General features: G+C 47.3%; 26 protein-coding genes. 12 read left to right on the forward strand and 14 right to left on the reverse strand.

Features of this window, described 5'->3' with window-relative positions; genetic code table 11:
• Window positions 1–101 precede the first annotated feature (101 nt).
• From OCV81_RS11945 to OCV81_RS11985, 9 genes are all read right to left on the reverse strand, one after another.
• Window positions 102–1,643 carry a sulfatase family protein gene (locus OCV81_RS11945; RefSeq protein WP_239464673.1) on the reverse strand — a complete coding sequence of 514 codons (1,542 nt, stop codon included), beginning with the start codon at window positions 1,641–1,643 and terminating at the stop codon, window positions 102–104.
• A 51-nt stretch (window positions 1,644–1,694) separates the two neighbouring features.
• Entirely contained in the window at window positions 1,695–5,282 is a 3,588-nt protein-coding gene (locus OCV81_RS11950; protein ID WP_148330204.1) for a glycoside hydrolase family 2 TIM barrel-domain containing protein, read from the reverse strand.
• A 12-nt stretch (window positions 5,283–5,294) separates the two neighbouring features.
• Entirely contained in the window at window positions 5,295–7,292 is a 1,998-nt protein-coding gene (locus OCV81_RS11955; RefSeq protein ID WP_148330205.1) for a family 20 glycosylhydrolase, read from the reverse strand.
• Window positions 7,293–7,318: 26 nt separating this feature from the next.
• The gene (locus OCV81_RS11960) at window positions 7,319–9,631 is read right to left on the reverse strand and encodes a glycoside hydrolase family 20 protein (RefSeq protein WP_148330206.1); all 2,313 of its coding nucleotides are present in this window, start codon (window positions 9,629–9,631) and stop codon (window positions 7,319–7,321) included.
• Between the two features lie 327 nt (window positions 9,632–9,958).
• On the reverse strand, window positions 9,959–12,721 hold the full coding sequence (locus OCV81_RS11965) for a glycoside hydrolase domain-containing protein (RefSeq protein ID WP_394802540.1): 2,763 nt from the start codon (window positions 12,719–12,721) through the stop codon (window positions 9,959–9,961).
• Between the two features lie 51 nt (window positions 12,722–12,772).
• Window positions 12,773–13,999: a YdcF family protein gene (locus OCV81_RS11970; protein ID WP_204432701.1), complete on the reverse strand. Its 1,227-nt coding sequence runs from the start codon at window positions 13,997–13,999 to the stop codon at window positions 12,773–12,775.
• On the reverse strand, window positions 13,996–14,889 hold the full coding sequence (locus OCV81_RS11975; protein ID WP_148330209.1) for a glycerophosphodiester phosphodiesterase family protein: 894 nt from the start codon (window positions 14,887–14,889) through the stop codon (window positions 13,996–13,998). Before OCV81_RS11975 ends, OCV81_RS11970 begins: the two co-directional genes overlap by 4 nt.
• Before the next feature lie 21 nt (window positions 14,890–14,910).
• A complete protein-coding gene (locus OCV81_RS11980) occupies window positions 14,911–16,476 on the reverse strand; it encodes a RagB/SusD family nutrient uptake outer membrane protein (RefSeq protein WP_239464670.1) in 1,566 nt (521 codons plus the stop codon).
• Window positions 16,477–16,488: 12 nt separating this feature from the next.
• Window positions 16,489–19,749, reverse strand: coding sequence for a SusC/RagA family TonB-linked outer membrane protein (locus tag OCV81_RS11985; RefSeq protein WP_317259225.1), 3,261 nt, complete (start codon window positions 19,747–19,749; stop codon window positions 16,489–16,491).
• Window positions 19,750–20,224: 475 nt separating this feature from the next.
• Between OCV81_RS11985 and metG the strand changes: the two genes are divergently transcribed.
• The 9 genes from metG (at window position 20,225) to OCV81_RS12030 (ending at window position 31,192) form a co-directional block, all read left to right on the forward strand.
• On the forward strand, window positions 20,225–22,267 hold the full coding sequence (metG, locus tag OCV81_RS11990; protein WP_148330211.1) for a methionine--tRNA ligase: 2,043 nt from the start codon (window positions 20,225–20,227) through the stop codon (window positions 22,265–22,267).
• Window positions 22,268–22,374: 107 nt separating this feature from the next.
• Window positions 22,375–23,817, forward strand: coding sequence for a lipopolysaccharide biosynthesis protein (locus OCV81_RS11995; RefSeq protein WP_148330212.1), 1,443 nt, complete (start codon window positions 22,375–22,377; stop codon window positions 23,815–23,817).
• Window positions 23,818–24,777, forward strand: coding sequence for a glycosyltransferase (locus tag OCV81_RS12000; protein ID WP_148330213.1), 960 nt, complete (start codon window positions 23,818–23,820; stop codon window positions 24,775–24,777).
• A gap of 56 nt (window positions 24,778–24,833) precedes the next feature.
• Window positions 24,834–26,201, forward strand: a complete 1,368-nt coding sequence (locus OCV81_RS12005; protein WP_148330214.1) for a bifunctional cytidylyltransferase/SDR family oxidoreductase — start codon at window positions 24,834–24,836, stop codon at window positions 26,199–26,201.
• Window positions 26,198–27,022: a LicD family protein gene (locus OCV81_RS12010; protein ID WP_148330215.1), complete on the forward strand. Its 825-nt coding sequence runs from the start codon at window positions 26,198–26,200 to the stop codon at window positions 27,020–27,022. Before OCV81_RS12005 ends, OCV81_RS12010 begins: the two co-directional genes overlap by 4 nt.
• Window positions 27,006–28,049: a hemolysin activation protein gene (locus tag OCV81_RS12015; RefSeq protein ID WP_148330216.1), complete on the forward strand. Its 1,044-nt coding sequence runs from the start codon at window positions 27,006–27,008 to the stop codon at window positions 28,047–28,049. The genes OCV81_RS12010 and OCV81_RS12015 overlap by 17 nt, the downstream gene beginning before the upstream one ends.
• Window positions 28,050–28,059: 10 nt before the next feature.
• Window positions 28,060–29,136 (forward strand): glycosyltransferase, encoded by a 1,077-nt coding sequence (locus OCV81_RS12020; RefSeq protein WP_148330217.1) that lies wholly within the window; start codon window positions 28,060–28,062, stop codon window positions 29,134–29,136.
• A 27-nt stretch (window positions 29,137–29,163) separates the two neighbouring features.
• The gene (locus OCV81_RS12025) at window positions 29,164–30,426 is read left to right on the forward strand and encodes a glycosyltransferase family 4 protein (protein WP_148330218.1); all 1,263 of its coding nucleotides are present in this window, start codon (window positions 29,164–29,166) and stop codon (window positions 30,424–30,426) included.
• A complete protein-coding gene (locus tag OCV81_RS12030; protein ID WP_148330219.1) occupies window positions 30,419–31,192 on the forward strand; it encodes a glycosyltransferase family 2 protein in 774 nt (257 codons plus the stop codon). Before OCV81_RS12025 ends, OCV81_RS12030 begins: the two co-directional genes overlap by 8 nt.
• A gap of 43 nt (window positions 31,193–31,235) precedes the next feature.
• On the opposite strand, the gene OCV81_RS12035 is transcribed toward OCV81_RS12030, so the two are convergent.
• Window positions 31,236–33,728 (reverse strand): YfhO family protein, encoded by a 2,493-nt coding sequence (locus OCV81_RS12035; RefSeq protein WP_148330227.1) that lies wholly within the window; start codon window positions 33,726–33,728, stop codon window positions 31,236–31,238.
• A gap of 90 nt (window positions 33,729–33,818) precedes the next feature.
• On the opposite strand from OCV81_RS12035, the gene OCV81_RS12040 reads away from it, so the two are divergent.
• Window positions 33,819–34,514 carry a 5'-methylthioadenosine/adenosylhomocysteine nucleosidase gene (locus tag OCV81_RS12040; protein WP_022354135.1) on the forward strand — a complete coding sequence of 232 codons (696 nt, stop codon included), beginning with the start codon at window positions 33,819–33,821 and terminating at the stop codon, window positions 34,512–34,514.
• Between the two features lie 6 nt (window positions 34,515–34,520).
• On the forward strand, window positions 34,521–35,006 hold the full coding sequence (locus tag OCV81_RS12045) for an S-ribosylhomocysteine lyase (RefSeq protein ID WP_148330220.1): 486 nt from the start codon (window positions 34,521–34,523) through the stop codon (window positions 35,004–35,006).
• Between the two features lie 149 nt (window positions 35,007–35,155).
• On the opposite strand, the gene OCV81_RS12050 is transcribed toward OCV81_RS12045, so the two are convergent.
• The 4 genes from OCV81_RS12050 to OCV81_RS12065 form a co-directional block, all read right to left on the reverse strand.
• Window positions 35,156–37,570: a sugar-binding domain-containing protein gene (locus OCV81_RS12050; protein ID WP_148330221.1), complete on the reverse strand. Its 2,415-nt coding sequence runs from the start codon at window positions 37,568–37,570 to the stop codon at window positions 35,156–35,158.
• A gap of 94 nt (window positions 37,571–37,664) precedes the next feature.
• Window positions 37,665–38,333: a DUF3823 domain-containing protein gene (locus tag OCV81_RS12055; RefSeq protein ID WP_148330222.1), complete on the reverse strand. Its 669-nt coding sequence runs from the start codon at window positions 38,331–38,333 to the stop codon at window positions 37,665–37,667.
• A gap of 8 nt (window positions 38,334–38,341) precedes the next feature.
• Window positions 38,342–40,204 carry a RagB/SusD family nutrient uptake outer membrane protein gene (locus OCV81_RS12060; RefSeq protein ID WP_148330223.1) on the reverse strand — a complete coding sequence of 621 codons (1,863 nt, stop codon included), beginning with the start codon at window positions 40,202–40,204 and terminating at the stop codon, window positions 38,342–38,344.
• 15 nt (window positions 40,205–40,219) lie between these two features.
• Window positions 40,220–43,354, reverse strand: coding sequence for a SusC/RagA family TonB-linked outer membrane protein (locus OCV81_RS12065; RefSeq protein ID WP_148330224.1), 3,135 nt, complete (start codon window positions 43,352–43,354; stop codon window positions 40,220–40,222).
• A 431-nt stretch (window positions 43,355–43,785) separates the two neighbouring features.
• On the opposite strand from OCV81_RS12065, the gene OCV81_RS12070 reads away from it, so the two are divergent.
• On the forward strand, window positions 43,786–47,889 hold the full coding sequence (locus tag OCV81_RS12070; RefSeq protein ID WP_148330225.1) for a hybrid sensor histidine kinase/response regulator transcription factor: 4,104 nt from the start codon (window positions 43,786–43,788) through the stop codon (window positions 47,887–47,889).
• Window positions 47,890–48,298 lie beyond the last annotated feature (409 nt).

Consider the following 48,298-nt stretch of genomic DNA (forward strand, 5'->3'; position numbering starts at 1 on the left):
AAAATGACAATAAAAATGGCATATGAAAATGATAGACCATAATCACTTCATATGCCATTTTATTTTTGGGGGACATTTACTGAATATCCCAACTTTAAAGATTATTCTTTGTCACGATCCGGAGAAAAACGTACCGGGTCATTGTACTGCTCTTGCAGTTTAGCCATTTCCGCCTTCAGTTCCGTCACGATTCCCTCATATTCTTTCTGACCATACAAATTGTGCATTTCGTGCGGGTCTTCCTGCAAGTCATACAGCTCCCATGTATCAATGTCATTATAGAAATGAATCAGTTTGTAACGGTCTGTACGTACTCCGTAATGGCGTTTCACCATGTGTTCGGCCGGATACTCGTAGAAATGGTAATACAAAGCCTTGCGCCAGTCTTTCGGGTGCTCTCCTTTTAACAAAGGCAGCAGAGAAACTCCGTGCATGTCCGACGGAACTTCCACTCCCGCCAATTCCAGGAAAGTAGGCGCATAGTCGATATTCTGCACCATTTCCGTAATGTCTCCCTTGCGGGTAAAACCTTCCGGCAGACGCATAATCAGCGGGGTATGCATGGATTCTTCATACATGAAACGCTTGTCGAACCAACCATGCTCTCCCATATAGAATCCTTGGTCGGAAGTATAGACAATCAATGTATTTTCCAGCAAACCTTTTTCTTTCAGGTAATCCAACACACGCCCCACATTGTCATCCAACGATTTGACCGTCTTCATATAATCACGCATATAACGCTGGAACTTCCAGTTGGCCAGTTCCTTTCCTTGCGGATTCTTTTTATAGAAGTCATCAATAATCGGGCCGTAGAATTTGTCCCAGGCCGCACGCTGTGCACTGTCCAAACGTCCCAGGAAACTTTCATACACGCTCTTTAAGCGGGAATCCTTGTCCGGACGGAGCATCTTCAGGTCATAAATCATGTCCATGTCCTTTACGATGCTCATTTCCTGTGCCGCAGCTGCTTCACGTCCTTCATAATCGTCAAAGAAATTATCCGGCAACGGGAAAGTCTTGTCTTCATACAAAGCCAGGTTGCAGGTATCTGCCATCCAGTTACGGTGAATCGCCTTATGGTGAATCATCAGGCAGAAAGGTTTCTTCTCATCCCGCTTGTGCTCCAGCCAGTCGATGGCATCGTCCGTAATGATATTGGTAATATATCCGTGCTTCTGGATGGTATCGTTATCCTGTGTAATAAAATTCGGATTATAATAATCACCCTGCCCCGGCACAATTTCCCAATAATCGAAACCAGAGGGCAGACTTTCCAAATGCCATTTTCCAATAATGGCCGTCTGATAGCCAGCCTTGCGCAGCAGTTTCGGGAACGTCTGCTGCGCGCTGTCGAACACACAAGTGGTATTATCATAGAATTTGTTGCCGCAAGAATGTTTTCCAGTCAGCATACAGGCACGGCTGGGACCACTCAACGAGTTGGCCACAAAACTATTGGTGAAACGTACACCTTCATTGGCAATCCGGTCCAGATTGGGCGTTTCCATGTAGCGTGTGTCATAACAGCTCATCATCTGCGCCGTATGGTCATCGGTCATGATATACACAATGTTGTATTGCTTCTTTTCCTGCTTGTCAGCTTGCTGACAGGCAGTGGTCACAGCCGATAGGGTAACCATACCGGCAAGGGGGTAAAGTTTGTTCATAATTTGGTTTTAGGTTATTAAAGTTTATAAAGCGGAAATACGGAGTTTGTAACTCATCGGCTTTTGTGGTATCTGGTATTTCAGCATGGTTTCCGGACCACAGCTTGCGTTACCCAATCCCCGAAGTGCGGCATCCAGATGCAACACTACGTAAGGACGTTTCTCCAGTTCCCAGGTATGCTTGGCATTCATCAAGTCTGCATCGGTGTAACGCAACGCGGAGAACGACACATTACCCTGCGTCTGGATACGGATACCCTTGCCGGATGCATCGGTCAGTTCCAAACTGCGCAAGCCTTCCCGGTTGCCCATGGACTGCGGTTTGACATACTTACCGCCCATTTCATCTACCGTAGTAGTATAACGTCCTACCGGGCAAGCGTCTTTCCGGTCTACGTAGTTTTCCCACGGCCCATATGCATAATAATTTACCTGTGTCAACGTAGAATCCAACAGGCATACCAGCCCACAACGGCGCAAATTGGCAGTCTGCGGAGAGAAGCGTACATCCATATCCAACACACCGTCTGGAGTGAAAGTATACACAATGTTGGTGGCACACAAAGAGCCTCCGCGGGAAGTACGTACCAGTACCTTTCCTTTTTCCACAGTTACTTCGCATGTACCGGCTGCATCCAGCCCGTTGGCCACTTCCTTGAACAAATCATTTTCAATCCAGCGATGGTTATCGTACAAGAAACCGCCCTTATGACTGATAATTTCCTTACCGCCCATGTTCAACTGAATCAGCTGCCCTGTGCTCCTGTCGAATACGGCACGTACCTTTTCATTCGCTACTGAAACCTGTTTCTCATCTTCCCGAACATCCCAGTTGTTTTTCTTTTTCTTCGCAGCCAGTTCCGGCAATGCCGCCCGTTCGGTCAGTTCAAACTGACGGAAGGCCACCTCATGTCCTGCTTCTGCCCATACGGTAGACGACAGCATCCGCACATGCAGATTGACCATCACCTCGTCACCGTTTTTCTGTGCCCCCGACAGATTCACACCCGTCAGTTTCAGACTGAGAGCCACGGAATCGCCCGGAAGCACCGCCTCCAGTTTCAAGCTGTCGGCCCCCACAATCTCTCCATTCTTTACCGTCTCCCATTTCAAGTCGAAGCCGTTCAACGGCAGGAACGCATATTTATTGGTCACCTGGATATTGGCTACATCGTGTGCCGCATCCATACCCAGACACTTGAAGCCTACATATTGATAAATGGCTTTCACCTCCTTCAGCTTCGGTGATTCTTCCCGTGTGGCCGGGACGATACCGTTTGAACAGAAGTTACCCTGATGCGGACCCGGGAAGTCATATCCCGTATGCAAGCGATAAATCCCTTTCTTCATTTCATGAGGTTCGTAAATCGCCTGGTCTATCCAATCCCAGATAGCTCCTCCAATCGTAGCCTTACTGCCTTCTATGCTTTCCCAGTATTCTTTCAAATTACCGATGGCATTTCCCATGGCATGCGCATATTCACAGACAAAGAGAGGCTTTTCGAACGCGCTCACATGTTCCTCCATCCAGTCCATGCTCGGATACATCTTGGAATAGAAATCGCTGAAACGGTTACCTCCGTATGATTTCCCGTCGCGTGTACCTTCATAATGCACCGGACGGCTGTCCAGTTTCTTGGCGGCTGCATAACAGTCACGGAAATTCTCTCCGCCTCCAGCCTCATTACCCAGACTCCAGAAAATGACGCTCGGATGATTGCGGTCGCGCAACACCATCCGGTCGATACGGTCTACAAACGCCGGTATCCACGAAGGCATGTCACTGATAGACTGGTTGGCATGGTCTTCCAAGTCAGCCTCATCCATGGTGTACAAGCCATAATAGTCGAACATAGCATACATCTTGGCCGCATTCGGATAATGCGACGTACGGATGGTATTGATATTGTTCCGCTTCATGGTCAGCACATCCCACAGCATCGATTCGGTAGTCACCGCCCGTCCGTACACCGGATGCGTGTCATGACGGTTCGTTCCCTTGAAGAACACTCGTTTCCCGTTCAGGTAGAGCAAAGAACCTTTTACCTGGATATCCCGGAAACCATATTTCGTAGAAAACGCCATTTCGTCCTTGTCGCCCTGACGCTGTATCACCTGAACCGTGTACAACGAAGGAGTCTCTGCCGTCCATAATGACAGACCCGACAAATCGAACGACACATTGGCCACGCTCACCGGAGAAGAAGGGGCATATTTCACAGCCACCTCCGATTCGGCCACTTTGCGGCCTTCCGGATCCAGCAGACGAACCAGCAGGTTCTTGGTACCCTTCAGCTTGTCACGGTTGTCCAACGACAGCTTCACGTTCATGGTACCACTTTCGTAGTTCTTCTCTTTATCCAGCAAACAAGTGATGTAGTGGTCGCGTACGCTTACCTTCGGTACATTATATAAATACACATCCCGGAAAATACCACTCATACGGAACATATCCTGACATTCCAGATACGAACCGTCACACCAGCGGAACACCTGTACCGCCAACCGGTTCTCTCCTGTTTTCAGATACTTGGTCACATCAAACTCTGCCACATTGTTGGAACCCTGTGAATAACCCACATACTTTCCGTTCAGATACACGAAAGCAGCACTGTAAATACCTCCAAAATGGATGAACGTACGTTTTCCATTCCATCCCTCCGGAAGATTGAAAGTACGCACATACGAACCTACCGGATTGATACCATAGTTCTTTCCACCGTCGTTGAAACCTTTGCGGGCCTGGATATAAGGCGGTGTATTGGCATGCGGATATTCCACATTCGCATAAATCGGACGGTCGTATCCTTGCATTTCCCAGTTAGACGGCACCGGAATGCTGTCCCAACCGGAGAAATCGAAATCCTCTTTGTAGAAATCCAACGGTCGCTGGGAAGGCTCCGACACCCAGTGAAAAGCCCACTTCCCGTTCAGCAGCATATAGGCAGGATTATGCACCTCTTCCCAAGGACGGTCATAAAATGCCTTGTCACTCAACATTGCCTTTTCAGAAGGATAAGGCATATACGTGGCATGACCCACTTCCTTATTTTCTTCGAAACGGGTTTCATCTTCCCAATATACCTTTTCACGCACGGTCACACCAACTCCTTCCGGCATGGGCATATTGCTTAACTGAATCTGGAATAAAGAAAAATCTTTCTTCTCCACAGTCTTCCGGTCGGCCAGTTCCAGTTTACCATTCTTCTGACATACCAGCATCAGCGCAGGAGTATTTGCAGGAATAAGCTGTACAAACTTTCCGTTTTTCTGTATAGTCCAAAGCTGTGCCTCATCACTTCCATTCACTTCTGCTATGGCCGGCAATCTATGGTCTACATCTGCCCTCAGTGCTTTATTATCAAACACGTTTACCAGACGGAAACTTCCAGAAAGGTCATTGACACTCCATTGCTGCCCCTTATCGGTTGCATCTAAAGATTTCAAAACGACCGATACACCTTCCGCATCATAGCCCAGCGCCTTATTTAATGTATAAAACGGGCATAAATTATAAAACCGGTTTTGATCATACCGTTCCTGTGCACTTACATTCAATGTGGTCCATATCAATAACCCCACAATGAAAAAAAAATGATTCAATCTCACCATAAATTCTTAATATTAAAGTGGAATACATACTAAATTCTTCACCTTACCCTTAAATCCCATTTTGGTATCGCCCAACTGCTTCAAAGGAAAAATCAGTGTTTCCTGATACCAGAAACGGTCTTTCCGGTTCCTCTTTTCATTATATATCTCACCGACACGGCCTTCCAGTCTTTCCTGCAACTGACCGTTTACAAACAAAGATGTACCTTTCACATCACCTTCTATCCTCACTTTTGTCCATGTTCCTACAGGCAAACGATACGCATGGAACACAAACTCATAACCGTCACGGCGGAAAGCAAATTTTCCTGTATTCTGCCAGTTGGAAACAAATTCTGAATGCGGGCCTTTAAACAGTATTGCATCAATATTCGGAACGGAATCCGGACACAATTCAAATTCTACCGCATACGGATATCCGATTTCATCCACCTCCGTAGTCACCACTTCCATTCCAGACAAAACAACTTCTTTTTCTGCTCCAACCAGTGCAGTCTGCTTGTCCACCTTAGCCAGCAAATTTACCCCCGGGGCCTCAGGAGTAGCCGCACAAAGCGCCATGAATTGTTCAAAAGGCACTTGACCTGCATTATCTCCTTTCCACATCTTTTCACACACCACCTGCAAACCTGGGAAGGTACGGTAATGCACATCCTGTTCACTAATGCCATTACCCACCCGGTCATTCCAAACTGCCAGCATAGCACCTAAGAAATTGGGATGACGTACAGTCATCTTCGGGTCATCCGCACGCATCATTTCTGGCATCCAGTTTTCATATAGCCATTGATAGTTCAGAAAATCATAATAATAATGTGCTGCAGGAACCAAATACAACAATCCATCACACAAATTCACCACCTTGGCTCCTGCATCCAGGCAGGTCTGTACATCCATCCAATCGTAATTCCAGGCACTTACCACTTTCCCTTTCAAATCGACGGGCGTTTCTCCCTTCATGACGTTCAGACTTCCCCACAAACGCGGCGTCTTCCCATATTTCGACACAAAGTCCAGGTAATGATTCGTGAAATGACGGAACTGTTCCGATTCTTTCTGATTATATTCATCCGTTCCGATATGTACCTCCGGTCCCACAAATACCGGGTCTTCTCCCGACAAATACTCATCGAAAAGAGAATCCACAAAATCATACACTTCCTGTTTGTATAAATCCAGATGGTCCATTCCGTATGCTTTATTATCTGCCGCCAACCGGGGATTGTAATGCGTAAAAGCCAAGGAATGAGCCGGCACATCAATTTCCGGAATCACATTGACCCCGTACGAGGCCGCCATCTTCTGGAAATCCCGGAATTCCGCCTTCGTATAAGAGCCATCCTTTGCTGTCAGTCCCGGATAACGTTCACTTTCCAGACGGAAAGCCGCATACGTCTTGTTCCAGTCATTCCCAAAGAACTCCACAAACCCATTGTCATTCAAATGCACCTGAAGTTCATTCAATTTATAAAACGAAAGAATCTTCACATAATCACGCAAATAATCCATCGTAAAGAACTTGCGGGCCACGTCAATCATGAATCCTCGGTTCGGATACAAGGGAAAATCCGTGGCCTGCCCTTTCATCAGTCCTTCCGGCTGATTGTGAATCATCTGCAACAAGGTGCGTGTTCCCCAGAAAACCCCTTTCGGAGTAGGCGCTTCAATCGTCACTTCGCTTCGGATTCCCATCCGGTAACCTTCGTCACCCAGGGCCTCGTCCGATTTGCCCAGGGTCAGAAATACCGCTCCTTTTTCTTTCTTTCCGGCAACCACACGATAATCCCATCCAAACATCGTTTTCAGGTCCTGCACCAATATTTCGGCACTCTGCTTTAACGCTTCTTCCTCGTCCGAAGAAACGATTACCTTGCCCGATTCCGGCAATACCAGTCTACCCTTGGCCGACTTCCACTGCTGCAAGGCAGGAATTACCTGCGGAACACTTTGAGCCACGGCCAGGCCCAATCCACACAGCCACATCACACCACATAAAATCAGATGCTTCATTCTATCAGATTTAAAATTTATAATTATCATTCCACTTGTATCTCGTCAAAGTAATAACGTGCCGGCTGCCCGGGCCGCATATAATGATAGGCCGGACAAGCTCCAAATCCCTTTGCGGTAACCCGCACGTAGCGGGCTTTCCGCTTATCGAATGTGAAGGTCACGTCCTCCACATAATTCCCGTTTCTGAAAATGGCCTCTTCCGAAAATTCTCGTTGCCCTACCTGAGTAAAGCGGCGATTATCTTCCGATATTTCCACCGTCAGATTCTTAGGCTTGTGCACTGCCATTCCATAATTGGTCAGGCAACCTAATACCACTTTATGTATAGATTCCACTCGCTGCAAGTCTACCGTAAAAGTGGCCGATGAAAGGTTATCCCAGGTACACCATTCAAAATCAGACTGACGCAGACTTCCCCGCACCCCATTCGTCAGCAAAGTAGTCCTTGGATTCGCACCCAGCACCGGCTTTCCCGTCGCCTTATTATCCGAAAGCGACAATGTCAGGATTTCTCCTTTTCTCATATCCCCGACGAACGAGGCACATCGTAAAGTGATCCCTTTCTCCAGACTTAACGGCTCCGTATATACAAGAGAACACATATCAGGTTCTCTTCCATCGAGCGTATAGTGTATTTTCACATCCGTACGCTCACATTCCAGTTTTACCCGCAACTTCCCATTCTCAGGCATCACCGTATGCTGAATATTATACATCGACTTGGCATAAACCATTCCTTTTTTCTCCAAATGTGCCAGGTAATTATCCAGTCCCAGCTGGAAGTGCTCCCAGTTTTTGGCTCCCTTTGGCGACCATGCCACCTCGGCCAATGCGGCCAGACGAGGGAATACCATATAGGTCACATCGGCTGCTGTAGAACAAAATTCCGTCCACATGGAAGCCTGTACCCCCAGCAAATGTTTTTCATATTCCGGTTTCCAGTCTGCCTGTACAGGTTCATAATCATATACCCCCCGCATCGTATTATTTCCGAAATAAGTCAGCGGTTCAAACCACTGAGGCCCCTGATAGCGAATCAGATAAAGTATGCGAGCCGGCGTCATCACGAAGTCCAGTCCCTTATCCGCTGCCTTCAATGCGGCATTGCCGAGCCCCTGCCAGCCTAAAATGACAGCCCCTTCCGGCAGCTGGCTGTTAATCAGCTCGTCCCAACCCATTAGAATACGTCCTTTACTCTGGATGTAGTCGTTCAACCGTCCCATAAAATATCCCTGCAAGTCCTCCACCTCTTCCAGGTGTTCTTCCTGCATCCTCTTCTGGCACAGCGGGCACACCTTCCAATAAGTCTTGGTTGCCTCATCGCCTCCCATATTAATATAAGGAGAAGGAAACAGCTGCAACAACTCATCAATCACATCCTGCAAGAAAGCAAATACTTTTTCATTCCCGGCACAATAAATCATCTCCGGATTACGCCCTCCTAATCCGGGCAGAACCGAAATTTTATCTTTCACTACCGGACACGCCAGCTCTGGATAAGCAGCCAGTGCCGCACACGAGTGGGCCGGCACATCAATTTCTGGAATTACCGTAATCCGACGGTCCATGGCATATGCCACAATTTCCGCCATATCGTCCTGAGTATAAAATCCTCCCCATGTGGCCTTTTCTCCCTCTTGCTGATTCCGACGGTCGTAGAAAGGCTGGTTTCCTCTGTCCACTCTCCATGCACCCACCTGCGTCAGCCGGGGATATTTCTTGATTTCCAATCTCCATCCCGTATCGTCCGACAGGTGCAAGTGTAACGTATTCAGCTTCAACATTGCCATACAGTCCACAATACGCAAGATCTCCTCTTTCGGAATAAAGCATCGTGCCACATCCAGCATCATGCTCCGATAGCCAAAACGCGGTTCATCTTTTATCTCAACAACTGGAACCTTCCATTCTTGATTCGCTAAAGTAGAACTCTCGATATCAGCAGGTAACAATAATCTCAACGTCTGAAAAGCATAAAAGAAACCACTCGGTTCAGATGCGTACACCCGTATGCCTTTCTCTGTCACCTCCAGTCGATAGGCCTCCTTCTTCAAAGTCCGGTCGGTAACCAACGATACCGCCGCATTCGCTGCACCCCTCTCTACGTGAGGAGTAAATCCGGCTGGCACCGTAAACAAATCAGCAAAATCAGCAGCAAGACTTTCCTGTTCCTCATTTTCTACAGAAATAACCGTCTCTTCCGTGAATTGGAAAAAACCAATTCCTTTTTCCATTTGTACGGGAGCCGGAACAAGATTCACTTGATGTTGTGCACGTACATTATCTGCAACGAAAATAAAAGCACTCAAGAGACACCATAAAAACAATCTATTCATAATTCAATTTAAGGCCATTAAAATATAAAATCGAGGTACTTCAAACTAAGAGCAAATAAAATGAAGAGATTCTCTCATACTATTTCTTTAAGGATTTTAAATTCAAACACAAAAATATGTATTTTTCTTCTGATTCAAGCCCTTTACTCCTGATTTTTAAGTCTTAAAAATATCTATTAACCCGTAAAAGTTTTCTATATATCCCATAGAAAGCAAAAAAAATAATTCCTAGCCCATCTTCTTTTTTAAAGCAAGGAATTATTTCCCATAAAAATATCATTTACGGCAAAAGCCGTAAACTATCTTCCACATCAAAACATGTTCACATCACAACCCAGACCTACCCCACTCTTTATTCGGCTTATTTCCCATCCACAGCTCCAGCACACCTCCCCGGGCAAAATCCCGGTGCAGCAACTGATACGCCCCGTACTCCCGTCCATTCAAGACAGCCCGCTGGATGTAGCAGTTTTCTGCCGAGTTGTGGTGTACCACAATCTTGAACGTCTTACCTGAATAATAAGCTGAATCCAACTTTATCGTAATCTCATCAAACACCGGACTGGTAATATCGTAACAAGGAACGGACGATGAACCTCCGTCCAGACTGAACAGCCCCATCATCATCAAGGCACTGACACCGGCCATCTGCCCTTGGTCCTCATCATTTCCAGTGTACCCTTTTTCCGGGGTAATGGCCCCGTAAGTCTGCCGAGCGACACGACGTACCCAATATTGCGTCAGCCAAGGTTTCCCTACGTGGGAAAACACATGGGCACTCGAACATCCCGGCTGGTTGGCGTAACTCACATAACTGAACAAGAAATCAGCCGCAGCCGATTTCCGGAAAGCCTCATCCAGCCGGACAGCCAGACTATCCTCTCCTCCCATCTTGCGGGCCAGCCCTGGAATGTCGTGCGACAATCCGAAAGTAGCCTGCCAGGCATTGGCCTGTACAAATCCTTTTTCTGAAAGCGGGTCGGTATGCAACCATTTCCCGTCCTTCATCCTGGGCATCATCAGTTTCAGGCCCGGATGAAAAGAAGCTCCCCATCCCATAGACCGTTTCAAAAAATAGCGGGCCTCCCGCGGTTTCTTCATTTTTTGTGCCATTTGTCCCAATGCCCAATCTTCAAAAGCCCATTGAATGGTCAAGCCGGCATCGCCCGGACAATATCCGTGACGCACATAAAACGCCAGTTCATCGTCCATGTCAAAAGCCAGCATACCACCCTTCTCATGGTTTCTTTTCATGATGGCAAATGCCTTTTCCGGGTCCCATTTATGACAAATTCCCCGCTGGTAAGCACTTGTAATCAGTGAAGTAGCCGGACAACCCGTCATGATATATGTATAAGCTCCTACCGAGGGGCCACGAGGCAGCAGTCCTCCGTTTTCCCCATACTGAAGGAAGGAAGCCGAGAACTCATCAAGCACAGAAGGATACGCCAGTCCCCACAACGTGTTCAGGTTCCACTGGGTCAGCCAAAGCGCGTCCGAGTTGTACATGTGATGAATCACCTTCCCGTCCTTTCCCTTCGGCAGCATCCTTGCCTTGTATTCTGGAGAGAGGGTATGGATACGAGTCGCCTTCCCTATCCGTGTCCCCCCTTTCAGATAATCCGGATAAGCTCCGTTGATGTCATCTATCTTGTGTCTTCCCAGCAGGACATGCCACAAATCCGTGTAGAACTTTACCTTCTGCGCATCTGTTCCGCCTTTTACCTCTATTCTGCTGAGCCATTCGTTCCATACAGACAATGCACGGTTTCTCACTTGCCCGAAGTCCCAGTGGCTGCATTCCTTGTCCATGTTCTCCCTTGCATTTGCAATGCTCACATACGACACGGCCGTTTTCAGCAGAATCTGTTCCCCAGGTTGCACTTCCTCAAAGTCGGCTTCCACTCCAGCGGTCGGCGATTGTTTGAAAGAAGAACCCGGCACCTCAAAGGCTTCCGTCGAGCCCTCCATCTGCATAATGTGATGTTTCCGCTCTGTCCCGGTCCAACTGTTCAACGTCCGGAACGGACGGTCAAAGCGTACCACAAAGTACACACGGGCCTTATCTACTCCTCCCCATACGCGACCTGTGGTATCAAAATAACCGGCAATCTCCGTATCGCTCACGCGCGAAGCATGTGCATTCACCATCGTGGAGGTAGAAATATGGCCTCCCAAGTCCAGCAAGACTTTTGCTTGAGCAGGTTGGGTATAAGTCAGCCGGTAAAAGCCGACCCGCTCGGTCACCGTTTGCTCTACCCATAGTTTGTATCTGTCCAGAAACAGGCGATGATACCCCGGCTGAACCACTTCCCCGTCATGCGAGAAAGAAGAACTCCATCCGTCTTTGCCTTTTCCTGTATCTACCGTTCCACATACCGGCATCACGTTCAGCCCGGAAATCATCCAGTCGTGCAGCTGGGGAAATCCCAATACCCGCGTCGAGTTATAACTGTATCCTCCCCCTCCCTGGTTGATGTTGCGGGTCAAAGGAGCCGCACTCATCATGCCGAAAGGCAGACTTCCGGTCACAAAAAAGAAATAACGCCCCTTTGCGGTTTCTACGTAGGGATTGACCCAGGACACCTCGTCCGCATACGATTCCGGCGAAGGGTACACTTCTATCTCTGACAACCCCAGATTCTCTCCTTCTCCGTCGGTCACCTGAAACCGCATCCAGCGAATCTTCTTCGCCGCAAAATCAATCACTTTGGGTGCCCCGTCATCAGCAATCAGGTTTACCGTCAGGGATGTACCGTCACTAAAAGACAAGGTTCCCGCTGCCGTATGACTTTTCTCATCCGGACAATCGTACAAGATAACCCGGTTCACACTGACAGGGCGGTCCCAGTCCAACTGAATCCATGGGAAAGGATACACCCGTCCTCTCATATCCAGCCGGCTGCCCGACCGCCATTCTCCGGCATTCAAAATACGGACTTTCCCGTCGGCCACACACTGCGCTCCACATTCCTTGCTTGCCACAGAAGAGCAGGAAACTTTTGCCTGTGGGGCAAGGTTATGCGGAGTAGCACACAATAATAGGGGAAAAACAACCCATAAAGTAAACAAAACTAGTTTCATGTGCATAGACTTTTATCTCTTTTCAATCATCCGATTCGAATTTGTATAAATGCAGGTTCAAGGGTCGAGAGGTTCGGTCGACTGAATCCGGAAGGATTCCTGTAACGGGAAAAACTCCAACGTACGTTCCGTCCGTCTTTTTCCCAAACGATAAGGCACATACCCCAACTCATGGAGACAGCGTGCGTCCATCTGTTCCACACTGTTCAAATGGGAGGCAGAAGAAGTGACCACCGCCGCCTTCTCCACAGGGAAACCATAACGGAACATCAGTCGTGCTGCATTCCGGAAGTTGGTGGTGGTATGCCGTGCATGAGGTTCTATGAGGATGTGGCTTTCCGGCACCTGCCAGACGTCCATCAAGTATTTCTTCATTTCAAAGGCCTCATTATACGGAGTGTGATAAGGATGTACCCGCCCTCCGGATACAATGATAAAAGGGGCCTGATGACGGCGATACAGCAGGGCTGCATAAGAGGCGCGGAGTTTTCCTTCCGGACTGATGGATACATTGGGTTCTTCCGGTCCCGCGCCCAGTACCAGAATGGCCGTATAAGGATAATGCTCCCAGTCTGTCAGGCGTACCTGCGCACGAGCCGCCTTGTTCTCGGTCTCGGAAAGCGGTTCGTAATCCACCGACTGGCAACGGTCGTTCACATCCAGCAACGTACGGACTGCCAGCAGGGGTATCGCATAAAAAGAAGGATGTTTTTCTGCCTGAAAGGCAATATTCTGCTGACAGGCGGGAAGAATTTCTTCTACAAATCGCTGGCTGTGTATATCAAAACCGATTGAATCAATCTGAGGATAATGAGGCTTACGGGCTGCAGCATACACTTCCACTGCATAATTCATGCCCTCCGCATCCTGCCGCCAGATCTTCTCCAACAACGCCGCGCCGCAGTCGTTGTACTGCTGATAACAACCTGAAGGGAGAAGGTGTTCGGTCAACAGTCTATCCAGAGGATTCCCCGTCCGATAAAGGCGGGCCAATGCCTTTCCAGCCTCTTCCACTTCTTCCGCCGAGAATTTCATCGCCTCCACCCGCTCCTGCAATGTCGTTGCTTCTTTCAAGCGCTGCAATTTGGCGGCTCCCAGCTGCTTCAATGCCGAATCATTGCATACCAGGGAATCCACATCTCTCAACTCTTGCAACAACGCCGTAAAGTAATAGGCCTTATTCTCTACTCTTTCGGTAGATACCATGCGGTAATCACGTTGGATTTGTGCATACGCCCACAAAGGAAACAACAACCCCAGGCACCACATCCCGATTCTGTTCATCGCCGGCCCTCCTCTTTCAGATACTGCAGCAAACAAGCCGGACGGTCTGTCTGAATCAGGGAAGCCCCTCTTTCCAACAGCCATCCCCAACTTTCGTCTGCCTGGTGCAATTCTACGGCACGGTCATCGTCGTGTCCTCCATTCAAGGAAGGCCACAGGGCATTCAGCCAGATTTTGGAACCATTGTCCTGCACCTTCTGAAGCAGGCGCAGCACTTCCGGAGTCACTTCTGAAAAACAACATTCCACGGCGACCGGACGCATGGGTTTGTATTCTTCGATGAACTGTTCGGCATCTGGAGCATTCAAATCGACCACCGGCATGTAGGTCACCTTATCCAGCACTTCTCCGTTTTCCGCCTTCACCTTTGCATACGGATAGCTTGACTTGACGACCACCTGGTCTACCGTCTGTGTCTTGACCAGCAGCGAATAGGCATCCTTGAAATAATCATATCCCTTGTCTATGTTAATCAGAATCTTCCCTTTCGCCAGGTTCAGCACTTCCTCTAAGGTCGGAATCGGATGGAAAGTTACTCTTCCCAATCCATTCTTCAAATGAAACTTCTTCAGTTCTACCAACGTATAATCCGACACTTTCCCTTTCCCGTCTGTCGTGCGGTCCAGCGTACGGTCGTGCATAATCACCAACTGATTGTCCTTGGTCTTTTGCAAGTCAATCTCAATCATGTCCACTCCCATGTCAATGCAGTTCTGATAAGCCTGCAGTGAATTCTCCGGTGCATTTCTCCAGTCACCCCGATGGGCCACCACCAGCACCTTCTTCGTTTCATGGCTCTTCATATCTGCCACAAGAGTCTTTGTACGCTCCTGGGCGGAGAGTACAAAGACTGTGCAGAGAAGAAAAAGCAAAACAGTTATTTTCTTCATCTTATTTTTATATGTAAATGATTAATATCCTTCGTTCTGATACATGCCTTCCGGGTTCAACAGCCATTCGTCATAAGGTATCGGATAATAAATATCTGTTTCCGAGAAGTTCTGCAAGTTCGATTCGTTGTAATCGGCCTGATTCTTAGCATGCATGTAATCGACCAGTTCCGACGGAGTGAAGAACCGCAACAGGTCATACCAGCGCTGGTTCTCAAAAGCCAGTTCCACCCGGCGTTCGTGCAGAATGGCCAGTTTCAAAGTAGGGAATTTGCTACTGTAAACAGGATTGTTTTTTGCCGTTTCATAATCAGGCACCCCTGCCCGAGCACGTACTTCATCCAAATACCGAATCGCAGCGTCCGCATTGTCCAAAGCTTCATTCACTTCGGCCAGCATCAATTCCACGTCAGCATAACGCAGGATAATCCAGTCGTTGCCACCATAACCCAATGTACCTGCCGCCTCACTCTTATCGCGGAATTTGGTCACATAATAACAGTTTTGACTGGTGGAATGTCCCACAGAATAACCGTATCGTGCATCGTTCCATCCGTATCCGTTTTCACTTGTTTCAAACTCCTTCACTAAATCGGGAGTGACTTTCAGCATCGGCACACCCTGAGTCGCATAGAGCGAGTTGGTGGTTTCACCTCCCGGCTGTGTATCTTTGGCGATGCTGGAATGATAATCCTTGTCACCTTGTCTGTACACAATCTGGAACAAGATTTCCGGACAGGTCGATTTGTTATCCACATTGAACACCCCGTTGGCAGCTTCCGGATCAAAAGAAATGTCGCTCAACGAGCCAAACTCTTTGGCGGCGTCACAGTGTTCCAGGTAAGTCTTGGCATTGTTCAAGTATTCCGTACGCTTACCGTCGTCCAGAACATGCGCCATGGTCAGATAGACCTTTCCCAGCAAGCCTTCGGCAGCCTCTTTATTGGCCCGTCCCCTTTCGGCTTCCATGTATCCAGGCAGTGCGTTCTTATCCACACCAAACTTCAAGTCTTCTACAATCAAGGCATAAATCTCCGACTTGTCCACACGGTGCGCAGCGGCATTGATTTCATCCGGAGTTGACAAATATTGAGTGACCAAAGGCGCATCTCCCCATTTGCGCACGACATCGAAGTAGGCCAATGCTCGTACGAATTTCGCTTCTGCCAGGTATTCGTTTCGCTGGGCCTCATCTTCAAAAGTGACCTCTTCGGCTCCTTTTATCGCAAAATTGGCGTTGTTGATGGTAGAGAACATGGCGTTCCAATGTGATTTCAGGTACGTATTGCTCGGCAGCAAGGAAAAATCCGTAAACTGGAAAGGTTCACCGGCAGCTGATTGGTTATCCCATCGTCCGGCATTGTCCGAACGTTCCTCGGTATAGGCAGTGCTGCCCTCTCCCATACAATACCCAGACCGCAAAGCCATATAGGCTCCGTTCACCGCACGTTCCACATCGTTCTCAGTAGAAAAATAATTTTCAGCCACAATATGGTTCGGGTCATTTTCCGTCAGGAAATCGGTGCAAGAAGGGAATGTCAATATTCCCATTGCAAAAAGTGATGTCAGAAATATCGTTTTTTTCATTTTTTCCAATCTTTAGAATGTTAACTGAAGTCCCATGTTATACGCTCTCATCAAAGGATATTTACCATAATCCACACCCGGTGTCAAGTTGGAACCATCGTTATAATCCACTTCCGGATTGTATCCTTTGTATTTGGTGATGGTAAACGGATTATCCGTAGCTACGTAAAGACGCAGATTGCTGATGACACCATTCGACCATTGCTTGATCTTCGGGAAAGAGTATCCCACGGTAATGTTGGTACAGCGGAAGAAAGATCCGTCCTGCAGGTAGAAGGTAGACAGACGGGTACTGTTGCTCTGCGTACCTCCACGTGAGGCTTTGTACACCCATCCGTTGCCCGGGTTCTCCGGACTGCGATAACGGTCGTCTACGACGGAATACTGGTTACCGGAACCTTCCATATTGAACAGGTAGTAATCCTGTCCATCCAGCACCTGGTTTCCATAAGAACCGTTGAAAGAAGCACTCACATCCAAATCACGGTAGTTTCCGTTGATATTGAATCCGTAAGTGAACTTCGGATGCGGATTGCCAATCACCCGCTTGTCGTCATCGTTGACTACTCCGTCGCCGTTCACATCCTCAAAATACAGATCACCTGGCTGAAGGGCTACCGACTGTGACAAAGAACGGGGAGGGCCTTGCAACTTGTATCCTTCGGGGAAGGAGTTTCCGTTAGCCTTGTACACGGCATCGTCTGCGGCTATTCCAGCCATATCAGCCTCTGTCACCATACCGGCCACCTTAAAGCCATAAAACATACCGATAGGCTGTCCTTCTTCAGTGATATGGGTCATATAAGAACGTTCGGCTCCGTTGGTGATGATGGTGTTTCCACCCAAAGCAAGCACCTTGTTGCGGTTCAATGAAATGTTTCCACTGACATTCAATCCGTAATCCTTGCCAGTCAGCACACGGGCATCTACCTGAAGGTCAAATCCCGTATTGCGTATCTTCGAGTCGGGCAAGTTGGTCAAGATAGAAGTCGCCCCCGAAATGGCAGAGATAGGCTGTTCAAACAGCAAGTCTTCCGTATAGCTCAGGTAATAGTTTCCTGATACAGAGAGGCGGTTATTGAACAAGCTTAAATCAAATCCCACATTATATTGTGAAGTAGATTCCCATCCGATGGCATTGTCTTTCACACCGCCCGGATACATGGCCGAAACAATACTTCCGTTGCCAAACACCACACCGGCTGGAGAATTCATGATAGTGGCATACTCATAGTTACCGATGTTGTTGTTACCACTCATACCCCAGCTTGCACGCAGCTTGAAGGAAGAAGAGTCGCCCAGGTGGTCTTTCCAGAAATCTTCATTGGAGAGTGTCCATGCGGCAGAAACTGAAGGGAAATATCCCCAACGGTTTTCAGGGCCAAACAAAGAAGACGCATCTCCACGGAAAGAAGCAGTCAAGTAATACTTGTTCTTGAAGTTATAGTTCAAACGGGTAAAATAAGAAAGCATTGTCCAGTTCGACTTGTAAGTATTGTTCAGTTGTATGTCGCTGGGGTCTGCTCCATGTCCGGTCACTTCCGTAATGTGGTCATCTTCATATCCCGTAGCCTTTACGCCCAACACATCAATCATGTCTTTCTGCACGGAATATCCGACCACTCCACTAAAGTTGTGCGCGTCGTTCCAAGTCTTGTTGTAGTTGGCCGTAAACTCTGCCAGGTAGTCCGACTGCAAGGTGGTATTCGCAATGGCGTTTGCGGCGGCCTTGGCCTGGTCGGAATAAGGCGGATTGGCCCCGTCGGAAAGACTCGTCGGACGGTAGAACTCGTATTTCTCAGAATAAGTGTACATACCCAGGTTGACTTTCAAGAACAGGTTCTTGACCGGTTCGTAGGTAGCCGTCATGTTATAAGTATTTCTCACGCCGTTACGACGGATTTTTGTTTCCGTAGCCAATGCCACCGGATTCTCTATCTGCTGAAAGCCATAGTCGCTGGCATACGAGGTCATTTCCCCTTTAATCAGTTGCCCGTTGTCATCGTAACAACGGAAAACAGGGGCATAAATCAAGGCTCCCAGAATCGGTCCCTGATTGAAACGTCCTTCCTGCACTTCCCGGTTCCAGTTACTTGTATTCGAGATAGTTGCTCCTATCCGGAACTTTGAACTGATTTCCGCATCCAGGTTGGCCCGCAGGTTCAAGCGTTTCTGTCCGGTAGAAAGGATGATACCTTCCTGATTCTGATAACCCATGCTCACCTCATAACGTATCTTGTCGGTACCTCCGTTGACTGATACATGGTGACGCTGTGAGAGGGCATTCTGATACAATTCATCCTGCCAGTCTGTATCATACTGCGGCGTGATGACTTCTCCTTTGTCAAAATCATACAGAAACTCCGGAATCATGGCCGCACTATTGGCCGAACCAATCATCTGCGCACGTTCCGCATTGGTATGATGGATATAAGAATCATCCCATGTCTTCCCGGAATTGACCAGGATATTCTTATATGCGTTGTTACGTCCTTCCACCACCAGGTCGGCAAACTGGGCGGAGTTCAGCAAATCAATCTTCTTGGCCAGCTGGTTGACGCTCAACTGGAAATTGTAGTTCACTTTCACCTTTCCTTCCTTACCGCGTTTGGTCGTAATCAATACGACACCGCCGGCTGCACGCGAACCGTAGATGGCTGCCGAAGCGGCATCCTTCAATACCTCGATGGATTCGATGTCTTCCGGATTCAGCATCAGGTCATCGTTGGAAGGATAACCGTCAATTACATAAAGCGGGTCGGAACTGGCATTGATGGAAGCCACACCACGCACACGAATCTTCGTATTTCCGTAGGGAGCTCCACTCACCTGTGAAATCTGTACACCGGACACCTTACCGACCAAACTCTGACCGACTGTCGGAGTGGTCACGTTCAGTTCCTTTGATTTCACACTGGAAACAGCTCCTACTACATCCGTCTTCCGCATGGTCTGATAACCAACCACCACCACCTCATCAATGGTTTTGGTATCTTCTGTCAATACAATGCGCAGGTTGTCTCCTTTTTTCGGCTTGATGCGCTGGGTGGTGTACCCTATATAGGAAATTTCCAGCGTATTTTCATAATTCTGTACATTCAATTTGAATTTACCATCCACATCAGTCACGGTTCCATTTTGAGTACCTTTCTCAAAAATGCTGGCTCCGATGATGGCTTCACCATTCTGGTCTACTACAAGACCCTGTATCCAATCATCCGCTAAAGAACGTGCCTGTCCAGGATCTACAGCCAGTACCATCAGACAGCACATAAAACAAAACAATCTAAAAACTTTTCCCATAATGTTATTAAAGAATTGAAATCTGGCGCAAAAGTATCCCTCGTACATTGCATGCCAATTTCAGGTCAGTTAAATCTGCGACACAATCGGGTTACAAAAAGATTTCAACGCAGGAAAATCTTTGGCAAACCGTCCTTCCATTTTTTATGTTTCCTTGCCGAGAAACATATGTTTCCCGTGGCGGAAACATACGTTTTCCAATAGGGAAACGTACATTTCGCTTATGGGAAACGTAAAAATCGCAACGACAAACAGCAATATTCTTCAGGTCATTTTCAAATTACACACGCTTTATGCTTGTCCATCGGACTTCAATGGAAATAAGATAAGAGGCAGCCAGACAGGACCAAATCGAAAAACTTTGTGTTTCGTTTGTCTCTGCCCTCGCCTTTCGCTATCTTTGTACCCTGTAAGGTTGCAACTTAAAAATAAACTATATACGTATATGGAAAAGAAATTCAAACGGACGACCGTGACATCGGCACTGCCCTATGCCAACGGCCCGGTCCATATCGGCCATCTGGCAGGTGTTTACGTACCGGCCGATATTTATGTGCGCTACCTGCGCCTGAAAAAAGAGGATGTGCTCTTCATTGGTGGTTCTGACGAACACGGGGTGCCCATCACCATCCGCGCCAAGAAGGAAGGCGTCAGCCCACAGGACATTGTGGACCGCTACCACACCCTCATCAAGAATTCTTTCAAGGAATTTGGTATCTCATTCGATGTGTACGGACGTACTTCTTCCCCGACGCATCACCAAATGGCTTCTGATTTCTTCCGCAAACTGTACGACAAGCATGAGTTCATCGAAAAGACTTCCATGCAGTATTACGACGAGGAAGCACATACCTTCCTGGCCGACCGTTACATCACGGGAGAATGTCCGCGCTGCCATGCACAGGGCGCCTACGGTGACCAGTGCGAGAAATGCGGCAGCACCCTGTCACCTACCGAACTGATCAACCCGAAGAGTGCCATCAGCGGAAGCCAGCCAGTCATGAAGGAAACCAAACACTGGTACTTGCCGCTGGACAAACACGAAGGATGGCTGCGCAAATGGATTCTGGAAGACCACAAGGAATGGCGTCCGAACGTGTACGGACAGTGCAAGAGCTGGCTGGACATGGGGCTTCAGCCGCGCGCCGTGAGCCGTGACCTCGACTGGGGTATTCCGGTACCGGTAGAAGGTGCAGAAGGCAAAGTGCTCTACGTTTGGTTCGATGCGCCTATCGGTTATATCTCCAATACCAAGGAACTGCTGCCCGATTCATGGGAAAAATGGTGGAAAGACCCTGAAACCCGCCTGATTCATTTCATTGGAAAAGACAACATCGTGTTCCACTGCATCGTGTTCCCAGCCATGCTGAAAGCTGAAGGAAGCTACATTCTTCCGGACAACGTACCGGCTAACGAGTTCCTGAACCTGGAAGGCGACAAGATTTCTACTTCCCGCAACTGGGCCGTATGGTTGCACGAATACCTGCAGGACTTCCCGGGCAAACAGGATGTGCTGCGTTACGTGCTGACAGCCAACGCCCCGGAAACCAAAGACAACGACTTCACTTGGAAAGATTTCCAGGCCCGCAACAACAACGAACTGGTAGCAGTATACGGAAACTTCGTGAACCGCGCTCTGGTACTGACACACAAATACTTTGACGGCAAGGTACCGGCCTGCGGTGAACTGAACGACTACGACCGTGACACCTTGAAAGAATTTGCCGACGTAAAAGCAGAAGTGGAAAAACTGCTGGATGTATTCAAGTTCCGCGATGCACAGAAGGAAGCCATGAACCTGGCCCGCATCGGAAACAAATACCTGGCCGATACTGAACCTTGGAAACTGGCCAAGACCGACATGGGACGGGTAGCTACCATCCTGAACATTGCCCTGCAACTGGTTGCCAACTTGTCTATCGCTTTCGAACCGTTCCTGCCGTTCAGTTCTGAGAAACTGCGCAAGATGCTGAACATGGAAAGCTTCGATTGGGAACAGCTGGGACGTACCGACTTGCTGGCGGAAGGTCATCAGCTGAACAAAGCGGAACTGCTGTTCGAAAAGATTGAAGATGATGTGATTCAGGCACAGGTGGACAAACTGCTGGCTACCAAGAAAGCCAACGAGGCTGCCAACTATAAGGCCAACCCCATCAAACCGACCATCGCATTCGAGGAATTTGAAAAGCTGGACATCCGTGTAGGTACGGTGCTGGAATGTGAAAACGTACCCAAGATGAAGAAGCTGCTGAAATTCAAGATTGCCGACGGACTGGAAAACCGTACCATCGTCAGCGGAATTGCCCAGCACTACAAACCGGAAGAACTGGTAGGCAAACAGGTGCTGTTCATTGCCAACCTGGCTCCGCGTCAGTTCAAGAATGGACTGGTAAGCGAAGGTATGATTCTCAGCGCAGAAAACTTCGACGGTTCCTTGTCCGTGACAACCACTTTGAACGAAGTAAAACCGGGAAGCGAGGTGAAATAATCCCGCCTCTCCCACTCCATTTTTATATACAAACAGACTCACGCAGATTTCTTTGGCCCGTCCATGGAGGTCTGCGTGGTTTGTTCCATTACATCCAAGAAACGCGCATGCCCGAACACTCTTTAAAAGAAAAAACCGCCAAAGGACTACTTTGGGGAGGTATCAACAACGGAGCCATGCAGGTACTGAACCTGGCCTTCGGCATCGTGACAGCCCGCATTCTGAACGACAGCGACTACGGAATGGTGGGCATGCTGAGCATTTTCTCCCTGATTGCCGGCTCTTTGCAGGAAAGCGGATTCACCGCGGCCTTGGTCAACAAGAAAGAAATTACCCACCAAGATTACAATGCGGTTTTCTGGTTCTGCAGCGGACTGAGTCTGACCCTCTACCTGATTCTGGCCGGATGTGCCCCGCTCATCGCCGATTTCTACCACAATGACGCACTGGTTCCCTTGGCGCGTTACTCGTTCCTGGGCTTCTTCATTGCCAGTCTGGGGATTCCCCACAGCGCTTATCTCTTCCGCAACCTGATGGTCAAGCAGAAAGCCTTGTCGAGCATCATTGCCCTGCTGGTATCCGGTACCACCGGTGTCACCATGGCCCTGCTGGGCTATTCTTACTGGGGAATTGCCACGCAAAGCATTGTCTACGTAGCGGTCATCAACCTATGCTACCTCTATTTCTCTCCCTGGCGACCGACGTTCCATTTTGATTTCAGTCCCCTGAGAAGCATGGTCGGCTTCAGCAGCAAACTCCTGCTGACCAATATTTTCAACCACATCAACAACAACCTGTTCTCCATCATCTTAGGGCGTTATTATTCCGAACGGGAGGTAGGACAATTCAATCAGGCCAACAAATGGAACCTGATGGGGCACTCCTTGATTACGGGTATGGTGAGCAGTGTGGCTCTTCCCGTACTGCGCCAGGTGGCCGACGACCCTGAACGCCAGTGCCGTGTGTTCCGCAAGATGCTCCGTTTTACGGCCTTCATCTCTTTCCCGGTGATGCTGGGCCTGTCCCTCATCGCCCCGGAGATGATCACCCTGACCATCGGCAGCAAATGGTTGCCCAGTGCCCACATCCTGCAACTGTTGGCCATAGGGGGTGCCTTCCTGCCAGTAACCAACCTCTACACCAACCTACTCATCAGCAAAGGAAAATCCAACCTCTTCATGTGGAACACCATCGCGCAGGGCACCAGCCAGCTCATGGTGATGTACCTGCTCTATCCATACGGCATCCACCGCATGATTCTGGTATATATCGCCATCAATGTGGGGTGGCTGCTGGTATGGCACTATTTCGTGTGGCGGGAAATCAAACTCAGCCTCTTTCATGCCGTGAAAGACGTCTGTTCGTTCGGCCTCATCGCTGCCCTGATTATGGGAGGTGTCTATTTCCTGACCCGTTCCATCGAGAACATTTACTGGCTGGTGATCCTGAAAATCCTCTCTGCCGGAATACTGTATCCGCTCATTATCTGGCTCAGCGGTTCCGTCACCTTCAAAGAAAGCCTGAACTACTTGCTCAAAAAGAAAAGCTAAATGAAAACTGTATCCATCGTACTCTGCTCCTACAACGGCGAACGCTTCCTGAAAACACAACTGGACAGCATCGTCTGCCAGACTTATCCCATCCACGAACTGATTATTCAGGACGACGGGTCTACCGACCATACGTTGGACATCGCCCGGGAATATGCCGCGCAATATCCTTTTATCCGAATTGAACAGCATGCACAAAACCTCGGCTTCAACCGCAATTTTGAGAATGCACTGAAAAAGGCCACCGGAGATTTCATCGCCATTGCCGACCAGGACGATATCTGGTATCCGGAAAAAATCGCCAAACAGGTACAAGCCATCGGTACGCACGACCTCTGCATTTCCGGCTATCACACCGACCCCACTTATCAGGAAGGTCAAATGAAAAAAACAGTCATTCCCCGACACAACCTGGAATACCTGCTGTTTTACGACAGTACCCCCGGACACAGTATGCTGCTGACCCGTGACTTCATCCGGCAGGTATTTACGGAATGGGACGGGCACATCCTCTACGACTGGTGGCTGAGCGTCAATGCCCAACTGGGAAAAGGCATCGCCTGCGTAAACGAGCCCCTCAACTGGCACCGCCCGCACCAAGGCTCCGCCATCAACCGGCTTAACGCGCAATATGCAGCTTATCTGGTGAAGAAACCGACCTGGCAACCCTATGTCTATGGTTTCCGCAAGTTCCGTGAGCAACAGCGACTGACCACCTGGCAGTTTTTCTACGGCTACATCCACCGGCATACCAGTAAGGACAAGCACACCCTGGCCTATCAACTCAGTGGCCTCTTGCTGAAAAAAGATCCAATCAGCCTGTGCCGTCTGTGTCTGCTTTGCATGCGGTTCAAACACCTGATTTACTTCTATCCACAGCAGAAAGGAGTACTCAGTTACGTAAGGAGTTTCTGCTATCCGATGATACGGGCCTACGGGAATACTTATTTTTACCTTTAAATTGGAGAGGTGAGCAAGATTTCGTATTTTTGTCACAATTTATCGTCCATACACGCATGAAAAAGAACATTGCAGTCATATTAGCCGGAGGGGTAGGAAGCCGACTGGGACTTTCCACTCCCAAACAATTCTTCAAGGTGGCCGGAAAGATGGTCGTGGAACACACGGTAGACGCCTTCGAACGCAATCCCCACATCGACGAGATTGCCATCGTCTCCAACCCGTTCTATATTTCTGAATTTGAGAACATCGTCATCAAAAACGGATGGAAGAAAATCAAGAAAATCCTCAAAGGAGGAAAAGAACGGTACGATTCCAGCCTTTCTGCCATTGAAGCCTACGCCGGCAGTGATGTCAACCTGATTTTTCATGACGCCGTACGCCCGCTCATCAGCCAGCGTATCCTCAACGACGTGATTGAAGCGCTCGACAAATATGAGGCGATTGACGTGGCCCTGCCTTCTGCCGATACCATCATCGAGGTGGAAGACGATTTCATCTGCCAGATTCCGGACCGTTCCCGACTGAGACGCGGACAGACTCCGCAGGCTTTTGCCATCGACACCATCCGGAAGGCCTACCAGATTGCATTGAAAGACCCGAACTTCAAAGTGACGGACGACTGTGGCGTGGTGAAGAAATATCTGCCGGAAGTACCCATCTACGTGGTACAAGGGGAAGAAAGCAACATGAAGCTGACCTACAAGGAGGATACGTATCTGCTCGACAAGTTCTTCCAGCTCCGGAAAAGTGAGCTAAACCACGAACCGATTCAAGAAGAGACCTTCCGCGACAAAGTGGCTGTCATCTTCGGAGGAAGCTACGGCATCGGGGCTGAAACCGCCCGCATGCTGCAAGAAAAAGGCGGAAAGGTGTACTGTTTCTCCCGTAGCCTCAACCATACGGATGTAGGTAACCGACAGGCAGTGAAGGAAGCCTTGGAATCGGTCTACCAGAAAGAGAAACGCATCGACTTCGTAGTCAATACGGCGGGGGTACTCAACAAAGAACCGTTGATTTCCACCTCTTACGAGACCATCCAGTCGGCAGTACAGACCAATTACATGGGTACAGTCAACGTGGCCCTGGAAGCCTTCCCCTACCTGAAAGAGACCAAGGGACAGTTGATTTTCTTTACCTCCAGCTCTTACACCCGTGGGCGCGCTTTCTACAGCATCTACTCGTCGACGAAAGCGGCTATCGTGAACTTTGTACAGGCCATTGCCCAAGAATGGGAAAGTTTCGGTATCCATATCAACTGTATCAACCCGGAACGGACCAAGACCCCGATGCGGGTACACAACTTCGGCATCGAGCCGGAAGACACTCTGCTATCGGCAGAGAAAGTGGCCGAAGCCACCCTGAGAACCTTAGCCTCCGACTATACCGGACAAGTGATTGACGTAAAACGGGAAACATTATGAACAATCCGTTCCTGACTGAATATGTAAAGCAAAACCTGAGAGTTTGCCAATTAAAGCAGCTCTCCATCCTGGAAGAAGTAGACCGCATCTGCCGGAAGCACCGGATTGACTACTGGCTGGATGGCGGAAGCCTGCTGGGAGCCATCCGTCACGGAGGATTCATCCCCTGGGACGACGACATCGACATTGCCATGACCTTGGAAGGGCTGAAACAGTTTATCCGCGTAGCCCCTCAGGAACTGCGCGAAGGACTCTTCCTGCAGACTTCGGAAAGCGACCCTACCCACAAGGAACCAATTGTCAAGGTGCGCGACCTGAACTCGCTGTACATCGAAAGCGGAGATAACATGCAGGCCCCCTACCAGAAGGGACTTTACATCGACATTTTCCCCTTTATTGATTATCCCAGCGTACCGAAATCGTGGGTAAAGAAACTGACCAAAGGCATTTCTACCAGCTACTCCATCCTGCACAAGGCGCACTACTATTCCTTGCGTGCTTTTGCCGAATATTTCTGGTTTCATGCCAAATACGGTCTCTACCGGACTCTTTGGGGACTGCTCAATCTCCTTTATCCGAAAGGTACCTACATGTCCAATATCCTTATTAATAACGGATACGGCATCATGCACCGCAAAGACTCCATCTTCCCGCTGGGCCGCATGACCTTTGAAGGAAAAGAATTTCCGGCTCCGCACAACCCGGACGCCTATCTGAAGGACCTTTACAAGAATTATATGGAAATCCCGCCAGAGGATAAACGCAAGATACATGCCATTTATGTACACCCGGAATTGATTACTCATGGAAACGACCGTTAAACATACGCACAGTCACCCGGCCCTCGTGGAGGTAGCCGTATTAATTCTGTTCTTCAACCGCCCTGAACCGCTCAAGGCCGTTTTTGAACAGGTAAGAAAGGCACGTCCCTCCAAGCTGTTCCTCTATCAGGACGGTCCCAGAGGAGAGAAAGACTTGCCCGGTATACAGGCCTGCCGGAAGGTGGTGGACGAGATTGACTGGGAATGTGAGGTACACCAATGGTACCAGGAACAGAACTTCGGTTGTGACCCTTCCGAATATCTGTCACAGAAATGGGCATTTTCCCATGTAGACAAATGCATCGTATTGGAAGACGACGATATCCCTTCCGTCAGTTTCTTCCGCTTCTGCAAGGAACTGCTCGACAAATACGAGAACGATACCCGTATCTGCATGATTTCCGGCATCAACTACGATGAAGTGACGAAAGATGTACCCTACGACTATTTTTTCAGTACGGCCTTCTCCATCTGGGGATGGGCCAGTTGGCGTCGCGTCATCGACCAATGGGACGAGCACTACAGTTTTCTGGACGATGCATTCAACCTGCAGCAATTGAAAGAGTACATCAAGGAACGGAAATACCAAAAAGAATTCATTGAATTCTGCCAACATCACCGGGAAAGCGGAAAGGCCTATTACGAGAGTATCTTTCATGCGGCCATGTTCTTCAACTCCGGCTTGAGTATCGTACCGACTAAGAACATGATTCACAACCTGGGTGCCACCGCCGGGTCTACGCACTTCGGCAGCGGCAACAACCTGCTCCCGAGAGGTTATCGACGTATCTTTACCATGGCATGCCATGAGCTGGACTTCCCGTTAAAGCACCCGCGTTATGTCATTGAAAATGTAGGCTACAAAGACCGAATGTTCCGCATCATGGCCTGGGGACATCCCTGGATTAAAATCGGCCGTTCGTTCGAGGAACTTTACCTCAACCTGCGCTACGGGAATTTTAAGAATATCAGTAAAGCCTTGCGCAACCGCCTCAACAAGTGGCTGGGCAGAAACAAATGGCGTTAATCTCTGAGACATGAATCCAAAACTCAATATTTATTTCTATCACACTCGCCTCACACGGGAAAGTTACGAAGAGTGGAAAAACTTCCGGTTTCCCGGACATATTCTCTATGGTCTTCCCTTGCTGGAAAGCCATGGCATCCACTCGGTGATGCACCGTTACAAAGCCTTTTCCAGCCGATGGAAACTGATGCTTTATGCCACCAAAGAAATTCTTTTCTGCAAAGAAAAATACGAGGTGCTTTACGGCACTTCTTTCCGGGGCTTGGAACTGATTATCTTCCTGCGGGCCCTCGGACTGTACCGGAAGCCCATCGTGATATGGCATCACACCGCCCTCCGCAAATCGTCCAACCGACTGAAAGAAGCCATCTCCCGTTTCTTCTACCGAGGCATCGACCACATGTTCCTCTTCAGCCGGAAACTGATTCAAGATTCCATCGCCACCCACAAAGTACCGGAACACAAACTGGAACTGATTCATTGGGGACCCGATCTGGCTTTCTACGACCACCTGCTCAAAGAACTGCCCCCACAACCACGGGAAGGCTACATCTCGACAGGAAAAGAAAACCGCGACCTGAAAACCATGCTGGAAGCTTTCTCACAGACGGAGGAAGACCTAGAAGTATTCATTGCCGAAACATGTGGAAACCTCAACTATAAACAAATAGCCGACAGCCTGACACTGACCGACAACATCCATATTCATTATACCGAAGGAGTCATCCCTTACGAGCTGGCAAAGAAAGTAGCCCAGAAAAAAGCCATTGTCATCTGCTGTCTGGACTTTCCTTATACCGTAGGGCTCACCACCCTGGTGGAAGCCTACGCACTGGGCATCCCCGTTATCTGTTCCAAGAATCCGAACTTCGAAATTGACATTGAAAAAGAAGGAATCGGTATTGCCGTGGAATATGGCGATGTGGAAGGCTGGGTAAAAGCCATCCGTTACTTACATACGCACCCGGAAGAAGCGGAACGGATGGGACGGAATGCCCGCAAATTAGGAGAAGAACGTTTCAATTTGGCCCTATTCAGTAAGGAAATTGCCGAAAGACTGTTGCACATAAGCACAAAAAACTCCTAACTTTGCAGAAAACTTGAACGACACGCCATGAGAGTACTTATCATCAACACTGCAGAACGTATAGGAGGTGCTGCCATCGCCGCCAACCGGCTAATGGAAGCTTTGAAAAACAACGGAATAAAGGCTAAGATGCTGGTTCGTGACAAACAAACCGATCAAGTCACCGTTGTCGCACTCAAGAAATCATGGCGCAAGATTTGGCAATTTACCTGGGAACGCGTTGTTATCTGGGCCGCCAACGGCTTCAAACGTCACAACTTGTTTGCCGTCGACATTGCCAATACGGGTACTGACATCACTTCTCTACCAGAATTTCGCCAAGCCGATGTCATCCACCTGCACTGGATTAACCAAGGGATGCTTTCTTTGAAAGACATACAACGCATCCTTTCCTCTGGAAAGCCTGTGGTATGGACACTGCACGACATGTGGCCTTTTACCGGCATTTGCCACTATTCAGGAGAATGTGAGAAATACACCACGGAATGTCATGACTGCCCGCTCCTGTTGAAGCCTCATCGGCATGATTTGTCGGAAAAGATTTTCCGTAAAAAGCAAAAACTGTATGCTACGGCACCTATCACGTTCATCGCCTGCAGCCGATGGCTGGAAGCCATGGCCCGGAAAAGTGCCCTGCTTCAGGGGCATACCATCACAAATATCCCCAATGCCATCAACACCAATCTGTTCAAGCCACGGGCCAAAAAGTTTGCCCGCGAGAAGTTACATCTTCCCACCGACAAAAAACTGCTGCTGTTCGGTTCGATGAAAATCACCGACAAGCGGAAAGGTATCGACTACCTGATAGAAGCCTGCAAACTGCTGGCCCAACAGGAGCCGGAACTCAGCCGGCAATTAGGCGTAGTGGTGCTGGGAAGCCAAGCCGAACAGTGCAAGTCACTCTTCCCCTTCCCCATCTACCCGATGAACTACGTCAGCAACGAAAAGGAGCTGGTGGATATCTATAATGCCGTCGACCTCTACGTGACCCCTTCACTGCAAGACAACCTGCCCAACACCATTGTGGAAGCAATGGCCTGCGGTATTCCTTGTGTAGGCTTTAATGTGGGAGGTATCCCTCAAATGATTGACCACCTTCACAATGGGTATGTAGCCCAATACAAATCGGCAGAAGATTTGGCCAATGGCATCTGCTGGACCCTCACCGAAGGTGACTACGATACGCTGAGTTCTGAAGCCTACCGTAAAGCAGTAACCACGTATTCTGAAATGACGGTGGCCAACCAATACATTCAAATATACAACCACATTACCGGAAAAAATGCATAATTTTCACCACTTACATCCCAAGTTCTCTATTATTACCGTCACCTACAACGCCGGGGCCGTATTGGAGGATACCATTCAAAGTGTCATCACGCAAACGTACAAGAATGTGGAATACATCATCGTGGACGGAGGGTCGAAAGACCGCACGCTACAGATTGTCGACCAGTACAAGGAGCACATACACACGGTGGTAAGTGAACCAGACAAAGGACTGTATGACGCCATGAACAAAGGTATCAGGCTGGCTACCGGCGATTACCTCTGTTTCCTGAATGCCGGCGATGAGCTGCACGAAGACGATACCCTCCAGCTCATGGTCCATTCTCTTACGGAATCAACCCTGCCGGATGTGCTATATGGCGACACGGCCATCGTGGACGAAGAAGGACATTTTCTGCATATGCGCCGTCTCAGTCCCCCCGAAAACCTGAATTGGAAGAGCTTCAAGGAAGGTATGCTGGTCTGCCATCAGGCTTTCTTTGCCCGCCGTGACCTGATAGAGCCCTACAACCTGCACTACCGTTTCTCAGCCGACTTTGACTGGTGCATCCGAATCATGAAAAAAAGCAAGGTGCTCCATCACACCCACCTCATACTCATTGATTACCTGAATGAAGGAATGACCACCCGTAACCATAAGGCATCCCTGAAAGAACGCTTCCACATCATGTGCAAGCATTATGGCGTAATATCTACCGTCATGCACCATGCCTGGTTCGTCGTCCGGGCCCTAAAAAACAAGAAACGTCCTGTTTCCAATGCGTAAGCATCTTCCACAGGACGATTTATCTTCTCAAAGTAATTCTCCTTTATTCTTTTTTCTGCTTTCTCCAAGCCAGTACCACAGCTACGATGATTGCCAACAACAGGATTCCCAGTGCCACGAAAGCAATGGTTTCCGTTACATGCAATGATTTCGGGTCGAACGTAAATTCTACCACATGCTTTCCTGCCGGTACGTTCATCGCACGCAGAATGTAATCTGCACGACCGTGAGGCACTTCTTTTCCATCAATGAACGAACGCCAGCCCGGATAATAGATTTCGGCAAAGACCACGGTTCCTCCTTTCGGTGAATTGACTTCATATTTCAGGGCGTTCGGCTCATAATTCTTCAACACAATCGAATTCAAACTATCGGCTCCCGCAGACGCCTTCACCTCATTCTGGAACTTCTTGTCGACCACGGCCACCGTTGCCGGATTGACGTGATGCAAGGCCTCTATTTCCTCATTGGCATTGTTCACGTACTGCACCTTCTCCACAAACCAGGCATTGCCCAAAGCATGCGGATTGAATACCGGAATGGTCTTGCCCTGCTGCAGCGGGATGATGAAATAACGCGTGTTCAGCATGTTCAGCACCGGTGTCAGCGTATCGCCCACCTGACTCAAATCGGCATTTACTGCCGGCAACATCTTAAACAAAGAAGTAATCTCACCTTGGATATGTTCGTCAATCATCTCCTGATAACGACGGAGCTTGGCGGCATGATATCCACCGATACTCTTGTGCCAGTAGGCCGTATTGTTTTCATTGAACGTATTGACGGACAAATTCAACACACGGTAGTCCAGTGATTTGTCTTGCAAAATCTCCCGGTCAGTTTCCGACGGTTCCAGGAATGGCTGCATCTCCGTGCCTTTTGCCACGAACTGTTCATCATACAGATAGCGTTTGTTGACGCTCCACATATCCACTAGACACAGCAAAGCCAGCAGGCCAACCAGCAGTTTGGCTTTCAACTTCCCGGCACAATAAGCCCACAGCAACACCGCTCCTATCAATATCACGAAGAAGCTGCGCCATGCGTCGGAGGTGAAGATAGATTTACGTATTTCTTCCAGATTGACCAGGATAGGCGCCAGCTGGTCGGCTGGAATGGCATTCTGCAACGCGTTCATCTCGGCAGAAGAAACATACGACGGGAAGAAGAAACTCGGTGCCAAGGCAAACAAAAGCGACAAGCCACCGGTCAATACAAACGAGATGTAAAAGGCTTTGCGCGATTCATTCCACAATTGCGGACGCTCTACCACTTCTTTCAATGCCATAATGGCCAGCAAAGGAATGGTAAACTCTGCAATGACCAGAATGGAAGATACCGCACGGAACTTGCTGTACATCGGGACATAGTCGATAAAGAAATCTGTCAGCCCCATAAAGTTATGTCCCCAGGAGAGCAAGATGGAGAACGCGGTACCGACAAGCAATGCCCATTTCATCGGACCCTTCACAATGAACAGTCCCAGAATGAAAAGGAACATCACGAAGGCACCCACATACACCGGTCCGGAAGTACCGGGCTGTTCACCCCAATATTGTCCCAGCTGGCTATACAACCCCATATAATTCGGGTCGGCCTTCTCCATGGCCTTTTCATTGTTTGCCAACGGTACGGAAGCACCTCCTTTCACATTGGGTACCAGCAAGGAAAAAGTTTCCCCAATTCCATAACTCCATTGAGTGATATAGCTTCTTTCCAATCCGCTGCTGGTTTGGTCCGAAGTATTCTCTTTCACCAGTTCGCTTTTTCCACGCATGGTCTCCTTGCTGTACTCATACGTGTGATACAGGTTCGACAGGTTCACGCAGACACCCACCAGACCGGCCACAATCAGGACTACAGTGGCTTTGATAAACTGAGGCATCTTCTTTTCCCGCCATGCCATCACCCCGTAGGCAATCGCCATAAACAGCATGACAAACAAGAAGTAATAACTCATCTGCGGATGGTTGGCCATAATCTGGAGCGCGACAAACAAAGCGGTCACGATACCTCCCGCCAGCAGTTTCCCCCGATAAGCCAGTACCATACCGGCAATCGTGGGCGGGATATAAGCCAAAGCCACAAACTTCCAGATATGTCCGGCGGCAATGATGATGAAGAAATAAGACGAGAAGGCCCAGAGAATGGCCCCCAGTGCCGACATCCACACCTTGAAATCAAAAGCCCGCAACAGGATATAAAAGCCCAGCAGCATTACAAACACATACCACACGTAGGTCGGCAAAAACAGGTGATATACCTTCTGCAACCAGCTCAACGTATCGGTTGAATCGTAACTCGGCGACATCTGATAGGTAGGCATACCGCCAAAGATAGAATTGGTCCACCGGGTCCGCTCACCTGTCTTCTCCAAGTATTCACTCATCTCACGTCCCGAACCGATACCGGCCACGGCATCGTGCTGTGCCAGAATGCGTCCTTCGGTCACTGCCGGAAAGAAATAAGCAAACGAAATGATAGCAAAAAGAACGATGACTACCACGTCGGGCAGTAGTTTCTTGAACAAGTTCATATTATTCATAATTAATGTTTTCGGCAGGCAAAGATAACATAATACTGCCTGAAAAGTCGTAAATTTGCCCCTGAAAATCTTTTTTAACGCATGAAAATAGGAATCATTACCGCCATGGCTTCCGAACAGAAGCAACTGGCCAACCAACTCGAGAACAAGACTGAACGTAAAGAGGGCCCCTTCACCTACATCGAAGGCTCCATCAAGCACAATACCATCATTCTGATGCAATGCGGCATCGGGAAAGTCAATGCTGCCGCAGGTACCGTGGAACTCATCCGCACCTTCCAGCCCGACTGCATCATCAGCACCGGAGTGGCAGGAGGAATCGACAGCTGCCTGAAAATAATGGATGTGGTAGTCAGCCAGCAAATCGTGTACCACGACGTATGGTGCGGCGAAGGCAATGCCTACGGACAGATACAAGGTCTCCCGACGTTCTTCCAAGGCAACGAAACGCTCTATCAGTGTGCGCTCTCACTGGATACGGAAACAGCCATTCACGGAGGCCTCATCTGCACGGGCGACAAGTTCATCACCGACCGCAGCGAACTGGACGAAATCAAGCGTAACTTCCCCGAAGGGCTGGCTGTCGATATGGAATCAGCTTCCATCGCCCAAGTATGCTACCTCTATCAGGTGCCTTTCATCAGCTTCCGCATCATCAGTGACACTCCGGGAGCCGACAAGCATTTTGAACAGTACCTGAACTTCTGGGGAGAAATGGCCGACCGCTCCTTCCATGTGACCGAGACTTTCTTGAAAGCATTACCCAACAAACTATAACGAATCATGAAAAAGATACCAAGCTTTACCGTAGACCATATTCATCTGAAACGTGGCATTTTCGTATCCCGTAAAGATGAAGTCGGAAATGAAATGGTCACCACTTTCGACATCCGCATGAAAGAGCCGAACCGCGAACCGGCGTTAGACCCTGCTGCCATCCATACCATCGAACACCTGGCTGCCACTTTCCTGCGCAACCATCCGGTATGGGCCGATAAAATCATCTATTGGGGTCCGATGGGCTGCCTCACCGGAAACTACCTGGTAGTGAAAGGTGACTTGCAATCCAAAGACATTGCGCCGCTGATGACCGAAACCTTCCGCTTCATTGCCGACTATGAAGGCGAAGTGCCGGGCGCCACTCCCAAAGATTGCGGCAACTATCTTATGATGAACTTGCCCATGGCGAAATGGGAAGCTGCCAAGTTCCTGCACGAAGTGCTGGAACAACTGACCGAAGAGAATCTAGAATATCCGGCTTCCCTGTAAAATCATATTCCCTGCCCCAAAAGCCACGCACAGAGCATCTCCTGAGGGCAGGTCCAGAAAACAAAAAGCCCGGCCAGGCGCCTTTCAGACAGCCTGCCGGTGCTCTGCCAGTACTTCCTAAGCAGTACCGTAGTACTGCCTAAGGAGGATTATTCAGCCTCCAATACCACTTCCGTTCCTTTCAAAAGCGGAGAAGTCAGTTTGACCCGAATCTCTCCTTTCTGTCCTGTAGTTTGGATATAAGCCAGCAAACGGCCGTGATAAGCCCGATGACGGTTATCCGTATAATCACTCATATCACTGTTATCTGAGCCTTCCAATCCTAAAAGACGGGCGGGACCCTCAATTTCACAAGTCACTTCGTTGTCTCCCAATTTCACCACAGTGCCCTGCTCATCGACCACTTCAATCGTAACATGAGCCGTAGCTTTCTCCGGTGACAACACGTCCTTATCTACCGTAGCCCGCAGCGCGTATGGACGTCCCGAAGTCTTTATGGTATAGGTAGAAAGCACCTTTCCGCTTTCATCACAACCTTCGGCACGAAGTTCTCCATCCTGATAAGGAATGTCCCAGTAGATGATTCCGCTCTTGTCATCGTAAGGCTTCATCGGTCCGACTTCCTTTCCGTCGAGCAACAGACGTGCCTGTGGTGCGTTGGTATAACATACCACCCGAATCAGCTGGCCCGGAGCATAGTTCCAGCTGTCCCAGGCATCCATGGAAAGCCAACTGTGTCCCGGTCTCACCGGATAAGTACCGATGTATGTCATCGGTTTATCGCTCCACAACGAAGCCCGGAAATAACCACGCGGCTTCGCAAAACTGCCGAAGTCCAGCAAACCTGTATACAATCCACGGGACGGCCATCTTCCGGCCTCACCCAGATAATCAGTACCCGTCCAAAGGAACTGTCCGAAAATGAAATCATTGTCACGAACGGCATGCCAAGCCTCAATGCCTACTCCTGTTTCACTTCCGTAAATGATACGCTTCGGGTAAGTTTTGTGGTCTTCTGCATAACGGTCTTCCGTATAATTATATCCTACCACGTCTACCGCTTCCGGATAAGCCGTCTGGTTGGACATGATCACACCGGCCAATGCTCCCGTAACCGGGCGTGAAGTATCTACGGCTCGCACACAAGCCGCCAGTTTCTGGGCAATCACCCCAATCCGCATGGCGTCGGGCGCGTCGGGCTTGTAACCTCCGAACATCGGCTGGTTAATCTTTGCTCCATCCAATATCGGATGAGAATAAGGGTCATTCGGATAATCTACCTCATTACCGATGCTCCACAAGAACACAGAAGGATGGTTCCTGTCACGGCGTACCATATCGGTCACATCCTGCTCTATCCATTCTTCAAAGAAGTCGAAAGAGCCTTCGTAACTGGGTTCTCCCACATTCCATCCTTTTATCCATTTGCGCTTTGGAAATTCCCATTCATCGGAAGCCTCATCCATAACCAAAAAGCCCAGACGGTCACATAAATCATACAGCACTGGAGCCTGCGGATTGTGGCTCATACGAATGGCATTCGCCCCGATTGCTTTCAAGTTCTTCAAACGTCTTTCCCAAACCTCCGGCGGTACGACTGCACCCAGCACTCCTGCATCATGATGCAGACACACCCCTTTCACCTTCATCCACTGTCCGTTCAATGCGAATCCCTTGTTGGCATCAAACTGAAGTGTACGCAAGCCTACAGAACTAGAGGCGCCATCTATCCGCTTTCCATCGCAATACAGCTCAGCCTTCAACGTATAAAGATAAGGATCATTCAGGTTCCAGCGGTGCGGCTTCTTCACCTTCAACGAAAGGGTTTGCTTGGAAAGTCCTTTCTCCTTTCCAGCCACATCTTTCCGGTTTTCAGCCACAAGTTTCCCTTCGGCATCATACAAGGCAGCTTTCACCTCGAGTTTTCCCTCAGCCTTTACGTGCTTTTCTACTTCCAGTTCTACTGAAACGACAGCCTGCTTGTCGGTAATCGAAGTTGCATGCCAGCCTAATCCCCATTGTGCCAAATGAATCTCCGGTGCCGCTACCATCCATACATCCCGGTAAATACCCGAACCCGTATACCAGCGAGAATCTGCATACCGACTATGGTCTACACGCACGGCCAGCACATTGTCGCCTTCTTTCAAATACGGAGTCATATCATACATAAAAGAAATGTAACCGTTGGGACGCTTACCCAGGAGATGTCCGTTCAAATACACCTCACTCCGGTTATACACACCTTCAAAATAGATATAATGACGTGCGGCCTCATCAGTCAGCTGAAAATGTTTCCGGTACCAGCCAATTCCTCCCGGCAGATAGCCCGTACAACTTGCCAGAGAAGGTGAAAGCTGTCCCTCGATAGACCAGTCGTGTGGCAAGTCCAGCTGCCGCCATTTGCTGTCATCATACGAAACAGATGCACTCAGGCTATCATCCGAGAGACTGAACAACCAGCCATCGTTAAACTTTTTTGCCTCTCCGAAAGCAACTTGAGCTGTTAAGGAAGCACATGTAAACAAACAAAACAAACAAAATAGTAACAATTTATTATTCATAAACTTTACACATTAGAGATTCAATATAATAATCATAAAAGGCTGACCCCTTAAAAGGAGCCAGCCTTTTATCCTTTATCCAACAAGACCCAATTTATTCAATCTTAGTAGATTGGGTATAGCAGTACTCGGAAGCCTGTCCCGATTTAACACCTACACGTGCGAAGAAATAATCTTCAGAAGCCAGACTTTCCGGAATGTCAATATCAGCTGTAATCACTTGATCCAGTTGAATATCCTTTCCGAGGCTCACATTTGCACGGTTTGTATTATTATCTGTAATCAGCATTTCACCCAAGTAAATACGTACATCTTCCAATGTAGCACTTGAAGATACTTTCTTTACCGTAAATTTCGCCGTCACTTTTGAACCATTCTTGGTGAATGAAGCATCCTTGATGATAAAATAGGGAGTCACAGGAATATCCTGTACAGTATTTCCGTGGACTTCTACCAAAATCGTATCATTGTTAGGACGTTCCCAAGGAGCATTACCCATACGTACCAACTTATACTCTCCGTCGAAAAGCACTGCAGAGTAAGTACCATCCTGATTAATATACACAGGAATAGAGTTATGAAGAGCATATCCATCCTGATAAAGCGCAAACTCAGCACCTCCCGCACGTACGCAGATCGGTTCACCCTCATAGACGACTTTACCCGTCAACATAGACTGAGGCTCATCGAAATTATCATATCTACAACTGCTTATAGCCAATAAACAGCACAACAAAGTAAAAAATGATGTTATCTTTTTCATATTCCTTTTTATTGAAGCGGGTTCTTTACAATTAATGGGTTATTATTAATTACGTCATCCGCAATAGATGAATAGTAATTTGACATTCTGAACATACGGGCCAGGATGAAACGGCTGGAACGATGTTTTACAAAGATATACTTATCTTGATCATTCGTGCCTGGTTTTGCTACTGCAATTCGATAAGGATACAAACCATATACTACCGCAGTACTGTTTTCATCTTCTTCTCCATTCCAAATCTTATCCGCAATTCTCCAACGTTTCAAATCAAAATAACGCTGGTCTTCAAAGGCCATTTCCACACGACGTTCATTCTGAATCTTTTCCAATGTCAGACTTGTCAGACTGTTTGCCGGGAATCCTGCACGTTCACGCAGCTTATTGATATAATACAAAGCACCTGGATCCTGATCATCCAATTCAAATGAGGCTTCAGCTGCATTCAAATAGATTTCACCCAAACGGAACCAAGGCCACCAGTTCTCTTCGTAGTTTCTCAATGTAAAGCCCACTTCTTCGCTTATATATTTACGAATATAGAAACCCGTGTTACTTACATTCTGAGCACCATCCTGAGGACCATCCTGACCAACATAAGTCTTACCGTCGGTATAAGTGCTACCCAATGTCGGATCACTCAACAAATCGTAATTATTTTTCTCTGCATTCCAAACAGCTACACCAGCCTGAATGTCTACGTCAGAACTTCTGAATTGTGTGCCCGGATAAATGATGGTACCATACAAACGCGGATCCTTGTTGGCAAACAAGTCGGCCGGATTATCAAACACAATGTAATTGTTGTTTTCATCCATGTATTTCAGCTTTCCTGAAGTACCATCCAGATAATCATAAGCCTCAACCAATCCCAATGACGGAGCGATACAAGAAGAATTATCATTATCCTCTTTCAGATGCTGGATGACATTATCATAACCAAAGCTGTGTATCTTAGTCGGGTTCTTATAATCTTTCGCCCAGATAATTTCCGGATTCTTTTCCTTATCCATGAACAACTGATAGAAGTTCACGCCCTTGTTTGAGTTCTTGTTGTATAAGTCATATCCACCTTGCGTGATAATCTCCTTAGAGGCAGCCAAAGACTTCTGATAATAACCAGTAGCCATGCTAGCCGGGATACCTACTTCTCCTCCGTCTGTTACCAGTGTCGGAGTATACAACGCATTGTATTTGGCAATAGAACCGGCATACAACATGGCACGGCTTTCAAGAGCCAATGCAGTGTAATAATTTGCTCTTGTCTGGCTTCCGTTATTGGCTTTCAGGTCATTCTTCACATCTTCACATTCGCTATATACGAAATCATAAATCTCATGTTCCTTCGCACGCGGATGCTGCAAATAAGAAGGATCTCCACTAAAATCATACTCCAAGGTAGTAGTAATCAATGGTACACCTCCCATTCGTCTAACCATATCAAAATAGATATACGCACGAATGAATCTGAATTCAGCCTTGAACAAAGTCTTTTCTTCTGTAGTCAGATTTGTTCCATAAGTTTCCAGATTTTCAAGAGACATGTTGATATCACGAATCAATCCGTAATCCCACAGACGACCGTAATCATTTCCATACTGGAAATTATTCTTTCCATTCTGGTCCAATGCTCCACTCCACATTGCATCATCAATTTCACACATACCACCGGTATTGAAATCACCATGCAAACTTGTAATACGGTTATAAAGATTGGCCAACTGAGATTTCACCATATTGGGATCGTTCCATACCTGTTCATTGGTCAGAATGGTCTTTGGATCCCTTTCGAACCAGCTGTCACCGCAACCAGACAATACAGATGCGAGCGCTGTTCCAATTACAAATATTTTTATAGAATTACTTTTCATCTTTACGAATCATTTTTAGAATGTGACATTAAATCCAACAAGGAAGGTACGCTGCTGCGGATATACTACGGCTGCTGCTGCAGTAATTTCCGGGTCAATACCAAACTGATGAACATTATCAAATGAACACAAGTTAGACACACTACCGTAAACACGTACTTTCTGTGCATGAAGTGGTTTTAACATCCACATCGGCAAGCTATATCCGATTTCCAAATTCGAGATACGCAGATAGTGTACATTGTGCAACCAAAAATCACTATTCTTATTATTGTAAGCAAATTCACCGTTACGAATAGCAGGGTAGCGTCCTGAAATCCATTCACTTTCCGGATCATAAAGATCGGCACGATGCCAGCGGTCTTCCAACAGATAAGCTGGAGAGTTACCACCATTGTGGTACGCATTGGCCAACTCATAGTTCTGTCTCCATCCTTGCATTGCACCACCAGAGAAGTCAATATTCAAATCGATACCTCTCCATTCCAGTCCGATATTACCACCGAAAGAAAGAATCGGTGCCCAGTTCTCAGGGAAACCAATCGGACGTTCATCCATGCTATTAATCACTCCATCATTATTGACATCCTTATAAATAAGGTCACCTGGCAGCAACGTTGTATTTCCCTGTCCATCCAAGTTTACAGGATAATTCTTGATTTCTTCTTCAGACTGGAACTGTCCGATAACCTGATATCCCCAATAGATGCCACCCCAACGATCTTCAGCTGAGTTACGGTATTCATCCCATGAGTTACTGAAACGAGGCTTGTAGGTTTCAATGCTTCTGTAACGAGAGAAAGTGATATTACCACTTACCCGATAGTTGAATTCACCGATATGGTCTGTCCATGTAGCCATGGCTTCTGCACCGATGTATGCTTGCTTGTTCAAGTTTTCATTCGGCAATGAATATCCGACTTCACTCGGCAGCAACACGTCATAACGTGCAGCCGGCACACCTGTAATATCCTTACGGAAGGCATCTGCACTTACAGTCAAACGATTGCCAAACATTGACAAATCAAAACCAATGTTCTTAGTCGTATTCTTAGTCCATGACAGGTTTGTCACTGGGAGACCTCTCTGATTCAATCCAGTCACATACTCCCCATCCAATACGGCACTTCCCTGATTCCAGTTATAACCGCTCAAATAACCAAACATAGAAACTCCACTTTCTGTACCTGTCTGACCGATAGAAGCACGAATCTTCAAATCATCTACCACTGATTTCAACGGAGCAAAGAATTTCTCTTCAGAGATTCTCCAACCTAAAGACAAGCCCGGGAAGAAACCCCAACGTTTACTAGGTGCATACAGATAAGAACCATCATAACGAGCCAGCAACTCAACCAAGTACTTGTGTGCGTAATCATAGTTTACACGGGCCAACCAACCTGCACGAGCTTCATAGCTCCATTCATCACCAAAACTGTTGATTTCATCCATCTGCAGCAACGGCAAATAGTCTGTAGAAGGTTCTGTTCCGTAAGTTTTCTTACTCCAGTCATAATCTGAAGCTTCATAACCCAACACAGCAGAAATGTTATGTTCCTTAATCTGCTTGTTGTAGTTCAACTGCAACTGCATGTAACGAGTCGGTACGCTACGGTCAATTTGCAATCTCCAACGACCTACCGCATTCGTTCCATTATAAGTATCTGATGCTTCATCATAAGTGTAAATCTGGTATGCATACTGATAACCATCAAAACGGCTGTTAGTATAACCATAAGAGAAAGTTGCCTTTGCTGTCAATCCGAAACCAAAATCATACTGTGCGTATGCGTTGATATTTGCATAGCGGGTCATACTATCTTTATAACCTGCAATGTCACGTCTGAAAGCAGCCGGGTTATATCCGTTACGGTAAGAGTCAATATTTCTAATGTAATTAGGATTGTCATTTGCGTATGGACTATCGATAGGACGCATTCTGAAGATAGCCAAGATAGAAGAATAATAGCCATCACCACCCGGCAAACCTACATCGTTTGTTTTCTCATATCTTCCACTTACCTGCGCACCAATCGTAAAGCGGTTGGTAATTTTAGTATCCAAGTTCAACTGGAAGTTTGTACGCTGATAGTTAAAGTCAGGCATCATAGCTTCCTGATTAGTATGTGCAATTGACAGGTAGTAGTTCGTTCTTTCAGAACCACCGGTTACACTGGCATTGATATGATATTGCGGTACATTTTTTCTCATGATCATATCATAATAGTCATAGCTCTTATAACCTTTTTCTGTACCTGCAGCCCATTTTGCCAATTCTTCTTTCGTATACACAGAGTTTGGATCTTCTCCTCTGTTCTGTGCAGCTTCAGCCAAACCTCTTGTGTATTGTTCCGCATTTGCTAACTCAGGGAAACGTGTCAGATTCTGCCAGCCATAATATCCATTTACATTAATGCTGACTTTCTCGTTCTTTTTACCTTTTTTTGTGGTAACCAACACAACACCGTTTGAAGCTCGCAAACCGTAAATAGCTGCTGACGCATCCTTCAATACCGTAATACTTTCGATATCTTCAATATTCAACGCATTGAACACATCGTTTCCGGATACTTCAGAGTTTACCAACCAGTCATTGCTTGTATTACCTCCGTACGGAATACCATCAATAACGAACAACGGAGTACCCATGTTACGTATTTCCAAGTTAATACCTTTACCTGGTCGAGCATCCTTTGCACGAGTTGAGATACCTGCAATCTTACCGGTAAGTGCACCAGCCGTAGTGGTAGAAACTGAACGGGTCAACGATTCAGACTTCACATCACTAATCGCCCCAGTCAAGCTTTTTCGGTTTTGTGTACCGTAACCTACTACAACTACCTCATCCAACGTTTCAGTATCTTCTTGTAGTACCACATTAATGGGTGCTGTTCCATTCATCTTGGCTTCTACTGACTTATAGCCGATAAATGAAACCACGAGAGTACCATCGGTGGATCCCACCTCAAGTGTGAAATTACCGTCAATGTCTGTGATGGTTCCTGTAGTTGTGCCTTTCACAGTAACATTGGCTCCAATAATAGGTTCTCCTGTAGCATCTGCTACATGACCTTTAATTTGATTTTGTGCAAATGCTACAACAGACATCAGTAGCATTATGCAAGTCGTTAAGAATTTTAAATTCCTCATAGATTATTAGAGTTAATGAATGTAAACGCAAAAATATATAAAGAAATACACACACAGATAAATAAATCATGCAATAATAAACCGCAAATATTGCATTGCATGATTTATATCATTAAAAAACGAGATTCCCAACTAACTTCATATATCTTCTAAGGAAAAAGTTCATATTCAAATTCACACAAAGAAATTCAAATAAAATCTTCATTTTAAACAATCTTTCATACACTTCTAAACTTCAAGCCCAACGATTCATTGTATTGATGCAACAACACCAATGGAGGTTTACAGATTGATTTAAAGATAAGCAAGCTTCCACCGAAGCTACAAAGTAAATCTACCATAAAACAATTATATATCAATCATTATTTAATTTATAAGGCTGCTTATTCAATTAATATTCGTACTTTTGAAGTCACGCAAATAAAAAGGCCATGAAATATCAGCTAATCTTATTCTGTTTATTACTATCTCTTTCAGCAGTCCATTCACAACCCTATACCATCAAAAAACTGGGGCCAGAAAAAGGGCTGTCGAACAGTTATATTATCGATATAACCGAAGATAAAAACGGATACTTGTGGTTTGCTACAGAGGAAGGACTCAACAAATTAGAAGGCAACCATTTTACTGCTTTCTACAAAAGTAACAAGCACAAAGCTTTGAATCTGACAGGAAATGAACTAAACAGCCTGTTGGATGATCCTAACGAACCCATCTTATGGATTGCTACCCAACGGGCAGGACTTATTGCATTCAACTACCAGACCAACACACAACAAATCTACCAACATCACCCGAATAATCCGTCAAGCATAGCTACCAATGACGTGACCGGCATTCATCCTTCTCCTGACGGAAACTTATGGATTACCACATACTGGCGGGGAGTAGATTATTTAAATAAAGAAACAGGTAAATTCACCCACTATAATCAATCAACCGTTCCAGAACTTCCCAGCAACACGGTATGGACCTTAATGGACGACCAAAGAGGAAATCTGTACATTGGACATCACGAGAATGGAATGAGCATCCTGTCGTTAAAGACGAAAAAAGTCAAAAACTTCACCTACGACCGCTCAAACGAAAAAACTCTGCCAAGCAACAACGTACAATGTATATTCAAAGACAATACAGGAAATATCTGGGTAGGTACCGGTAAAGGACTTGCTCTGTTCAACCCCGAAACTGAAGAATTTATCCGCTTGGGCGATAAAGGTACCCCACTCTCCCATCTCATTTATGACATACAACAATTCAATGAACATCAGTTATGGGTAGCTACTGAATTCGGAGGTATCTCTATTATAGATCTCTCCAGGAGCCTGTTTAACACGACAGAAAAGATTCACCTCATACAAGCAGGCGACAATGAATACAGTCTCAACAATGCTACGGTGCGATGCCTATTTCAGGATTCCCATCAGAATATCTGGGCAGGTACCTGGGGAGGAGGAGTCAACTTCCTCAGCTCCAATACCGCCTTATTCAAGTCGTTCAGTTACTCGTCGAGCTCACCCGGCAGTAATTTAAATGCCCACATTGCCAGCGCAGTCTGCATCGACTTGCAAGGTAACCTATGGGTAGGAACAGACGGCGGAGGAATCAATGTCCTGAAAAACGGGCAACGCACCGCTACCTACACCGAAGCAAACAGTGCCCTTAGCGGAAACTCCATCCAAACGGCCCTGTGTGACCGGAAAGGTAACCTGTGGTTCGGCATCTTCAATGGAGGAATCATGTACTACAACATATATTCCAAGACCTTCAAGCAAGTCTTTCCGAAAGAAGAGAGCAATCACGATGTCCGCTCGCTTTTTGAAGATAAAGAAGGAATTATCTGGGTGGGAACCAGTGAGGGAGTCTTTCAAGTCGACAGAGATTCCCAGAAAATCCTGCGCCATTTCAACACGCCCGACAACCTGATTCGTACGGTCATCAAAGACCAAAAAGGCCAAATATGGATAGGGAGTTTCGGAAGAGGAATTTTCCTCTATTCGGCCGATCAAAAGCATTTAAAAGACTTCAATACTTACCTCGATTTTCCTTCCAATACCATCAACCAGATTTTTGAAGATTCCCAAGGGAGAATATGGGCTGCCACCGGGGAGGGACTGGTACAGTTTGAGAACAAGTCGCCCTGGACATATAAGGTCTACCAGCGAAACGAAGGACTTGTAAACACCTTTATTTGGGCTATTACAGAAGATGAGGAACACAATATCTGGTTCAGTACCAATCAAGGAATCAGCTGTTTGTCCAAAGACCGGAAGCACATCTATAATTACGATTATAGAGATAATATTCCCATGGCCAGCTTTACAGGAAGAAGTGTTTGCAGGGACACAAACAACACCCTTTATTTCGGTTCTACCGACGGACTTTGTTATTTTACCCCCAGCCAAATATTGGAAAAGAAACAATGTCCCAAAGCCATTATCGGGAAAATAACAGTCTTTGAACCCATGACATCCGACAACAGCAATGAATTTGAATATTCACTCTTCAACAAAAAGGAAATCAAACTAAAGTACATACAAAATAATTTCAGCATTACATTCAACATACAAGATTATTCTCTAAATGAAAGAGTGGAATATGCCTACATGTTAAAGGGACTGGAAAACTCATGGTACACCGTAAAAGATCCCAACAATGTAACTTTCCGTAACCTGCCACCGGGGAGATATGAATTCCAGGTCAAGACCCGCATCCGGAACCAGGAATGGTCTGACGAAATTTCACAGATTGATATCGTCATCGCTCCCCCAATCTGGCTGTCCTGGTGGGCAAAACTTCTATATATACTCACTGGACTTACACTTTTCTTCTGCGGCATCTGGGCCTATAAACGCAAACTAAATCTGGAATACCTGTACGAGTCAGAAAAGAAAAGCCATGAACAAGAACAGGAACTAAACGATGAACGACTCAGATTCTTTACAAATATCACACATGAACTGCGTACACCGCTGACACTGATTCTAGGTCCTTTGGAGGATATGGTAAAGAGTGATAGCCTATCAGCTAAAGACCACCACCGGATTTCGGTCATCCACCAAAGTGCCGTCCGCTTGCTAAATCTGATTAACCAAATACTGGATTTCCGGAAAACAGAAACCCAAAACAAGAAACTGTGTGTCACAAAAGGGAATCTGACCAGCGCAGTCTATGAAACCGGGCTGAAATACAAGGAATTGAACAACAATCCTAACGTACAGATATTAATAGAGGTGGAGGAAGAAAACATGATTTTGTTTTTCGATAAGGAGGTCATCATGATGATTCTAGACAACCTTATTTCCAATGCCCTGAAATATACTGAAAAGGGATATGTACGTGTTCGGGCTGAATGGGTCACGGAAAACGGCATACGATATGCACAACTTTCCGTGGAAGACACCGGCTATGGCATCGGGAAGGAGGCACTCAACCATATCTTCGAACGCTACTATCAGGAAAGCGGGGAACATCAGGCTTCGGGAACAGGCATTGGACTGGCCCTGGTAAAGAACTTGGTCGCCCTGCATGAAGGGGGTATCCAAGTGAAAAGCCTCCCTGATATCGGTACGACCTTCTATCTGCGTTTACAAGCCAACAACACTTACCCCAATGCCTTACATGGAGAGGATGTGCAAACTGACATACAGGAAGTGAAAGAAGAAAATATCGAGAAACTGGAAATGTCAGACAACGTGAAAGATTCACGCCCCATCGTACTGGTGGTGGAAGACAATGCCGACATCCGCGACTATATTGTCGATGCTTTTACGGACTTATATGAAGTGAAAACGGCCTCTAATGGAAAAGAAGGATTAAAAATAGCTACCGAATGTGCTCCCGACATCGTCGTCAGTGACATCATGATGCCTGTGATGAACGGTATTGTGATGTGCCAGAAGCTGAAAACGGATATTCGTACCAGCCATATCCCTGTCATCCTCCTCACGGCAAAAGACAGCATCACCGACAAGGAAGAAGGGTATCAGGCCGGGGCCGATTCCTACCTCACCAAACCTTTCAGCGCCAGCCTGTTGCAGAGCCGAATCAGCAACCTGCTGGCACAGCGACGATTACTGTCCGAACGTTTCGCTATCCGACCAGAGAAGCCACAAAGACAAAGCATGGAAGAAAAGAGAGCTATCATCACGAAGTCAATGAACAAACTGGACAAAGAATTCCTTGACAAGATTACCCATATCATTACGGAAAGCCTCTCCGCAGCAGAAAACGTGGATATTACTGTATTGTCCAACGCATTATGTATGAGTAGTTCCACGCTTTACCGAAAGGTAAAAGCACTTACAGGGATGTCTACCAATGAATATATTCGGAAAATCAAGATGCAACTGGCTGAGAAATACCTGCTGGAGGGTAAATATACCATCTCCGAAATCGCCTTCAAGGTGGGAATCAACAGCAATGTGTATTTCCGTCAGTGTTTTAAAGAAGAATTCGGCATGTCGGCTTCGGAATATCTGAAGCAGTTGACAGGAGCTTCTATCGAGGATACGACAAACGAGAAAGAAGGTTGAAATCCATTTCTCACATCCGATAAAAAACGTCCTTACGTTGATTTGAAAGAGGCTGTCTCAAATTGAAATATAATTTTACTTTAAATGCACTTGCGTTTGAAGGCAAACGTCCTTGCGTTTAAGGACAAACACAAAGACGTCTTCCAGCACGAAAGAACGCATAAAAAGGGATATTCAGTAAATGTCCCCCAAAAATAAAATGGCATATGAAGTGATTATGGTCTATCATTTTCATATGCCATTTTTATTGTCATTTTTTCGTGTATTCTCACATAATTCTATTCGACAGGACATAACATTCCTGAAGAAGCCAAATGACCTCTTCTTATTCTGTCAGTAAAATCGTATCATGCCGCTTTAACTGTCCTGTTCCTGATTCTGTCAATCATCAGTACGGCATTTGCCGTAT

Source organism: Phocaeicola fibrisolvens (assembly GCF_025567125.1).
In the GTDB taxonomy this organism is placed as follows: Bacteria; Bacteroidota; Bacteroidia; order Bacteroidales; family Bacteroidaceae; genus Phocaeicola; species Phocaeicola fibrisolvens.

Excerpts from the sequence above, each read along its gene's own strand:
- OCV81_RS11945 (WP_239464673.1), bottom strand. The coding sequence starts at position 1,643 with ATGGTTACCCTATCGGCTGTGACCACTGCCTGTCAGCAAGCTGACAAG.
- OCV81_RS12000 (WP_148330213.1), top strand. The coding sequence starts at position 23,818 with ATGAAAACTGTATCCATCGTACTCTGCTCCTACAACGGCGAACGCTTC.
- OCV81_RS12040 (WP_022354135.1), top strand. The coding sequence starts at position 33,819 with ATGAAAATAGGAATCATTACCGCCATGGCTTCCGAACAGAAGCAACTG.
- OCV81_RS11995 (WP_148330212.1), top strand. The coding sequence starts at position 22,375 with ATGCCCGAACACTCTTTAAAAGAAAAAACCGCCAAAGGACTACTTTGG.
- OCV81_RS11955 (WP_148330205.1), bottom strand. The coding sequence starts at position 7,292 with ATGAAGCATCTGATTTTATGTGGTGTGATGTGGCTGTGTGGATTGGGC.
- OCV81_RS12055 (WP_148330222.1), bottom strand. The coding sequence starts at position 38,333 with ATGAAAAAGATAACATCATTTTTTACTTTGTTGTGCTGTTTATTGGCT.
- OCV81_RS11970 (WP_204432701.1), bottom strand. The coding sequence starts at position 13,999 with ATGAACAGAATCGGGATGTGGTGCCTGGGGTTGTTGTTTCCTTTGTGG.
- OCV81_RS11965 (WP_394802540.1), bottom strand. The coding sequence starts at position 12,721 with ATGCACATGAAACTAGTTTTGTTTACTTTATGGGTTGTTTTTCCCCTA.
- OCV81_RS12065 (WP_148330224.1), bottom strand. The coding sequence starts at position 43,354 with ATGAGGAATTTAAAATTCTTAACGACTTGCATAATGCTACTGATGTCT.
- OCV81_RS11980 (WP_239464670.1), bottom strand. The coding sequence starts at position 16,476 with ATGAAAAAAACGATATTTCTGACATCACTTTTTGCAATGGGAATATTG.
- OCV81_RS12030 (WP_148330219.1), top strand. The coding sequence starts at position 30,419 with ATGCATAATTTTCACCACTTACATCCCAAGTTCTCTATTATTACCGTC.
- OCV81_RS12020 (WP_148330217.1), top strand. The coding sequence starts at position 28,060 with ATGAATCCAAAACTCAATATTTATTTCTATCACACTCGCCTCACACGG.
- OCV81_RS12070 (WP_148330225.1), top strand. The coding sequence starts at position 43,786 with ATGAAATATCAGCTAATCTTATTCTGTTTATTACTATCTCTTTCAGCA.
- OCV81_RS12010 (WP_148330215.1), top strand. The coding sequence starts at position 26,198 with ATGAACAATCCGTTCCTGACTGAATATGTAAAGCAAAACCTGAGAGTT.
- OCV81_RS12045 (WP_148330220.1), top strand. The coding sequence starts at position 34,521 with ATGAAAAAGATACCAAGCTTTACCGTAGACCATATTCATCTGAAACGT.
- OCV81_RS11975 (WP_148330209.1), bottom strand. The coding sequence starts at position 14,889 with ATGAAGAAAATAACTGTTTTGCTTTTTCTTCTCTGCACAGTCTTTGTA.
- OCV81_RS12015 (WP_148330216.1), top strand. The coding sequence starts at position 27,006 with ATGGAAACGACCGTTAAACATACGCACAGTCACCCGGCCCTCGTGGAG.
- OCV81_RS11950 (WP_148330204.1), bottom strand. The coding sequence starts at position 5,282 with ATGGTGAGATTGAATCATTTTTTTTTCATTGTGGGGTTATTGATATGG.
- OCV81_RS11985 (WP_317259225.1), bottom strand. The coding sequence starts at position 19,749 with ATGTGCTGTCTGATGGTACTGGCTGTAGATCCTGGACAGGCACGTTCT.
- OCV81_RS12050 (WP_148330221.1), bottom strand. The coding sequence starts at position 37,570 with ATGAATAATAAATTGTTACTATTTTGTTTGTTTTGTTTGTTTACATGT.
- OCV81_RS12025 (WP_148330218.1), top strand. The coding sequence starts at position 29,164 with ATGAGAGTACTTATCATCAACACTGCAGAACGTATAGGAGGTGCTGCC.
- OCV81_RS11960 (WP_148330206.1), bottom strand. The coding sequence starts at position 9,631 with ATGAATAGATTGTTTTTATGGTGTCTCTTGAGTGCTTTTATTTTCGTT.
- OCV81_RS12060 (WP_148330223.1), bottom strand. The coding sequence starts at position 40,204 with ATGAAAAGTAATTCTATAAAAATATTTGTAATTGGAACAGCGCTCGCA.
- metG (WP_148330211.1), top strand. The coding sequence starts at position 20,225 with ATGGAAAAGAAATTCAAACGGACGACCGTGACATCGGCACTGCCCTAT.
- OCV81_RS12035 (WP_148330227.1), bottom strand. The coding sequence starts at position 33,728 with ATGAACTTGTTCAAGAAACTACTGCCCGACGTGGTAGTCATCGTTCTT.
- OCV81_RS12005 (WP_148330214.1), top strand. The coding sequence starts at position 24,834 with ATGAAAAAGAACATTGCAGTCATATTAGCCGGAGGGGTAGGAAGCCGA.